This is a genomic window from Mesorhizobium tamadayense (assembly GCF_003863365.1).
Lineage (GTDB): Bacteria > Pseudomonadota > Alphaproteobacteria > Rhizobiales > Rhizobiaceae > Mesorhizobium > Mesorhizobium tamadayense.
The window spans coordinates 1-57671 of record NZ_RQXT01000005.1 but is presented as its reverse complement, the minus strand read 5'-3'; the positions used below and the strand labels follow the sequence as shown (position 1 = coordinate 57671).

The following is a 57671-nucleotide window of genomic DNA, read 5'->3' as shown; positions in this document are numbered from 1 at the left end:
CACGCTCTACGACGCCAAGAAGCGCTGGGCGGCCAAGGTGCGCGCCGACGGCACGCTGGCGATCGGCGACAGCGCCGGCTCGATCCACAAGATCGGCGCCGTAGTGCAGGGGCTCGACGCCTGCAACGGCTGGACCTTCTGGCACTACGAGCGCAGCGGTGGCCTCACCCCGATCGACGAGTTGCGCCGCATCGCGCGCCTCGGCATGGAGCGGGCAGGCGGCTGATCCGCTTAAGTCAACGCTTCAACGGATCGCCGCAAGCGATTCAGATCAGGCCGCAATCCCCAGCCGCTCAAGATCTGCCTTAAGCGCCCTGGCATCGGTGAACAGCACCGCCTGCCAGCCGGCGGCCTTGGCGCCGTCGACATTCTTCTGGCTGTCGTCGATGAACAGCGTTGCGGCGGGCTCCAGGCCAAATGATGCGACGTGGTGGTCGTAGATGGCGCGGTCCGGCTTGATCAGGCCGATCTCGGCCGAGACGGTGACGCCGCGCGGACGGTCTAGGAAATCGAAGCGCTGACACGCTTCGGCGAAAGTGTCGGCGGCGAAATTGGTCAACATGGTCACGTCGCGGCCGCTCTCGATCAAGCCGACCATGATGGCGACGCTGTCCTCATAGGCGTGCGGCACCATATCGTGCCAGTGGCGGCGGAAATTGCGGATGTTCTCGGCGTGATCCGGATGCTCGGCGATCAGCAGCGCCTCGGCCTCTTCCCATGTCCGGCCGCGGTCCTGCTCGATGTTCCAGGCGCTGGTGCAGACATTGTCGAAAAACCATTTCCGCTTGTCCGCATCGGGGATCAGGCGGCTGAACGCAAGGTCGGGATCGTAGTGGATCAGCACCTTGCCGATGTCGAACACGATGTGGCGGATATCAGTCATCAGAGTCCTTTCAATGCGGACGTAGTTTTTTGGTCGCGCCCGGTATCGCCGCCTCAATTACCTTTTTCATGACGGTGGGCAGCGCTTCTCCGGAAATTTCATGGGCCAGCGACCAGAAATGCCCTTCCGGCACGTCATCTTCGATGTGGGCATGAAAGACTTCGAGTTCGAGCGCGAAATGCGTGAAGACATGGCCGATGCGCCCGGCGCGCCGCCAATCGGCCGCAAAGGGCGCGGCGTCTTGTGTGGTCGCCCCGTCTATCCGAGCCGTCCAGGCCGTGGTCGGCACCTCGGTCATGCCGCCGAGCAGCCCTTTGTCAGGCCGCTTGCGCAACAGGATCGCGCCGTCTTCGCGCTCGGCGACGAAGGCAGCGCCCCGCCGGAGCGGCTTGTCATTCTTCGGCAGCCGGACCGGGAAGCGTTCCGGGTTGCCCAAGAGGACGGCGCTGCAGTCCTCGCACACCGGGCACAGCATGCAGCGCGGCCGCCGTGGCGTGCAGATCGTCGCGCCAAGGTCCATCATCGCCTGGGCGAAGTCGCCGGGCCGCTCCTGCGGCACCAGCTTCTCGACCAGCGCGCGGATTTCGGGTTTGGCCTCGCTGAGCGGCGTCTCGATCGAATAGAGCCGCGAGATGACGCGCTCGACATTGCCGTCGACGACGGCCGCCGGACGGTCGAAGGCGATCGCCGCGATCGCCGCGGCCGTATAGACGCCGATGCCGGGCAACTCCTTCAGTCCGGCCTCGGTGTCGGGAAAGCGGCCGCCCCGCCGCGCCAAGAGATCGGCGCAGGCTTTCAGGTTGCGCGCCCTGGAATAGTAGCCGAGCCCGGCCCAGGCCTTCATGACGTCCTCGGTTGGCGCCGCCGCCAGCGCCTCGACGGTCGGCCATTTCTCCACGAAAGTCCGGAAATAGGCTTTCACCGCCTCGACCGTGGTCTGCTGCAGCATCACCTCGGAGAGCCAGATGCGATAGGGGGCAGGCCTTGTTCCGCGCGCGAACGCGCCGGGCGTCACACGCCAGGGCAGGTCGCGGTGATGCGCGTCGTACCAGGCAAGCAGGCGGGCGGCGATATGCCGGGATCCAGCTTCGCTGGTATCTCCGGTTCCGGTGTTCTTGGCTGCGGCCTTGCGGGTCTGGTCTTGCGGTGCCATTGATCGGGTGAACCGGGGATTGGAGAACGCACATGGCAGGGAAAAGGCCCTTCGGCAATCCCGTTCCGGTGAGCGATCTCGCGACCGAGATCCTCGATCCGGTGCTGAGGAAGCGCGCCGGTATCTCGATCGGGCTGGTGCAGTCCTGGGAAGAGATCGCCGGTCCGCGCCTGGCCAGCCACTCGCGCCCGGAAAAGATCCAGTGGCCGCGCCGCCTGCATGAGGACGACCCGTTCGAGCCGGCGGTGCTGGTCATTGCCTGCGAAGGCATGGCGGCGCTGCACCTGCAGCATGAAGCCGGCGAGGTCATCAACCGCGTCAACGCCTTTCTGGGCTTCAACGCCATCGGCCGCATCAAGATCCTGCAAAAGCCGGTCCTTTCGGCGAAAGCGCGGCCCAAGCCGGCGCCGAGGCCGCTTAGCGAGGCCGAGAAATCGAAGCTGGCGCTGACCGTCGGCAAGATCGAGGACGATGGCCTGCGCGCTTCGCTCGAGCGGCTCGGCGCGACCATCCTGGGACAAAAAAGGCCATGACCAGGTCTCCCGAAGTGTGCAGCGGTTTCGGGAAAAGACATGCAGCGTGCTGCAAAATTGTCGTCAATATCGCGTATTCGTGATCGCGCCCGAAAAATTTGGCGATTGGATTGGGGACGGCGATGCCTTAATTCGCGCCAACTCTCGCCTTTTCTAGCTCTTGCATTGCACAATCCAACCGATATCAGGTGATTCGCATGAACCGCTCCTTGTCCCGCAGGAACCTTCTAACCACGCTGGCCGCCGTTCCGGCAGTGGCGCTGCTTGCCGCATGCAGCGACTCGGGCGAGGACGCGAAGGCGGCCGACGTGAAGCCCGCCAACCCGTCGACGCCTGCCAAGCCGGCCACGCCGGCGGCGGCGCAGGTGCCGGAGGCGCAGGGCACGGTCGACATGGCGGAACTGCTGAAACCCGGCGCATTGCCGGAAAAACAGCTCGGCAAGGACGACGCCAAGGTCACCATCGTCGAATATGCGTCGATGACCTGCCCGCATTGCGCGCATTTCAACGACACCACCTTCCCTGAGCTGAAGAAGAAATACATCGACACCGGCAAGGCCCGTTACATCCTGCGCGAATTCCCCTTCGACCCGAGCGCCGAGGCTGGCTTCATGCTGGCGCGTTGCGCCAAGGACAACTACTTCGCCATGGTCGATGTGCTGTTCAAGCAGCAGCCGAGCTGGGTTGGCGTCGACAACACCAAGGAAGCGCTGCTGCAGATCTCCAAGCTGGCCGGTTTTACACAGGAGTCCTTCGAGGCCTGCTTGACGGACCAGAAACTTCTGGACGATGTGAGAGCAGTCCAGAAACGCGGAGCGGACGAGTTCAAGGTCGACTCGACGCCGACCTTCTTCATAAACGGAAAGACCTATAAAGGGGCGATGTCGATTGAGGAAATGTCGGCCATCATCGACCCTCTGCTCTGACGTCCAGGCCGCGCCGAAGCTGCTTGGCTTCGGCGCTTCCGCCTGTAGTGTAGGGCGGCGCGAATGAAGTTTTCGCGCCTTCGTCTCCTCGGTTTCAAGTCCTTCGTCGAGCCCGGCGAGTTCGTCATCGAACGCGGGCTGACCGGCATCGTGGGGCCGAACGGCTGCGGCAAGTCGAACCTTGTCGAGGCGCTGCGCTGGGTGATGGGCGAAAGCTCCTACAAGAACATGCGCGCCTCTGGCATGGACGACGTTATCTTTTCAGGCTCCGGCGCGCGGCCGGCGCGCAACACCGCCGAAGTCACGCTTTTCCTCGACAACAGCGACCGCACGGCGCCCGCCGCCTTCAACGATGCCGATGAGTTGCAGGTATCGCGCCGCATCGAGCGCGAGGCGGGCTCGCTCTACCGCATCAACGGCAAGGAAGCGCGCGCCAAGGACGTGCAGTTGCTCTTCGCCGACCAGTCGACCGGCGCTCGCTCGCCATCGATGGTCGGCCAGGGCCGCATCGGCGAGCTGATCCAGGCCAAGCCCCAGGCCCGCCGCGCGCTGCTGGAAGAGGCGGCCGGCATTTCCGGCCTGCACACGCGCCGGCATGAGGCGGAACTGAGGCTGAAAGGGGCCGAGCAGAACCTCGAACGGCTGGACGACGTCGTCGGCGAGCTCGAAAGCCAGATCGACAGCCTGAAGCGCCAGGCGCGCCAGGCCTCGCGCTTCAAGAACCTGTCGGCCGACATCCGCAAGGCCGAGGCGACGCTGCTGCATCTGCGCTGGACGCTGGCCAAGAGCCAGGAAGGCGAGGCGCGCTCGGCGCTCGCGGTCGCCACCACGCTGGTCGGCGACCGCGCTGCCGCGCAGATGGCCGCCGCCAGGGAGCAGGGCATCGCCGCGCACCGGCTGCCTGACCTGCGCGACGCCGAGGCCGCCGCGGCCGCGGCCTTCCAGCGCCTGTCGATCGCCAAGACACAGATCGAGGAGGAAGCCGGCCGCATCCGCGCCCGCCAGGCGGAACTGGAACGCCGCCTGCAGCAGCTCGACGCCGACATCGCCCGCGAGGAGCGTATGGTGCGCGACAATGCCGACATCCTGGAGCGCCTGCGCACCGAAGACGCCGAGCTCAATTCGGAAAACGCAGGTGCGGCCGAGCGCGAGGCCGCCACGCGCGCCGCTTTCGAGCAGGCCGGCGCGACGCTGTCGCAAAGCGAAGCAAAACTAGCCGCGCTGACCGCCGAACGCGCCGAGGCGGCCGCCTCGCGCCACCAGATCGAGCGCACGCTGCGCGAGACCGCCGAGCGCCGCGACCGCTTCGCCCGCCAGCTCGCCGAGGTCGACCGCGAGCTCTCCGATATCGTCTCGCGTGTTGCCGGCCTGCCCGATCCGGCCGAGAAGCGGCTGCTGGTCGAGGATGCGCTTGCCCGCCTGGAGGAGAGCGAGGCCGGCGCCATCGCCGCCGAGCAGGCGGTCGCCGAGGCGCGCGCCGCCGAGAGCGCCGCCCGCCCGCCTTTGCAGGACGCCAAGGCGGAATTGCAGCGCATCGAGACCGAGGCGCGCACGCTGGCCAAGATCCTCAACGCAGCGAGCGGCGACCTCTTCCCTTCGGTGCTGGAGCAGATCAGCGTCGAGCGCGGCTATGAGACCGCGCTGGGTGCCGCCCTCGGCGAGGACCTCGACGTGCCGCTCGACCGCAGCGCCCCGGTGCATTGGGGCGAGAGCGCGGTCCAGTCCGGTGACGCGGCATTGCCTGAAGGCGCGAAGAGCCTTGCCAGCGTGGTGCGAGCGCCGGGCCAGCTTGCCCGCCGCCTGGCGCAGATCGGCATCGTCGATGCCGCCGACGGGCGCCGTCTTCAAGCATTGCTGACGCCTGGCCAGCGGCTGGTCAGCCGCGACGGCGCGCTCTGGCGCTGGGACGGGTTGACGGCCAGCGCCGACGCGCCGACCGCCGCCGCGCAGCGGCTGGCGCAGAAGAACCGGCTTTTGGAGCTCGACGCCGAGGCCGTCCAGGCGACCCGCGTCGTGCGCGAAGCCGAGGAGGCGCTGGCGCGTGCCGAGCAGGCGATGCGCCAGGCGAGCGAGGCTGAGCGCAATGCCCGTCAGGCTGGCCGCGATGCACAGCATTCGCTCGATGCCGCCCGCAATGCGCTGGCCGAGGCCGAGAAGGCCGGCGGCGAGCTGGCGAGCCGCCGCGCCGCCCTCGAGGAGGCGCGCGCCCGCATCGTCGACAGCCATGAGGAAACGCAAGCCGCCTTCCTCGAAGCCGAAGAGATGCTCAGGAACGCGCCCGATCTCGGCGACCTGCAGCTCCAGCTCGAACAGGCCTCCGCCAATGTCGCGCGCGACCGCGCTGCGGCCGCCGATGCGCGCGCCGTGCATGATGGGCTGCGGCGCGAGGCCGAGGCACGCACGCGTCGGCTCGACGCCATCGGCACCGAGCGCAAGAACTGGCTGGAGCGCGCCGAGAACGCCTCGACGCAGATTGCCGCCCTTGGCGAGCGCAAGGCGGAAGCCGAAGCCGAGCGCGAGAGGCTGGCCGACGCGCCCGACGAGATCGACGCTAAGCGCCGCGCGCTGCTGACGCAGCTTTCCGAGGCAGAGGCGCTGCGCCGCGCGGCCGGCGACCGCCTGCAGGAAGCGGAGACCAAGCAGGCCGAGCTCGACAAGGCGGCGACTGCCGCGATCCAGTCGCTTGCCGAAGCACGCGAAACCCGCGTCCGCGCCGAGGAGCGGCTGACCGCCGCCGACGAGCGCCGCGCTGAGGTCGAGGCGCGCATCCAGGAGGCGCTGAACACGCCGCCGCATCTCGTCGTCAAGCATACCGGGCTCGAAGCCGACGATCCGATGCCGGACATGGCCGAGGTCGAGCGTCAGCTCGACCGGCTGAAGATCGAGCGCGAGCGCCTCGGCGCCGTCAATTTGCGCGCCGAGGAGGAACAGAAGGAGCTGTCCGACAGGCTGGAGACCATCGTTTCCGAACGCGAGGACATCATCGAGGCGATCCGCAAGCTGCGCCAGGCGATCCAGAGCCTCAATCGCGAGGGCCGCGAGCGGCTGCTGGCCGCCTTCGAGGTGGTCAACGGCCATTTCCAGCGGCTGTTCTCGCATCTGTTCGGCGGCGGCACGGCCGAGCTGCAACTGATCGAGTCGGAAGATCCGCTGGAGGCGGGGCTGGAAATCCTGGCTCGTCCGCCCGGCAAGAAGCCGCAGACCATGACGCTGCTTTCCGGCGGCGAGCAGGCGTTGACGGCGATGTCGCTGATCTTTGCCGTCTTCCTCACCAATCCGGCGCCGATCTGCGTTCTCGACGAGGTCGACGCGCCGCTCGACGACCACAATGTCGAGCGCTTCTGCAACCTGATGGACGAGATGGCGAAGACCACCGAGACGCGCTTCGTCATCATCACCCACAATCCGATCACCATGGCGCGCATGGACCGCCTGTTCGGCGTCACCATGGCTGAGCAGGGCGTCAGCCAGCTGGTCTCGGTCGACCTGCAGGCGGCCGAGGCGATGCGCGAGGCAAGCTGAGGCAGCTCGGCGCCCGGTTCGGCTAGCTATTTCTCCGGAGCCGTGGCCGGGGCCGTATAACGGCGGCGCACGGCCTCCAGCACGCGCTTGCGGCTCTCCTCGGGCGATAGACGCTTGTCCTTCTCAGCCGCAGCCGTCTCGTGCGCGAGATCCTTGTCCCTGATCTGCCGGCGGAACCATTTGGAATAGTCGCCGGCGCGCAGGTGGTATTCCCAGGTCTTGTCGTCGATGCCTTCGGCCATCCGGGCGAAGATGATCAGGTTGTGCGCCCTCAGATTCATCGCCTTCTTCGGTCCGGTGAAATAAAAGCTGCCCGCCTCGTCGAGCTCGCCTTCGGCATATTTGCGGCTGTGCCGCTTTAGTGATTGGTCGGGCTCTATCGCCTTGACCGTGAACGGCTTCTTGTCGTCGTGCGGCCGCCATAGCAGCACACGCTCGCCCTTTGGCGTGGGGATGTTCCTGGGCGCCTCCAGCCCGGCTTCCTTGCAGAAGGTCTTGATCACGCTCTTCGCCTTTGGGCCGAGCGCGATCACTGCCGTCACCAGGCGCAAGACACCGGTCGAGATCGCTTCCGGATGCACTGTGATCAGCACCGTGCCGGGCAGCTCGAGCGACAGCACCGCGCGCGTGTCCTCACGCTTTTTGGGCAGGAGATGATGCGCCTCGTCGATGATCAGCCAATGTGGCCTCGCCGTGCGGTAACGGACGCTGCCGAGGCCTGGCAGCAATTCGGCAAAGAAGTCGGGTCGCTCGTCGACCTTCAGCGCCAGTCCGTTGACCACGACATTGGTGTCTGGCTTGCCGATCAGCTCCAGCAATTGGTCCTTGCTTGGCGCGCTCGAAGCATCGCCGAGCGGCACCGCGCCCTGCAGCCCGTCATAGTCGCCTTCCGGATCGAAGATGCAGAACTGCAGGTCTTTTTCGACAAGCCGCTCAGTCAGCGCGGTTGCCAATGTGGATTTGCCGATGCCCGAACTTCCGGCGATCAGAACCGTCTCGACCGGCGACAGATAGACCTTCTTGCCGTGGGCAGTTCCCAGCAGGACGCCGCGCGAGCGCTTGCGCACGATCAGATGGTCGAGCTTGATCAGCTTGCGGATCAGGTCCTCGACGCCCTTGCCGCGCGCGCCTTTCGTGACGAGGTCGGCTGTCTCCTTCACCGACGGCAGGGCATTGGCGACGGCCACGCTCAAGCCCGCGGCCCTGAGGAAGGCATGGTCGTTTTCGGCATCGCCGACGGCCACCACATTGCTCGGCGACAACCTGAGATCGTCCAGCGCTGCCGCGAGTCCCGTCGCCTTGTTGATGCCTGAGGGCAGGATCATCACCGCGCCCTTGTTGAAGATGATTTCCAGCTCCAGCCCGAGCTTCTTGATGACGTCGAGCACCGTGGCCTGGTGCGGTTCCCAGGTGGCTACGATCGAGCGGCCGACCGAGAGCGGCTTCACGCCGCGCTTTTTCAGCTTGTCGACAAGGTCGGTGGAAGGAGAGGGCGAGATCGTGCGCTCCTCCTCGCTGGCCGGCGTGTAGATCAGCGCGCCGTTTTCGGCGACGACCTTGTCGAACATGCCGATCTCCCGAAACGCCTCCTTGAGGTCGGGCAATTCGCGGCCGGTGACCAGGATGAGCTTGCGGCCGGACCGTTTCAGCTTCTCCAGCGCCGAGAGCGTGCTTGCGGAAACCAGCCCGTTATGCGCCAGCGTGCCATCGTAGTCGGTGGCCAGTGCCATGAAATACATCGGGTGGTCCTCTCCGTTGGCGGTCGCTTGCTCCGTCTGCAACGAACAACGCCTGTCGGCGGAAAAGGTTTAGGCCGGCGCCTTGCCTCGCAACGATCGGGGTGTTCCGCCCCAGCGCGCCATGTGGTGCGAGAAGCCTGCGGCAAGGCCGTTCCACCATTGCCCCTTCCTGCTCGGATGGAACCCGGTCAGGGCGCCCACGTTCGGTTTGGAGCGTCGCTCGAATCATCGAGGCCGCTTTCGCAGAAGCAGTCAGGCCGGAATGAGAGGCCCATCCGTTGTATGTTTTCCTGCAGGTCCTGACCGTGATCCTGGTGGCGAGCGCGATGGCCATGGCGCTCGCCCATGCGCTGGAATTGCCGGGCAAATTGCGGCTCGGCAGGCAAGAGTATTTTGCCGTCCAACGGATCTATTATCCGGGCTTCACGATCGGAGGCGGCGTCGCCGAGGTCGGCGGGATTGTTGCGACGTTTGCGTTGATGCTGACGTCGAGCGGCCCTGTCCGATTCTGGCTGATCGCCGGCGCGCTGGCTGCGCTCCTCGTCATGCAACTTGTCTTCTGGTTCATGACCCAGCCGATCAACAAGCATTGGCTGCAAGAGGTGGAGTTGACCGCGCCGGCCAAGCGCTTCTTCGCAACCGAAGGCAGCGACGGCACCGCGCTCCCGCCGACTGATGACTGGACCGCGCTTCGCAACCGATGGGAACTATCGCATGTCGTCCGCGCGGCGTTGGCGATGCTGGGCCTGATCCTGCTGACCACGGCAATCGCCACCCAAAGCGCCTGACCTGAAGCGTATCGAAGGGCGCGCACCCGTTGAGTCTCGGCCTTCGTCGCAATGCTAACCGAAAAGCGGTGAGGCGATGAGCAGGCTTTCGCCAGCTTAGAGGCTCCCTTGCGACGTGTTCAATGATTGTTCTTGTCGAATTCGGCCCGCGCTTTCTCCGCGCGCGGATCTGTCGAAGATCGCGAAGGCGAGCAACCTTGAACCACCGGCAGCACCAGCAAGTCGGCGCTGCGCGCAGACTGAGCCGCAGGTGAACGGCAGTGTCGCAGGCAAGATCAGGCAATTTATTCATGTCGTCGTCCGCTTCAGACGCTATCTAAAAGTATCCAGGCGTTCGCGGACAATCTCCCGCATCTGCGCCGCCCGTTCAGCGCCGACTGAACCATCTGTCAGAGGCGGTGGCGGCACAAGTTGGTCCAGCCCACGCGTGAGTGCTGCTACCAGTTCGTCCATGGCCGTATCCGCCGCCGCCGCCGGAATACCCGCCGTCGCCGCGAAACGCCGGAAATCCGCTCTCCTCATCCGTTCGTCCTTGCCGGTGATTTTGAGCGCCATATGGTCATGCTGCAGGTTCGGAAACACCCGCGTAGTCACCGCGTCGTAGAGCGGCGCCATGCGGACCGAGCTAAAATCTCCTCTGCCTGGCTCCGCGATTTTCAGCACGGCCATGTTCTTCAAGTGCATGTCGCCATCCGCGATCAGCCACGCAAACAGTGCCCGCCTCAAGAGCTGCAACAGGTCCGCGTCTGCGTCGGTGGAAAGCGGGCGCAGAGCCCCGGCGATCCGTTCCATGGTGCCTGTGTATTTGTCTTCCGCCCGCACGCCCAGGACGGACGCCATGTCCTCGAGCGCTATACGGCGCACGTCATCAAGACCGGTGCGGATATCGAACCGTTCAACTGCCAGGGCGTGCGGCATGCCATCGGGCATAGCAACGAGTGCAATGGCAGGCATGGTGAACCCGGCCGAGCGGCCGAGTTCCATGGATTGCCATTCGATTGCGGGCAGTGCCTCGAATCCCGACGTGCCGGCCGGCTTCAGAATATGCGTGAATGGCCTGTTCGTGCTTGGCATCAAGGTGCCGTCGGGATCAAGGAACATCGGCGCCTTGATCTGCACGCCCGAAAGGCGCGGTGTTGCACCCGTTGCGAATATCCGCGCCAGGTTCTGTTCGAACGTATCATGGATGTCGCCGCGGCCGGGACCGGCATAGATCCCAGTGAATATATGCTCCGTCGTGAAGGTGTTCAGCCGCGTCAGCAGAACATCAGCCGGCAGGGCCGCCAGCTCGCTTGCCCGCTCTACGATCGTGATGTTCGACATGTACCGCTTCCCGGTGCGCAGTTCCGCGCGCTCGTCCGGGCTGTTCAGCACCCGGTTCAGCCAGCCTTCCGGCAGCAGCGATTCAATGAAGGGAGGCAATCTGCCGGGCGTGGTTTGGCGCACGAGCGGCGGACCGTCCGGGTCGGACGCCTGCCATCGCCATTCGAAGCCATCATGCACCAGGTTACCGATCGGCGCGCCGTGCCACGCCACGATTAGGTCGAGCGCAGCCTGGTTTGCGACGGCGGCGGGGGCAGCCGGCTTCCGTTTGAGGAAGCGTTCGGCGGCGCTCCCTTCATCAAGCCAGTCATTGTCACGGGCAAGTTTGAACACCGCATCGGCGGCACCCTCCGGACTGCCGTATTCTTCAATCAGCCGCGCTGCGATTCCTTCTTTCATCGTTTCGTCGAACGAGGCGGCATGTTCGCTACGAATGCGGAAGGCTTCGAGGAAACGCTGCCGCAGCGAAGACACGTCCACGCGCAGTTCTCCCATGTCGTCGCCGACCACCGCCGGCGCGACGGACGGATGGTCCGGCGCTTTGTTCTGGATGATTTCGAGCGCCCTGATGCGCTGCCGCTGCGCGCGGCGGCCGCTCAGGAACAGGCGGCCATCGCGCATCGGGCCGAGCAGTACGGCGCTGGCGGCCGACAGGTAGGTGTTCGGATAGAGGTATTTAGCGATGCGTACCGCATGGGTGCGCACCGTCTGGTCTATATCGTCGCCGGCATCGACATAGATGCCGCGCATCAGCTGGACGAGCTTGCCAGCCTCCGCTTGGCGGTGGCCCCGCATTTTATCGATGTTTTCGCCGACGAGATGGAGGGGCATAATATGTAACTTTCACGTATTTTAGATACGGGAAAGTTACACGATGTCCTTCGCGGTTTCAAGCTATATGAAACTATCGCGTATCTGAAATACGCGATAGTTTCATATAGCGGTATGCCAAGCGCCTTGCGCACCGGGTTAGCCTGCCTGCGATCTCCCTGGAGACGGTGCACGTGCGCGCCGCGATGTCGGCGCAGCGCAACGAAACCGACAAGGCCGATGGGCATTGCTCATCTGATGCGCATGGGCTGAATTCGCCAAGCCTACATCAAGTCAGAGAGCTGCTACCGGACACGGCTTCTGCTGACGCACCGGCGCAATCTGAAGGCCAAGTTCCTCGACTTGGAGAACGCCATCCGGCACTCATTGAAGTCGTTCGGCATCCGCTTGGGCAAGGTTGGCGCGGGGCGTTCGAGCAGGCGGTGCGCACGGCTGTGGTGGATGATCCACTGTCGGCCGAACTGATGGACGCCATGCTGTCGGCACGCGCGTTGTGGAGGCAGTATTGCCGGCTGCACGATCTCGTCGTGAAGACCGTCGGTCGCAGCGAACCATGCCGTCGCTTTATGGCTATTCCCGGCGTCGGCCCGGTGACGGCGCTTTCGTTCATGACGGCGATCGACGACCCCACGCGCTTCCGCCGCTCGCGCGACGTTGCGGCCTACTTCGGGCTGACGTCGGGACCTCGATCGACGTTCAGGGCCGCATCTCGAAGGCTGGCGACGCGAACGTGCGGCGCGCGCTCTACGAGGCGGCGTCCGGTTTGATGACGCGCTTCAAGGGCAGGGACAAGGTCAAGAGCTAACAGCGGGTCCGGGCCAGTTATTGAACGCGATTTCGAAGGCCGAACAGTCAGCTTTTTGGGAATCATGCAGCTTGCACAGAAGAATCTTACATGGAGGACGGCGTTCGGCTCTTGGAACTGGCCCGCAACGCCAGTCATTTGTTTGATCAGCAGGCTCCTGGCGAGAAGAAACGGATTCTGAATCTGGTGCTATCGAACTTCGAATGGCATCAGGGCGAAGTTCGTGCAGCCTTCCGGCAACCTTTTGATTTACTTATAGAAACAGCGACGACTGCAGCGGCGCAGGAAGCTAGGGGAACCAAGTTACCCGCAGGGCATCCAGTTTGGCTGGGGTTCCTGTGACGTTGCCCCCAAGTTTTATCCAATCCTGTCTGAATCATTTTTGACTCAGAGTTTCATATCGCTTCCAAACTGCTGCAAGCAAATTTCCAGCAGCTCGATGGCCCGATCGATCTCGCCAAGCGGCGAATAGGTGCAGGCGGCATTGTAGCGACAGAGGTTATCGTCCGGATCGATAGCCAAAGCACGCGCCACTCATCGAATGGATCTACGGATTGCCCCGGGAGGTACGTGACAATGTCGACGTGATGCCGTTTGTAGTTGACCATCCCCATATAAGAGTTTCGGGCGCCGGCAGGCGTACGAAAGTCCCCGAGGAAGGAAATCGCGACCAGCTTCAGCGTCCGCTGAAAGCGGACATTTGACCGTTACATCAGGTACTTTCGTTGGCACCTCAATCAGTTCAGCGGATCGGTGAAATCGTTCGTCCGCAAGCCAGGTATGTTCCCGAAATCAGAAACACCATCAGCGTCGAATCGAGAATGTCATGGCCGACAAGGATGCCGGCCAGGCCGCCAACAAGGTATGTTATGACGGTGATGACAATCATCGTTGCCCCAAACCGCTCCAACGGATCGGTGCTGAAGCGAAGAACCCTTGTCGCATTCCATATCGCGACGACGAAGATCGAAGCCAATGCAAGCGCGCCCACAAGTCCAGCCTGCACCAACGCTGTCAGAAAGCCGTTGTGAAAGTGGTTGAACCCTTGGCTCAACCCAAAGCGGTCCTTGAACCCCTGCGTTGAAAGCGTCCGGCTGGCGGACATGCCGTGGCCGAAAAATGGCGCTAGGCGAAAGGCATCGAGTCCGACTTCCCAAAGCCCAACCCGCAACCCGAGCGGAGTGGAATGATCCCCTTTGGTGGTGAGGGCATTCCAGTCATCGAACAGGACATGCGTGCGATCCACGAGGATTGGAAACGTTATTGCTGCCGTCAGCAGGCCGGAAGCACCAGCTATTACCAGCAGCCGCCTAATATTCGATCGCGTGAACCTCTCACGATTGACCGCAAGGACGGCAACAGCGGCGATCAGCAAGGCCAGCCAAACCATACGCGAGCCCGAATAGACCGTCGCTACGACGCCTGCGAGCGCGGCGGCGGTAAGTGGCTTCCAGGCTTTCTCTACTCCCGACAGCGCGCCTGCAAGGCACATCAACACTGCGAGGCAGGTGACCGTCGCAAACACGATCGGATTTCCAGCGCCTCCTTCGGCCCGCAGCATCCCGATCCAGTGATATTGGACAACGGCCAGCGCCAGCGCTCCGACGCATGCCGCCGCGCTGGCCAGCACGGCAAGCCGTGCCAGAGTCGCCTTGTCGGTTATGCTCCAGGTCGAATAGGAGATCGGGAACAACAGCAAGGTGATCAGCGGCAGGAAATGCGCAACGTCAGCCCGCAGCGTACCGTTAACGATCGACGCCAGGACCTGGGCCGCACAATAGGCATAGATCGCGATGGCCGTGGTAAGCATCGGCCGGCCGATATTCAAGCGGCGGCGCCCGGCGGCCAGCAGCACCAAAGACCAGAGCGCGCCGCCATGAAATACGAAGCTCACTACCGACCCGAGCACCGGTGGCGAAAAGAAGCAAGCGATCGAGAAGTACCGGTTGACCTGTTCGGCGGTCAGGTGGCGCCGGAGCGATGTCAACGGGTTCAATGCCTTTGCTTCCAGGTTGCATGCAGGTTCCTCGAACGATCCACCGTCCCTGGCTCTTTGCCCGAGTCGGTATAGCTGTTCGCCTGGGCATCTGAAAGTGCGTAACCGTTTCGCCTGTTCAAGCCGCGACCGCCGCTGATGCGCCCTGCGTTGCTTCCCGCCAGGATTGGAACATCAGCACGTCCCAAAGCAGATACTGATTGTTGCGGTGTCCGGAGAGGTGTTCGGACCAGGCGCGCCGGATTGCGTCCGGCCGGAAGAACCCGTCTTCGCGCAGCCGGCGCTCGTCGAGCAGCGCCTCCGCCCAATCGCGCAGCGCACCGCGCAACCAGGCGTCGATGGGCACGCCAAAGCCCATCTTTGGGCGTTCGACAAGCGCTTTCGGAACATGTCTGTAAAGCAGCTGCCGGAGCGGCCATTTCGTCTGGTCGCCGGCACGTAGAATGGAAAGCGGCAGAGAGAGCGCGAAGCTTACGAGGCGATGGTCGAGCAACGGCACGCGGGTCTCGAGGCTTACGGCCATCGCCGCGCGATCGACCTTTACCAGGATGTCGTCTGGCAGATAGCTCATCATATCGATGTACATCATCCGCTCGACATTTCCCTTTAGCGCCGGAAGCGCTTCCAGTCCCGTCAGCATAGTGGGCGGCTCGACCGCATCCAGGATGATCTCGGGCGGCTCCCAATGCGAGCAGAGGCGACGGTAGACGTCGCTCACGGTCCGCAGCGAAAGGACGGACGCGGCCTTGTGGATCTTATCGCCAACGCGTTCGCGGCGCAGGCGCTGCGGCAGGAGCGGCATGATCCCGCCCGCGACATTGTTGTAGAGACCTGGCGAAGGCAGGGTCGCCAGGCTGGCCGATGCACGGCGCAAGCCGATCGGGACGCGAGAAAGCTTGTTCCAGAAAGCGTCGGCGAGGGCGTAGCGCGTGTAACCAGAGAACAGCTCGTCTCCGCCGTCCCCCGACAGCGCCACGGTGACGCTGCCACGCGCCAATTTGGAGACGAGGAAAGTCGGGATTTGCGATGAGTCGGAGAACGGCTCGCAATAGATACCGGGCAGTTGCGGCACGACATTGAGCGCGTCGCGCTCGCTGAGATAGAGTTCGGTATGGTCGGTGCCGAGGTGGCGTGCCAGCTTTTCGGCATGGTCCGCCTCGTTGTAGCCCGCTTCGTCAAAGCCGATCGTGAACGTGCGCACCGGTCGCGGGCTGATCGACTGCATGACAGCCACGATCGCGGAAGAATCGATGCCGCCCGAAAGGAAGGCGCCGAGCGGCACGTCGGCGACCATCTGCCCTTCGAGCGCGCGGCGAAGATGACGCTCGACCTCATCGACCGCCTCTTCGGGGCTTCCTTGAAAAGGCTCGCGCTGGCCTTGCTCGGCGATTTCGCTGGCGTTCCAATAGCGCTCGACGTGCGGCTCGCGCATGGGATCGGAAAGGACAAGAAAGTGGCCGGGCCTTAATTTCCGGATGCCTTGATAGATGCTGTACGGTGCGGGGATATAATTGTGGCGCATCAGCAATGCCAACGCATTGCGGTCGATGTCCGGGCGCCAGTCCGGCAGCGGGTGAAACGCCTTCAGCTCCGAGGCAAAAGCGTAGGCCTTGCCGATCCGGCCGTAATATAATGGCTTTTCCCCCAGGCGATCGCGTCCAAGAACGAGTGTTCTCTCGCGCCGGTCCCACAAGCCGAAGGCAAACATGCCGACGGCCAGTTCAAGCGCCTTTTTGATTCCAAGCGCCTCGATCGCGGCCAGAAACACTTCGGTGTCGGAATGTCCCCGCCAGGCATGAGCGCCGAATTCCCGATCGAGATGCGCCCGCACGTCGCCGTGATTGTAGATCTCTCCGTTGAAGACGATGACGTAGCGACCACTGTGCGACATCATCGGCTGCGCGCCTGCCGATGACAGGTCGATGATTGCCAGCCGGCGTTGACTGAGAGCGATACCGGCCTCGGCGTCGGTCCAGACGCCGTCACCATCCGGTCCGCGATGCCGGATCGTATCCGCCATGCGACGCACTGTGAAGCCGCCGCTGCTCGTCGCGGCCGCTCCACCCACAATGCCGACAATACCGCACATAAGGCGTTACTGCTCCATAATGGCCTGGACCATATGATAGCCCGGCTGCTGTTAATCCATTCGCTCGAAACACCATTCACCACAGCCGGTGCCGAAAAGGCCGATTCCAGGCTTTACGTTGAAGCGCTGCCTCGTGTGAAACCCAAGATTTTCGACGGCCATCTCAAGCGCCTTGGCCGAGGTGGATTGATAGGGGAAGCCACCGAGCCAGTCATCGACGTCCGCCAGGAACTCCATGCCTCGGCGCGTGCGATAGTTCCTTACAAAAGAGATCGGGTCCCGGTGGCGCAGCATCCTTGCCAACATGTAGGCCGAGATAAACAGCGCCTTCACCGGAGGCCGCAGCCACCGATGAGAGGAGTAGAGCCTCTTTTCGATCGCCCATAATCCGCAGAGCGGTGTCTTCAGGTAGATGGCGATGCCAAATCGTCCCCCCTTGCCAACGAGGCGGGCCGCGTTTCCAACCGCTGTCCACATGTCTCCGGTATGGTGGAGGACGCCCCACGAATAGACGACGTCGAAGGTCTCGGTCGGAAGCGACGCCTTGTCGAGAATATCGGCCCGCCCAACGCTCCACTCGGCTTGCGGCGCGAACCGGGACAGCACGGCCCTGGTCGTTTCGACGCAGTCCGCGTCATAATCGAGCGCCCGTACCTGCGCTGCCCCCAGCCGAAGCGCGGCCGCCGAATGCAGGCCCGATCCGCAGCCGATATCGAGAAAAGTCTTGCCCTTCAGATGGCCCACCAGGCGGCGAAGATCTTCGCAAGCCCGGTCGAGATGTTCGTCCTCGAAGCGCGCGGCGAGCTCGGACCAGTTGCGGCCGAAATCATAGCGTGCGTTCAACGGATCTCCACCCGTCCTCTGCGAAAGGCCCAAGCTTTGGATCATACCCGATAGAATTCCCGATACCATTCCACGAAGCGCGGAACCCCGATCTCGATCGGAATCTTCGGCTTGAAGCCGGTCGCCTCCTGGAGCGAACTGACATCGGCGAAAGTAGCTGGAACATCGCCCGGCTGGATCGGCATCAGGTTGCGGTTTGCCTTGCGTCCGAGCGCGTCTTCCAGCACTTCGATCAACCGGTTCAACTGAACGGGCGAATTGCCGCCGACGTTGTGGATCCTGAACGGCGCGCTGCTGGTCGCTGGATCCGGTGCAGCACTTGTCCAATCCGGATTAGCTGTAGCGGGATGCCTCATGACGCGGGCAATGCCCTCGACGATGTCATCGATATAGGTGAAATCCCGCTGCATGTTGCCATGGTTGAAGACGTCGATCGGCTCGCCGGCGAGGATGGCCTTGGCGAAGATGAACAGCGCCATGTCGGGACGTCCCCAGGGGCCATAGACGGTGAAGAAGCGCAATCCCGTCGTCGGTAGCGCAAACAGATGGCTGTAGGTGTGCGCCATCAGCTCATTTGCCTTTTTGCTTGCGGCATAAAGGCTGAGTGGATGGTCGGCCGGATCGTGCACGCAAAACGGCATACGGGTGCTGCCGCCATAGATCGAGCTCGACGATGCATAGACCAGATGGCCGACCGAGGCGTGCCGGCATCCTTCCAGGATGTTGAGGAAGCCGTTGAGATTGCTTTCGGCGTAGGCGTGCGGATTGGTCAGTGAATAACGCACGCCCGCCTGCGCCGCGAGATTAACGACGGTCTCCGGTGCAGCTGAATGAAACAGTGCAGAAATGCGGTCGCGGTCAGTGAGATCGACATGCTCGAAACGAAAGTTCGGAGATGCTTTCAAACGCGAGAGCCGCGCCTGCTTCAGCGTGACGTCGTAATATTCGTTCATAGAATCGAGTCCGATAACCTGCCGGCCTTCGGCAAGCAGCCTTTGGCACAGATGAAACCCTATGAACCCGGCCGCGCCGGTAATCAGAACAGGCCTGCTTGATATCACGGCGTATCCTAGCGTTGGTTTCAGGCCGAACCTTACAGGCTCCAATATCTTATCTTGTCAGGTATTTCATTCGGCTTGATGGCAGATTTGATGTCGAACAATGTCCCACCCGGCCTGATCATCTGAAAAAGACGCGCTCTCTCGCCGGCGAGATAATGCTTGTGAGGCACCGCCAGAACAAGCGCCTGCAAATCGCCTATCTCCTCGAGCGGCAGGATCGTTTCGCCATGATCGCGTCGAGCGGCTTCGGCATCGGCAAGAGGGTCATGGACTTTGGGGACAATGCCGAACTGCCTTAGTTCCTTGATCATGTCGAAGACGCGGCTGTTGCGCAAATCCGGCACGTCCTCTTTGAAGGTTAGGCCGAGAATGCCGACGGAAGCCCCTTTGACGGCAATGTCCGAGCGGATCAGCTGCTTGACGACCTGTTGGGCAACGAAGGCCCCCATGCCGTCATTGATGCGGCGACCGGCGAGGATGATCTGCGGGTGGTAGCCTTCAGCCTCCGCCTTGGCGGTCAGATAATACGGATCGACGCTGATGCAGTGGCCACCCACGAAACCTGGCTTGAAGGGAAGAAAATTCCATTTCGTCGACGCGGCATCAAGCACATCCTGCGTTCTGATATCAAGCCGCTCGAAGATCATCGCCAATTCATTCATCAGCGCGATGTTCAGATCGCGCTGGGTATTTTCGATGACCTTCGCCGCCTCCGCCACCTTGATCGACGGAGCGCGGTAAACCCCGGCATCGATGATACGGCCGTAGACGCTTGCCACGCGCTCCAGCGTTTCGGGGTTTTCGCCGGAGACGACTTTGACGATCCGTCGCAGCGAGTGTTCGCGATCGCCGGGGTTCGCTCTTTCAGGCGAATACCCGATCGCGAAGTCGTGAGGATGCCGCAGACCGGAAATCCGCTCGATGATCGGCCCGCAGAAATCTTCGGTCACGCCTGGATAGACCGTCGATTCAAAGACGACGACCGCGCCTTTGCACACCGCTTCGCCGACCAGTTCGGATGCCAGCTTCAGAGGACCAAGATCGGGAGCGCGGTTGATGTCGATAGGCGTTGGCACGGCGACGATGAAGAAAGTCGCGCCTTTCAGCATCTCCCGGTCGGTCGTGAGTAGGATCGAGGATTCCTTGAGCGCCGCCGCGTCAACCTCTCCCGTTCGGTCGACGCCGCCGCGCAGCTCGTTGATTCGACGTTCGCTGATGTCAAAAGCGATCGTGTCGGGAAAGAACTTCCCAAACGCTACGGCTACCGGCAGGCCGACATATCCTAGGCCGATAACAGCAATGCGTTCGGGCATCCGCGGATTTCCTCGAGCCAATTATTCAGTCGAGGCGCTTGTATGGCAGGCTGTGGGCCAATTCAACGACGTGTCGGCGCGCGGAGGAAAGTCTCCACTTAAAAAATGGTCCGCGACCAAATCTCGTGATGCCATCTACTCCTGCAGATCGATGTTGTGGATAACATGCGGCAGGATTGGGTTTCGAACGTCAAAAACCTACAAGAGGCCAATGGCCTGAAGCAATCGGCCCAAGAAATTGAACGCATGAAACGCATCGTCATTATCGTGAGCGAACCAAAGTCCCTTGCAACCACACGAGGGCATCTTCTGCTCGCTCTGCGCGCTGCCGGATACGAAGTCCATGCCCTCGCGCCGTTCGACGTCATGACAGTTCAGTGGCTGACCGAAAACGGCATCCGGTTTCATTCATTGCCGATGGAGCGAGCCGCTATTGCGCCTATCGGCGACACGCTTTTGGCCTTTCGTCTTCACAAAGAGCTGCGAGAACTCAAACCGCAGGTCGTGCTGAACTGCGCGATCAAGCCGATCGTCTATGGCATACCCGCGGCGCTGATTGCGGGTGTGCCGCGCCGGCACGCGCTTATCACCGGGCTGGGTTACGCGTTCACGGACCGGCACAAGTCGCTCGGCTGGAGGATGGTCAACGCGGTGGCCAGGCTTCTTTACGCCGCGAGCTTGCGCGTTGCCACGACGGTCACCTTCCAGAACGACGACGACCGGGACGACTTCCGTCGCCTTGGACTGCTTGGGCGCACACCGGCCAACGTCGTCAACGGTTCAGGAGTCGATCTCGATCGATTCAAAGTGGCGCCGCTACCGGACAAACCTCGATTTCTTATGATCGCGCGGCTGCTGCGCGACAAGGGCCTGGCAGAATATCTGGGTGCGGCGAGGCTGGTCAAGGCGGCTCGGCCGGAGGCTCGTTTCGACCTGGTCGGCGACAAGGATCCAAATCCTGCGGGATTTCCGGTATCGGAGGTCGAGGCGGCCGTCGCGGACGAAACCATCCATTACCACGGGCCTGTCGACGACGTGCGTCGGGTGATCGCCAGTGCGCGTGTCTTCGTGCTTCCGTCCTATCGCGAGGGGACGTCACGCTCGGTCCTGGAGGCGATGGCTATGGGGCGCCCGGTGATCACGACGGATGCGCCGGGTTGCCGTGCGCCGATCGTACCCGGGGTGAACGGCCTGCTGGTGCCGGTCGGCGCCACAGCGCCCCTGGCGGAAGCCATGATCCGCCTGATCGACAACCCAGAGGAAGCCAAATACATGGCGAAGAACAGTCGATCGATCGCCGAGGAGCGCTACGATATTCAGAAGGTTACCGCACACATGATGGAAATCATCGAAGCCGAGCACCGAGCCGCCCCAGAATGACATTTGCAGGAAATCCATCGTCGAACCGATACGAATTCGGAGCCAATTGGGCGTCGTTCGTCGACAATCACTACTCGGCTGAACGCCGCCGCATGGCCGCCGACAAGCTTCTGTCCTTCCTGGGCAAAAAGAGCTTAGAAGGGATGGACTTTCTCGATATCGGCAGCGGCAGCGGGCTGCATTCGCTTGCCGCCTTCGACGCAAAAGCGGATCGGATCCATTCCTTCGACTTTGATCCGCTTTCGGTCAGTACAACCGGAAAGCTGCGCCAATTGGCGGGCGACCCGTCGAACTGGGCCGTGGAACAAGGCGACGTTCTCGACGCCGACTACCTGGAGACGCTAGGCACCTGGAATCTTGTCTACTCGTGGGGCGTGCTCCACCACACCGGCGCCATGTGGCAAGCGGTCGAAAATGCGGCGCGCAGAGTGGCGCCCGGCGGTCTGTTCTTCATCGCTCTTTATTCGTCGAATGTTGTCAAGCCGTCCGCGGAATTCTGGCTGGACGTGAAGCGTCGATACAATGCCGCCGGCCCCAGCCAAAGGCGGTGGATGGAATATTGGTATATCTGGCGCTTCGGGCTTGGCCGAAATCCGCTTAGACTGCCCCTGCTCATCAAACAGATCTACGACAAGAAAAAAGGTCGCGGGATGAGCTACATGACCGACATCCGCGACTGGCTGGGCGGCTGGCCAATGGATTTCGCTGACGACCAGGCTGTGGTCGATTTCCTAAAGGAACGATTCGATTTCGAGCTCGTCAGAATATCCACGGGTGAAGCGTGCACGGAATTTCTCTTCCAAGGGCCGAGCAGCCCGCCCCAGCCGGAACTAGTGAACGTCCAAACGTGAGCGGGCGACACGCACCGAACTGACGCGCTTTAAGCGATCTGACCGCCGGTTCTCGTCCAGATATGCGGCCGGCCGCTTTCGAGGGTTACGATCTCGTCACAATTTTCGACGGTCGTGAGGCGATGAGCGATGAGCAGCACCGTCAGGTCGACCGGCAGTTCTTCGATCGCCTCCATGACCGCTGTCTCGGTTTCCATGTCCAGCGCGCTCGTCGCTTCGTCGAAGACGAGCACGCTCGCCTGTTTGTACAATGCCCGAGCGATGCCGATCCGCTGGCGCTGGCCACCTGACAGACGCACGCCGCGCTCGCCAACCCGAGTCTCATATCCCTGCGGCAGGCTTTCAATGAAGTCAGCGAGGGCAGCCTGTTGCGCCGCGTTGCGCACGCGCTCATGGTCGATCGTGGCCGGGTCGATACCGAAGGCAATATTGTCGGCGATAGAGGCGTCGGCCAGGAAGATGCTTTGCGGCACATGCGCGACCTGTCTCTGCCAGGCGCGCCGCGTGGTGCCGTCCAGCCTCTGCCCGTCGATCTCGATCGCACCGCTGGTCGGCTCGAGCAGGCCTATTATCAGATCGACCGTCGTGCTCTTGCCGCTGCCTGTCTTGCCGATGAACCCGACTCTGCTCCCCTTCGAGATCGCAAGATTGAACCGCTCAAGTATCAGCGGCTGATCAGGAGCGTAACTGAAAGAAACATCCTTGAGCACGATTGCTCGATCGAATGGGAGCCGCTTGGCCGGAGGCTGGTTCCATTCCGGGCCAACTGGTGCCTCGAGCGCCTGAAGCACGACTTCGGCGCCGGCAAGATTGCTTAGGATGAGCGCCCAGTTGCCGTATACAAGCTGCATGGACGGAAGCAGACGCTGCGCTCCAAGAACGAATGTTCCCAGCATCGGAAGCACCTGTCCGGCATTGTTGGACCGGGTGATCAGGAAATAGGCGAGCGCCGCAATGATCACCATGCCCGCGGATTCGATCGCGAAACGCGGAGCGCCCGCCGCGAGCGCGTTCGTCGCATTGGCCCGTTGAAGGCGGCTGTCGAGTTCACTGTATCGCGAGAGAAAATAAGGTTGGGTGTCGTTGATGATGACATCCCGGATACCGCCCAGGCCCTCTTGAACCGACCGGATGCCCTCGGCCTGTGCGCTGGCGATGATTCGGGCGTTCCTCTTGAGGTGCTTGCGGATGACAAGCGACATGGCAATGTAGACCGCGCCAAACCCGGCGAAGATAACGAAGGTGATGAAGGAACTCAGGGCAAAAAGAGCGGCGACGATGAAGATGCCGATGATTATGCCGCTGATTGACTGCAGCAGCGGCAGCATTACGCCCGCGGTAATCGCCTGGACCTGACGAAGCGCGGCCAATACCGAGCTGGAGTTACGCGAAACGTGGTAGCTATAGGGCTGGTGGAGCACCCGGTCGTAGACCTTCACCCCCACTTCATGTCCCAGTGAGAAAACGTAGGAATTCGTGGCCCATGTGAGGGCGATGCGCACGGCTCCAGCTATGATTGCGACCACCGAAAACAGGACCATCAGACCGAGAAGGCTGTCGGAAGACCCGGTCAGTTGAAAGCCTGCAAGTTGGCGCGCCAGGAACGAATGACCGCCGATCGCCTCGGGATTGGCGATGCGAGCAAGAAACGGCAACAAGGCTCCAAGCGTCGCGGCTTCGGCGAGCGCGCCAAACATCATCAGCACAAGCAGGCCGAAAAACTGCCTCTGCCGACGCTTCGACACCTGCCGCCACAGGCGTCGCAGTGTGCCGAGGGTGCTGCCCGAGTTTCGCTTTCCGCTCAATACCAAATCGATGTCCGAATTCAGAGCGCCCAATGCACATGTTCGACGCATCGCGACAAGTCACAACCGACGCAGATTGACAATTTTATCACAGAAGCCCGAAGGTGGTCCGGCCACATTTCCGCGCGATGGACGAAGGGCCATGTCTGTCGCGAAGTGATATGCTTCAATCATGAATGATGCCATCAAGATTCGGGATCAAAGGCCGCGGCTGAGTTTATATCCGGCATCGCTGCGTTCGCTCGGCCTGTTCTTGGCGGGCGTCGGAACAGCCTTCCTGCTTTTCGTCTCAGCCTATCCTCTCGGATTGGTCAGGGCTTACCCGGCACCGCCTGCTGCGGCGACCGAGGGGCCGCTTGGGTTCGAGCAGAGCGTTGGAGATGTCGACGACCTCTATCGCGGTCCAGGTGAGCCCATGCAGGTGTATCTCGATCGCCTGACCAAGGCCGTTGCGGGCGGAGTGGTGCACTATTGGACGGAAGGTGACAGCTGGACAGCGGCGGATACGCGCTACACGAGGATCAGTGTTTTCGACAATTACCTGCTCTGGATGCTCAGCTTCCAGCCGGAATATCAGGATAACCTGCAAAACTATGAATTTGTGACGCCCCGCAAGGCACTTCATCGCGGCTACGGGTTCTGTTCCCAGGTTTCAAAAATTGTCTATTCCATCCTTGCTGATCAAGGCATCGACGCGAAGATCTACAGTGTGCCCGAGCACACCGTCGTCGAGTCGAACGCAAATGTTCTCGATTCCGACTACGGCGTTTTCGTTCCGCACTCTCTTGTCGAGATAGAAAAAGCCCCTTCGATCGTTGATTCCTACTACGCGCAATTTGGATCGATGTTGCCTCTGCTGAAGAAGGCGTATGGCCAGTCTTGGCAGCAGCTTGGCACCGCGGAAGACTTCAACAATGTGCGCGCCTACGAGGCGAAGTTCGAGCGCTTGAAATGGGCTCCGCCCCTCATGCTTCTGGCAATCGGTGTGTTGCTCGCCGCGGCAGGCAGGCTCCTTCAGCGTCGCGAACTGGCAAGGCTTATGCCGCAACAGGTTCCCGGGGTGACTAGCTAACTAATTATTGCTCGCTCGTGGCCCTTCGTGGAATCCCTTTGCCCGGTAAACACTTCTGCTTGCAGTTGGCCGGCGCCATGTGGCAAGCGGGGCCAACGAGGGACGGCGGCGGGACGGATGACGCTGCGAGAAGAACTTTTGATGACCGATGCTGAAAGCCAACAGCGCGCGGCAGAGCCTGCGACCGCACGCGCAAGAAGGCCTCGTCGCAGCCTGCTTTTTGTTATCGGTACGCTTGATCTCGGCGGGACGGAAAGCCAGCTTGTGCTGCTTGCCAAGGAATTGAAAAAGCGAGGCTGGACGGTCGAAGTCTTCGCGCTGTCGAGCGGCGGCGTTCTGGCAGAGACTCTCAATCGTGCCGGAATCCGGGTATTGTATGGACTTCATCGGCCGAATCCTTCACCCGAGCCGGCATTTGCCAAGATGGACTCCAAACCGAGCTCTACCCCGAGAACGCGACCAAGTGTGAAGGCGATGCTCGTTCTCGGCGCCGCGGTTGCTTCGCTTATCGTGCGCATCGCCTGGACCCGGCCGCGCGTGGTTCATGCCTTCCTACCTTTGACCAACTTCCTGGGCGCGCTGGCGGGACGGTTCGCGCTGGCGCCGCTCGTCGTCACTTCGCGGCGCGGTCTCGGCAACCATCAGGAGCGATGGCCACGGCTGAAGCTTATGGATCGGATCGCCAACCGGCTTTCGCATGTGGTGGTCGCGAACTCCCATGCGGTCGCGGCCGATATGGCCGCTCGCGACAGCTATGACATCAACCGCGTTCGCGTGATTCCAAATGGTCTCGATATGAGCCGCTTCGACGATATCGGTCATCGCCGGGACGACACTCGGCGCCGCCTCGGTCTTGATTCTGACGACATCGGCATCGTCATAGTCGCCAATCTAATTCCATATAAGGGACACAGCGATCTCATCGAGGCATTCGCTCGCGCAAGCCAAAATCGGCCGAACCTGAGATTGTTCATAGCAGGACAGGATCGGGGCATCGGACCGGCCCTGACCGAGCAGGCCCAGCGGCTCGGCGTTGGAGCGAAAGTGCGGCTGTTGGGAATGCAGAATGACGTCCCGGGCCTGCTCGCCGGCATGGATGTCGGCGTGATCGCCTCCCACGAAGAAGGCTTTTGCAACGCTTTGATGGAAAAGCTCACGGCAGGTCTTCCCGTCGTCGCCACCAATGTCGGTGGAAACCCGGAAGCTGTCTCTGGCCTGCCGTGTTGTGTATTGGTGCAGCCTCGTGACCCCGCCGATCTGGCGCGTGGGCTTATAGCCGTCCTCGACCGATTGCCGGAGCAGACAGGCGACCGGGAATTTCGGCAACGGGCAATGCGGTCGCTCTATTCGACAGCGGCCATGGTCGACGCTTATGAACGCCTCTATCTCGCGGACAATTGAATGAGCGGGATCACCCCTTCGGAACGCTGGGCGAATTCGCCGCGTTCGGCACTGACGAATATTACCGCCTGGCTCTGCGCGTTTACGGTGGTCATCTATCAGTCCTGGTTCATGCCATACTTTCTGCCGTTCTTTACAGGGCGGGACGAGTTCGCGAGGTTAGTTTTTCATACGCTGTATGGCGGCGTCCTGATTGTCGCGATCGCCGTCCTTGTGGCGCGCCGGGACGTGCTTAGTGCTATTCTCCCGCTTGCGATCGCCGCCATCATGGCAGTCGCCCCGGTCGCGCTTCACACGGTCGGGATCGTCGCTGAGTGCTATCTAATTACGCTTTTTCTCGCTGGCTCAGCGATTGTCTTCATGCTCGCCTCCATGCCTGCGACGGTGTTGCGCATATCGGCATCGGTCACGGCACTCAGCGCGGTGGCGTGCTTCCTCGATCTTTTGTTCGCCAACGGCTTCACCAATACCCCTGGACGAGCTGCCGGCCTGGCGATCAACCCGAATGTAGCGGCGGCCGGCCTTCTGCTTGGGGCTGCGGCAAGCTACCGCGCCGTCTCGCAAAAATGGCGTGCAAGCTTCCTGGTCCTGGTAGGCGCAGCACTTCTTGCCACGCTTTCCCGCTCGACCCTCCTTGCTGCCTTCGGCGCCGTGGCCGTGCCCGTTGCCGTTCGCATTTGGCAGCAATTTCGCAGTGGCCGTCGTTTTGACATCGATATCAGCGGCTGGGGTCGAGCGGTCATCGCCGCATTTGCACTGTTGATTGCCATCGGCATCGCGCTGACTACAAATGCTTATTTCCGCGTGGCCATCGGCGAATCCTTCGCTGGTGTATTATCGGTTAGCAAGGCACTCGATGAGGCAACGGAAGCTGTCGACACATCTCAAGAGCGATCCGCACCTGCCGCCGAAGCCCCGGTTGCGCCGTCGCCCGATTGGAGTTCGGCAAATCAACCGGCTCCACCTGGGGCAAGTTCGTCCGCGCGTATTGACCACCAGCCTGCACAACCTGCGATCAGTTCAGCCGCTCCTCCCCAGGCCGACAAGCCTGTGGACGCCGTCGCCCTATCTCCGCCCTCGTCCGCGGCCAATGTTGCCAAGATGCAAGCGTTCGGCGAGCGTCTGACCGACGAGGGCAAGAGAAATTCGATTTCGGCCAGAGCACTCTTTCTCGAGCGCGGCCTGCTCGCCTATCAAGAAGGTGGCTTCTTTGGTCGCGGCCTTGAAGAGGCGCAAGCCTTGGCTCCCCACAATACCTTCCTTCTCTTCGCAATCGCTTTTGGCCACCTCGGCTGGTTGATCCCGATCGGCCTCGTCGGCTTCGCTTTCTGCTTCGCCCGCGACGCTGGCGATCTCGCGATTGGTGTAGCGCTTATAGGGGTGATGCTGACGTCCCACGACATCTTGCTCACGCCCTCTCTCTTCCTTCCAGTCGCCCTGGCAATTGGCGGCATGCTTGCCGAGCGCAGAGCGTCCGCTCGAAAGTCGTCGCCGGCAGGGAGTGGGCAGCCTTGGAGCTTTGTTTGCGGAGCAGCTGCAGGCTTCGCGGCATTTGCCGCCGGCTGCGTTGCGATACTGCTCGTCACACCGCCGCTGGCAAGCGGGCGACTCCAGAACGAGACCATGTTCACCGCGAGAGGCGGATACGAGACGCGCCTTCCACCGTCACAATTTCCGGGCCTTTTCCAGTTTGACAGCATTCCCGGCGCGTCTTCGTCGCAAGCATTCCATCTGCGCGAGGACAAGACACCGCTCCAGCGGGTCGACTGGTCCCCGCATGCATGGCCCGCCGTCCGTCCGGGCGAGTATACATTCCGTCGGCGAGACGCGGTGCTGTTTGCGGCCACGGATTCGAGCGATCCTCGTAAAAATGGGCGAACCTACGAGGTCGCCGTTCCGCTCTCGGTCAGCGCGCTCTGCTTCACTCTTCTGGGCATAGTCATTGCGTGGTCGGTTGCCACAATGGCTGCCGTGACGCGACGGACAAATCCTTCTGAAGCCTCTCGATGATCTTCGGAACGACAAGCCGCGCTCCGAAGATCGACAGATGGTGATCGTCGACATAGAGACTATGTCCCGCCGCGTCCGTGGCATGACACTCCCTCGGCGAACAAATGGTATCGACGGGATCTACCAGGTCGAAGCCACGATGCACTGTTGCGAAGGCATGAAACGAGCCTTCGAAATCCACATGCTCTACCCGTGAGGGGACCGGGCATGGCAAGGAGAAATAAGCCGGTCTTATGCTGCAAATCAGGTTGGTACTCGGAGCGTGCCCAATAAGAATGACCGGACCGCGAAAGCCGGCATAGAGTTTCGCGATATCCCCGAGCATCGTCGGAAACAGCGTCGCCACATCAGAAATGTCGACAGGCGCGCCATCGACCTTCCGTTCAAGAAGATTGCGATATCCAGGCCAGCGCTGCCCCTGGACGATGGCCACAATGCCACCAGCCTTCAACCAACGCGCGGCCTGGTCTGTTGCGTTCCGGCAATGCTGCGTGACCGCACCGTTGGTTCGGGTCTGAAGCTCCGCCCCGAAATAGCAATTGCCGGCTTCTGCCAGCAGGAAATGGAAATCCTGCCCACCGAGTTCGTTGAGGGCGCGTGTGTAATGTTCGACATGCGAATCCCCGACCACCAGGACCCTGTTCGGGCTTTGGAGATTTCCGAACTCACAGAAATCCTGACAACCCAACGAACCCGTGATCGCCTTCAAGGCCGCACTGTCGGCCAGTTCGGTTCCCGCTGCTACGGACTGAAGACGCCAGGGCATTCCGTCCGACATCGCGTAGTTGACCACGGAGAATGAGACCAGGCCCGCCAAGGCAAGCCCGGCAGGTGCGACGAAGCCACGGCCTGCACGACAAGGCTGCTCGACGAAATGAAACATCAAGGTAGCGAGGACGAGAGACAGCAGCCCGACGAAAATAGCTTCTGCCGACGACGGTGTTCGAAGCAGGCCATAGTTGCAAAACACCATCAGCGGCCAGTGGACGAGGTAGAGTGAGTAGCTGATGCGTCCGAGATACACGGCCGGAACGTTGCGCAGGATAAGTCCCGCCCATCGCGAACGATCCGAATGCAGCACCATCGCGGCGCCGATGGTAGGGAGAAGGACATTCCAAGCGGGAGCGCCCGAACCGCTATCGAGGAAGAAGACGGCGCTGCCAATAAGGACTAGCCCAAGCAGGACGAGCAACTCGTGAAGAATGACGGGCCGTGGCTTCGGAAGCCACACCAGCGCCGCGCCGCAAGCGAACTCGAACACGCGAAAAGGCGTGTTGTAAAAGACGGTCGCACGCCCGTCGGCGATCCATTCGGCCGCATGCGTCCATGAAAACAGCCAAAACGATCCGTCCTGGAACGCGAGAATAAGGCAGAAGCTCAAAGCAGCGGCCGCCAGAATCGGCCACGCCATCCGCCTTGGGTACCGGCCAAGCAAAACTGAAAGCAGCAACGGCCAGACGAGATAGAACTGCCACTCCACGCTCAGGGACCAGGTATGTAGGAGTGGCTTAATTCGCGCGGCGAGATCGAAGTAACCCGACTCGCGCCAGAACAGGATGTTCGAAACGCCGAAAGCCGCGGCCACCAGGGATTGCGCGAAGCTCTCCAGATGCCGAGGCGCAAGCAAAAGAAAAGCGGCGACGCATGAAAGCGCCAGTGTGGCGAACAAGGCCGGCAGGAGGCGGCGAGCCCGACGCGACCAGAACCGCGCAAGACTGAAACGCTCCGCCTTGATATCGGCGGCCACAATGCGCGTAATCAGAAAACCGCTGATCACGAAAAACACATCGACGCCGACAAAGCCGCCGGAAAAACCCGAAACTCCCAAATGGAAACAGAGCACCGCGAGAACGGCGACTGCTCTAAGTCCGTCTATGTCAGCGCGATAACCGTCCGGTCCGGCAGTTGCTACGGACGAAGGGGATCCGGCTTGCCCTTTAATGGGCAACGCGACACCGTTGTTCCGCCAGGCCAAGCCGGTCACTGTCGGGATGTGGCTTGGCCATTTGGCTTCCCGCCAAATCGCTTCTGGTGGCCGCTTGGGCTTGCTCGGCGTCCGCGGCCGACACCCGGGCTTGCCCTTGGCTTGCATCAAGAGCCGCGTAAAGGCCCATCATTCGCGCGATCGCGTCGTCGGTCTCCGGCCTTAGATTTCTGCGGAGGTGCGACCCGTCGCGGTAAATGAACTCACCGTTGACGTAGGTGGCGCAATGTCCGCCCGGACACATGCCTTTGAGCGGATTCACAAAGAACACCGAATTATCCTCTGCGAGCGATCCGAGCGCGGTCACCATTGGCGACCATATCTGCAGGATCCGCTCGCTATCCATCTCGGTCGAGCAATGTCTTATCATGCCGCTTTCGCGCATCACCGCGCATGAAGTCAAATCGAGGCCTGGCCCCGGCACCTGTCCAATGATTCCAATGCGTCGGTTCGGGGTGCTGATTTCTTTGACGAGACTACGCAGGCCATCGCGCAGCAGCACTAATTTATCGGCTTGCCGCCCGTCATCGGAAGTGACGTCGGTGTTGAGGAGGGCGGTCCAAGCCGACGACAGCGCCACGAGGTCGATATCCTTCCGCTGCCCTAGCATAGTGACCGCCACCTCCCGAGACGATGCGCAGGTTTCCCGGTAGTTGGGCAGTCCCGGGAAGGAGCGATGGACATCCTCGCCGAAGGCGGCCGGGCAGCCACGATAGAGAAAGAAGGCCGTGTTTTCTCTTTTGCCTACGGCATCAAAGAGAGGGGCGAGATGCTCTGCGTGGCTGTCGCCCCACAACATGGCGTGGTGTGCCGCTCTGTCCCAGGGCGCGCCGAACGCGCAAAAAGTGCCACCCAGTTCAGCAATGCTGACCGTTCGCGGACATGGCCAATCCCACATCATATCGAGACTGCGCATTGCCTCGACTTCTTTCGAAATCCTGTTGGTGAAGCCGCCGGCTTCGAAGATCGCGTTGCCGCTCAGGCAAACCAACAGCGCGGCGGTCGCACCGGCGATCAGTGCTCTGGGTGGAGGCGCCCGCCAACGGCGCGCAGGTTCCTCGACGAACCGCCAGGATAGATACGCTGCCAGCCAGGCCGTCGCAATCAGAACCGACGATTCGACCGCCGTCGGCATCGCGGTACCTGCGTAGTGACGAAAGAAGACCAGGATCGGCCAATGCCAAAGATAAAGGCTGTAGGAAATCTTGCCCGTCGATCGCAAAACTGCGCTCGCAAGCAAAGCCGAGACCATTGACTGCGAACGCGGCCAGATGAGCAGGACAGCGCCGGTCACCGGGACGAGCGCGCTGAGGCCCGGAAAGGGTTGGCTCGGCGACAGCCACACGGCGCTGCCGGCGACTAGGCAAATGCCAATCAGCCCGAACGCTTCGGAAGTCCCGCGGCGGCTGATCGGCGGCACGAAGACGAGCAAACCGCCCAAGGCCAACTCCCAAGCCCGGCTGAAGGGAACATAGAATGCTTGCTTCGCATCGATTGCCACCAGATGGAGGGCAATCGAGAAGCTGGCTAGTGCGACGGTGCAGATCAGCGCGGCGATCGGCAGTCGGCGGCCCCGTGCCAGTCTTGTCGCGGACACAAGCAGTATCGGCCACGCGAGATAGAACTGCTCCTCGACGCCCAGCGACCAGAGATGAAGAAGAGGTAGAAGTGTCGCGTCGCGGTCGAAGTAGCCGGTATTCCAGAGGAAGTAGTAGTTTCCCAACCCGAGAGCAGAATATGCTGCACTCCGTCCCAAACCGGCATAGTCCCCGGGCAGCAGCAGATACCACCCCGCCATCAGCGAGAAACAAATCATCACCAGCATTGCAGGCAGTATTCGCCGGATTCGTCTGCCATAGAATTCAGGCAGTGAAAGTCCGCCTTCTTCGGCAATCAAAAGGCGTGTGATCAAATAACCTGAGATGACAAAGAAAATATCGACGCCGATGAATCCGCCCGGGAAACCGGGTACGCCGAAATGGAAAAGGATCACGATGGCCACGGCCATCGCTCGCAATCCGTCGATGTCTGGCCGATAGTCGAGCTTCAAAACTCCTCCCGAACTAACTCCCTTGTGTCATAGCCTGCTTGCATCCCATGAGTCGACGCAGAGACGTAGTGTAAAAGTCGCCACTGCGATCACGCCAATCGCCCATTCGAACATTAGCATGTCCTTACAATCTGAAGCCTGAGAAACATGGGGATACCCTCACAGTTTATTTCGAGCTACAAGGACGAAAAACTACACCGGAATCAAGCTTGATTCGGAATCAGGTCTGCCCTCATGGGGGTTGATGTTGGGCTTTGGGCGGTGTGCCGCGTGGGCGCTTGTCGGTTGAAGAAATCGAGGACGATGAAAACCCGCTGTTTGCTAGAAAAACGAGGTTGTTCGCGCTGTCCTTGACTGTATAGAAAGACTGTCCCGGATGTTGCGAGGCCACGGGCGTTCTGGAGGGCGAAAATATTGGACAACCATAGCGCGGACCTGGTTGAATTCGGCGCGCACACCCATGTCTTGGTTACAGGTGGTGCAGGCTTCGTTGGATCGGCACTTGTCGACATCTTGCTTGCCCGAAATTGCAGCGTAACCGTTATCGACGATCTTTCGAACGGATCGCTTCGCAATCTTCCCGCTGGCGATCCCCGCCTGAAGATTCGTACCTTCAGGGTTGGCGATCAAGCATTCAATGCCGCGGTTCACAACGAAGTGGGTCAGGCCGACGCAGTCTTCCATCTGGCGAGCCCCATCGGTGTTCAGCGCGCCCATAAGGAACGTTTTGCCGTGACCAGCGGCATTCTGGAGTCGGGCTGTGCCATCGTCGAGGCTTGCCAATTCCACCGGCGACCGATTCTTTATACATCAAGCTCGGAAGTTTACGGCTCTGGCCGCGATCGTCCGATCACCGAGTCCGATCCTGTAATGACGGACATCCGGCCGCGATGGGGCTATGCCGCTGCGAAAGCAGCGGTCGAGCATCTGGTCGCCGGCATGTTTTTCGATTTCGGTATCCCGACCTGGATCGTCCGGCCATTCAACATGGCTGGGCCGCGGCAGCGTGCGGCAACCGGTTTGGTATTGCCGGTCTTTGTCGACGCGGCGTTGCGGGGCGAGCCGCTCGTTGTTCATGACGATGGCGAGCAGAGGCGGGCATTTCTTCATGTTGCTGACGCCGCAGAAGGGTTGCTACTGGTCATGCAGAGCCGTTCCTTGCGAGGACGTCCGGTCAATCTGGGCGGTAGCGAGGCTGTGCAGATTGGCAACCTTGCAAGGATGGTAGTTGAGGCCACCAAGACAAACGCGCCGATTGTCATGAAGCCGTCCAACTCGATCTATGGCGAGAGGTTTGCCGTAACGTATGACCGCGTGCCGGACACAAATCTTTTGACCACCACCACCGGCTGGCGCCCTGTGCGAAGCACGAGGCAGACGATTGTCGACTGCATTGAGCACATGCGTACCGAACGAGTGATGGCTTGACGCTTGGCCCATTGGTCCCGTTCATCGGGGCCGTGCTTATCGCGGTTCCTGGCGTTTGGCTGTTTGCGCGTTTTGCGACCCGTATCGGCGCGGTCTCGAAAGTCAAAAGCGACCGATGGCACACATCGGGTGAGGTTCCTCGGCTGGCAGGTCCCGCCATGCTGGTCGCCATGTCCCCATGGCTTCCAGTCGAGCATGTTCTTCTGCTCGCTGCTATCTGTTTGATCGGCGCGCTCGATGACGTCCGATCGCTTTCCGCCGGTGTCAAGGCAGTGGCACTGGCTGCGGCGGCGGTCTTAGCCGGGATCGCCACAGGTCTGTGGTGGGTCCCGATCGCCATGTGGATAGCGTGCAACGCGGTCAATATGCTCGATCATGCAGATGGTCTTGCAGCGAGTGCAATTGCAGCCGCATTCTTGGGTCTGGGCGGCGATGTCGGATTGGCCGGCGCGGGCGCGTGTGTCGGCTTCCTTTGCTTCAACTATCCGCCCGCGCGTGTTTTCATGGGCGACAGCGGCAGCCTTCTGCTTGGCGCAGCAATTGTGCTGTACGCCTCTGACAAGGGATTTGGCTCATCATTGGCGTGGACTGCGGTTCCGCTGCTAGATGCCGTGTTCGTTGTAATTCGCCGCCTGCGGCAGGGGCGCCAGCCATGGATCGGCGGCACGGACCATCTTGGTCACACTTTGCTGCGGACTGGTGTTAGCCCCAAAGCTTTGCCGGCTCTTTATGCAGCAATGGCGCTGGCGCTAGGATTAGCATTTTCCGCTTGGTATAATTTATAGACCCTACGTGCCCGCCAACCCCCAGCGCCCCTCTTCTAGGGTCAGATCCCAAACGGAGCGTTTGTTCGATCCGAATGCCTGCTTCCGGCGTGTCGCAGCCGGAAGCCGCTGGTCCACTCTCCGGCCCTTCTCCTCACTGCCAGCAAGCGACTGATGTTGACGCAAAGCAGGTGGGTCGTTCGACAATTAGGAATCGACTGGGGTTATTGGTTCTTGGAAGCTTTTCGAACTTTCTGTCTCGCGCCACCGGCCGAATTGCGGGCACTCGCGAAGGAGGTCGGGATGCATGAGTCTGCTGTAGGGCAAGCTTGATCGATGTACTCACGCATCGGAATTCATGTAGGGGGCCGTTCGCAGGTTACGGGCGAGTCAGTGGCCCGCTTTCGTTGCTCCGCCGTTCAAGGCGCGACGTAACACGCCCTTAAAGGTAAGTGGTTGTTTTTATTATTGTCTGTTGCCGGCGGCTTTTATTCACACAGGCCGGGCGAGTGCCCGTTGTCAAATTGTTCACGTCGGGCACCACATGGCTTCTCACCGAGCTCGACCCAGATGACCCGACCATCGCGTTCGGCCTCTGTGCCTCGGCCTTGACTGCCCTGAGATCGGGTACGTGAGCCTTGGCGAATTGTCGACGCACTAGGTATAGTGTCGGTGCTCATGTGGTGACTTGTCCTAGATAATAGGAATTTTAGATGAGAATATTGATCCCGTTGATGTCATTGATCGGACCGATTTGCTTTGGGCCCGCGGCTCATCCATTATCGCTGTTGTGGTTTGGGCTGTAATTTGGACGACGCTTCGTTTTTTAGCAACGTGGAGGTCAGCCTACGCAACGCTTCAACATGGTGATGGTGATGGTTCCGTAACTTGGTTAAATCGCCATCCTTATTTTGTGATGCTTGCCGTTTTTCTTGCAACGCTTATCGGATTTTTTGCTGTGCATGCAGCTATTTATTGGATCGTGTGGCGATCGATCCGAGATTCGAACTGAGTTTCAGTTCCACATGCCTAGTCTCTATGGGGCAATCAAATGTGCCTGACGCTGAAAAGAATAAAAGAGCGCGTTTGACGCGCGTTGCATGGTCCGTCGCGGTCGTGCTTTGCCTCCGCGGCCTCGCCGGAGACGGGCCGCAAGGCGCTGATCATCGCGCGGCGGATGCGGAGCAGGCAAGCACGGATCGTTTGCGCCCCAATGACTCGGCCCGAACCGAGCAATAGGCGCGTTCCCGAGGCTGCTCGAAGGCGCTTGAGCCCGAACTCGGCTGCAATGCTGCGCTGAGACCGTTGCCCTTGCCGCCCGTCCTCGCCGGGAGGCAGGCTCCCACGAGAAACTCTGCTATCAGACTGAAAATCAGAGACGCGCCGATGTCGTTGAAAATGTCGAAATGCCGGCTCCGGACAGTGGATGGCGCCCTGGCTGACCGGGCTTTGGCTTTCCGTCCTGCCTAGGCTCTCAGCCGCCGTCTTTACGGTCCTCTTCGGCTTTCACCCCAACAACGGCCATAAGGACGTGGCGTCAAGAAGTGCAGCCGCGCAGTTATCCGCTAGGCATCATTTGCCGTCCAGCCGACGGGAAAGCCGGACGCCTGGTCCCCCTCCATTCTCTGAAATGAATTCGATCCCTGCCGTCTCTAATGCCTTAGCCAGGGCTTCAAGCGTTGTTTGTCTGGGGATCGTTTGAGAGCTCTCAATTCTGGCAAGTGTACGAACCGTCAGACCGGAGGCGCTTGCCAAGTCCTCTCTTGTCCAATCGATTAATGCCCGTGCTGCACGAAGTTGCTGAGGCAGTATGTCCTTTTTCATGACATTCATCTTGTTAAAAGTCACAAAAAGTGACATAACTGGAGGGGCGACTACGCGGCCGCACAGGTGCTCGGTACACCCAGTGCGGCCTGACCACGCCTAAGCTTCAGGGAGCTCGGATCATGGCTGATTCCGACAATACCACGACTTTGCCTTTCGTCACCCGCAGGAAGATGCTCGCGGGAACGGCAATTGCGCTCGCGGGATCGAAGCGAAACGCATTTGCCCGCAACGGTTTAGAAGACCTATCCGCGGATCCTGCGGTGGCCGTGTGGCGCCAATGGCAGGCGGCCCACGATGAGACTGAACGGCTGTGCCGCCAGCAGCAGCGCCTGGAACGGAAGCTGGCCGAATCCGTTGGCTTTCCTTGTGCGACCGTCCTGCTGCGCGGCGGCGAGGACGTGACGCTGCATTCACTTCAGGCGATTCACGAAGTGCTGGATCTTGGTCCGGAAGACGCGGCAATGCGCGCGCAGGCTGAAACCGACTTCGCGGCTCATCAGGCGCGCTGGGATGCCGCCGCCAGGGAAAGTGGCTATTCGGCGGCATTGCAGGCCGAGCGCAAGGCTGCCGACCGAACGGAGGACCTGCTCGAGCTATTGTCCGAAACCCCCGCCGCTTCCCTTGCCGGTGTAGCAGCCAAGCTTGATGCCGTGCTCAGGGAAGAGGAGGGTCCGGCAGACGATGCCGAGTTTCCCTGGCCACAGATCCGCTCTGTGCTCGGAGATGTGATCCGCATCGGGCAAGAGCTTGTTCCGGGGCAGATGCTTGCGAACAGGCTGGGCATATCGAAGCCGGGGAGGGGAAGAGGATGCGGTATTCGCGTCTCAAACGGAGCGAACGGGAGCGCAGCATGAAGAAACGAGCCGGCGGATTGTCCATCGTGACCAAAAGTTCTCGCTTCAGGGGTGGGAAGGCAGATTCATTCGACACTCGCCCGACGTCTTTCGGTTCAACCGGGAACAAGGCGGTCGCGCCTTGCGGGCAGTGGTCCGTCGCTGAAGCTGTCGAGGTGGCAAAAGTGCTGTGGTGCGACGGGGCTGCAACGGTTGTTGCCTGGTCCGCCCTGTCGGCGCACTGTGAGGGAGATACGCGGGAATATCGTTTCTGGTTTGACGTGTTTAAGCACCTCCAGGCTGGCTCATCCAATTCAGAGCTGGAAGGCATGACGGAAGGCGCTCACCAGCATTCACTTCATTGATGCCATCAGATGCGGCAGCGAAGGCCAGCGTTAGAACCGAAGCGCCCCCCGGCATTTGCGGGCGTGGGCGAAGCCTAAAATCGACAGCAGCCCTCATCCCGCCGATCAGCATGTCGGCAGGCAGATTGCCGCGGTTCGCGTCCAGTCGGACGTATCTCAGGCCCAGCTTGCCCGATCCATCGGCATCAGCTTTCAACAGCTCCAGAAATACGAGAACGCGAGGAACCGCGTGAGCGCGTCCATGCTCTACGAGATTGCGAACGTGCTCGGCGTTCCCGTCAGCCGCTTCTTCGAAGGCCTGTCTGGCAATGCAACCGGCCGTGATGATCCGCCTCTTCCGGCCGGTGAGCGCATAGAGTTTATCGCCAGCGCGGAAGGGCCGGCGCTTGATTGAGGGGTTGATGCACCTTCATCCACGGGTGCGCGCTCGCGTGTCGGCCTTGATCGCCGCATTGGGGGATGAACTGGCAATTCTCGGCGCGAAGCAGGACTGCGAGACGGTCGCCGAACCCACGTCGGCCGAACACAAGACGGCTTAACGACCAGTTTGCCGAAAGCTTATGCGACTTCCTCAATCGGGTGCACTTCGGGAGACGCCGAAACTTCCCTCAAGGGACTCAGCGCATGTGCCCACATGGCGCGAGACCGCGAGGATCAAACCGTCGGAAGCGAAAGCGGCGCAGAAAAGGAGACGGAAACGTACACAACGGCCATGCGAGATTGGAGAATTTTCGACGATTCTTGCCCTGACGTTGCAATGGCACGTCCGAACCTGGGCAGGAACGATGAAAGCTACGCGGAGAGACGCCGGTCGACAGGTCGAGACCGACCTGTTTTCTCGTACGGGCGCCGTCGACGACGCCTTGCTGGAAAGAACGGTTCAGCTCGTCGAGGCGCGCACCGGTCGTTCGCTGTCCAAGGAGGATGCGCGCCAGATCGTGGAAAACGTCAGCGGGTTCTTTCGCATCCTTGCCGAATGGCAGAGGATAGATTGAGCGAAGCGGGCTCGCGTCTCGCATCGGACTTTCTGCGAAAATGACCGCAGCTGGGTGCATCAGCGACGCCGCACAATTCATCTCAGGCCGGGGCGACTATGCCGATTGCCGCCGCAAATACGTTCGAGAGGAAGTGCTTGACGAGACGTTCGCGGCGCTTCTCGACAAGCTGCATTTCGACGAGGAGGTGTTGGCGTGGGTTCGAGACGCGCTCAAGGCGAGCCATGCCGCCAGCCAGTTGTTCGTTCGGCAGCCCCTGCACGAGAAGAAACGGCTTCTAAATCTGGTACTGTCGAACTGCGAGTGGAAGCGAGGCGAGGTTCGTGCAGCCTTGAGGCAACCTTTTGATTTGCTGTCGGAAACGGTAGCGGCGGTGGCAACTGAAGAAGCGAGCGGAGCCAAGTTATCCACAGGGCATCCAGTTTGGCTGGGGTTCTTGGAAGCTTTTCGAACCTTCTGCCTTGCTCCTTCAGCCGAATCGCGTGTGCTTATGAAAGAGATTGAAGTATCAGGACACGCCATGGGGCAAGCTTGATCATCGCACTGGTCTGGAACTGGATGCCCTCGGCAGTTACCCCGGTGTGGCTTCATTGGTCGGGTTCGTTCCCTGGAGGCTTCCGGACGCCGGCCCCAGCGCACGCCGCCTCTCACAGAAGGCCGGCATCCGTAACCCTTCACAAAAGTTGACACCCGACATCGAGAAATTGCTCTTTGCGATCGTTCGCACGCTGCAAAAATTGGACATTTGCGGGGGTGTGCGGGGAATCCTGGCAGCGCGACCCGTGCGCAGAGTGGAGGTGGCGCGATCAATCGGCAAGCCCTTCTCGAGATTGCATCCGAACCGCAAACTCATTGCGGCAAGGATATTTCTCTCTGCGGGCTAGGGACGCCCTTGTTCGTATCGTCGCGGGCGCCGACCATGTATTGTACGAGTTCCTCCGTGTTCGTCTCAGCAGTTGCTTTCTCGGCCACCTTGCGCCCGCGATGCATGACGATGATGCGATCGGTGACCGCGAACGCATCGGGCAGGGTATGCGTGATCAGGATCACCGGCACGCCGTGCTCGCGCAACCGGCGAATGAGCTCGAGAACTTTCTGCTGCTCGGGAACGCCGAGATTGTTGGTCGGCTCGTCCATGATCATCAGCTTGGCGTCCCAATAGACCGCCCGCGCGATGGCGACCGCCTGGCGCTGGCCGCCGGACAGGTTCTCGATCGGCTCTGTGAGGGTCGGAAAGTGGATCTGTAGGGACTCGAGCGTCCGCCGCGATTCGCGCAGCATCTGCTGGTCGTCGAGCGTCTTGATCATCCCGCCGAGATGGCGCTTTTTCACCTCGCGCCCCAGAAAAATATTAGCGCCCACATCGAGGTTGTTGGCGAGCGCGAGGTCCTGATAGATGGTCTCGACGCCATGGCGGCGAGCCTCCATCGGATGCGCAAAGTGCGCGTGCTTGCCTTCAAAGAACATCTCGCCTTCGTCGGCGTGGTAGACGCCGGATATGCATTTGATCAGTGTCGACTTTCCTGCCCCGTTGTCGCCGAGAAGGCCGACGACTTCGCCGCGATTGATCTCGCAGCTCACATTGTTCACGGCAACCAGGCCGCCGAAGCGTTTTGTGATGTTCCTGACAGAGAGAAGCGGCTCAGTCATGTCTCAGCACGCCTCCGGTGACGACCAGCAATCAAGTCGCGAGACTGGTCGATCAGCACCGCGACGATCACGACCGTTCCGACCACGATGAACTGAAAGAAGGCCTCCACGTTGAGCATCACCAACCCCGTGGTCAGGACCGCTATGATGAGGGCCCCGATCACCGTCCCGATCACGGTTCCGGCGCCGCCGAACAGGCTGACGCCGCCGATGATCACCGCCGCGATCGAGGACAGAAGCAGGGGATCGCCGATGACCGCGGAACCGGCGGTGAACCGAAGCGTCGACAGGAAACCGGCCATCCCCGCGGTCGAGGCGGAAAGGATGTAGAGCTTGATGATGTGACGATCGACAGGGATACCGGTGCGGACGGCCGCTTCCATGCTGCCGCCGATGGCGTAGGTATGTCGGCCGAATTGGGTTTTGCGAAGGAGGAAGATGGCGCAGGCGACGACGCAAGCGGTGACGATGACGGGATAGGGCAGGATCGTATCCATCCGGCGGAGCAGCTCGCCGCTCACATCCGGCCGTTTGAGGAAATAGAAGCCACCGCCTTCACCCCGGATGAAGTATAGAAGCGCGTCATTGCCGTAAGCGCGAATTCCCGGCGGCAATCCGATCACCGTCGTGTTCTCGGACATGAGGTAGGCGACGCCACGCACGATGAACGAGGTGCCGAGTGTCACGATGAACGCCGGCACTTTCAGCTTGGCGATGATGACGCCGTTGATGAAGCCGACCACCGCCGCGCCGCCGACGCCCGCGATCAGCCCGACCAGCACCGAAGGAAAAAGCGGCACCCCGCCATCGAACGCCCAACGCAGAGCTAGTGCCGACAGGACCGAGGCGAGGCTCATCACCCATCCGACCGACAGATCGATGCCGGCGCCGATGATGACGAAGGTCTGGCCCAATCCGAGTAGCAGCACCGGAATGATCGCGACCAGAATGTTCTGGGAATTTCGGATGGTGAGGAAATGGACCGCGCCGCCGCTGACCAGCGGCACCGTGACGACGAAGAAAAGCACCATGAGGGCAAGGAAAAGCCACGCCCAAACGCGGCTGGCCAACAGGGCGAATCGCTGCGCAGGCGTCCAGATCCCCGAGGGCTTCACCCCGGCGGGCAAAACAATTCTCGACCCGCGATCAGTCACGTACCGGTTTCCTCGAAAATATGGAGGGATGAACAGGAACCGAAATCAGATCGAGGGCGCCGTGCAAGAGCACCCCGACTTTATTCCAGCCGGGCCAGTTTATTTCCCCGGAACTTGGTAGATGAAGCGAGCGATCGTCGGGTCCTTTACGTTCTCCTTGTCAATGATGGCAAAACCTGTCTCGACGCGGCGCGGCAGGCTGGTCACCCCGGCCGCGTCGGCCACCGCAAATTGCACCGCCATGTAGCCCATATCGTAGGGCTTCTGCGCCAGCACCAGCGTAACTACGCCCTTGTTCAGCAACTCGATGGCCAGCTTTGTTGCGTCATAAGCGACGACCTGGACATGGCCGCCGAGGCCCGCATTTACGACCGCCGCGCCCGCCCCCTGCGCGCTGAAGACGTTGGTTCCGAACACGCCGCCGAGTCCGGGGTCGCGTTCGAGCACCGCGGCGGTCTGCTGCGTGGCCTTGTTGGGGTCGTCGAGATTGTAGTCTGGCCCGAGCACCTTGATATTCGGGAACTCCTTCTCCATCACCTCCTTGAAGCCCTTTTCACGGCCTTCAACGGAGCTGACGTTGGGGTTCGTCGAATTGATATAAACAGTGCCTTTTCCGCCGATCGCCTTCGCGAGCCCGCGCGCCGAGATACGGCCGCCTTCGATATTGTCCGAACCAATGTAACTGATCGGGAACTTCACCGGGCCGTTGACGTAGTCTCCATCACCGAGAAAGGTGTCAACGGTGATGACTTTGATGCCGGCGTCGACAGCTGCCTTCAACGGGCCGACCATCTGATCCTTGTCGGTCGGCGCGGTAACGATGTAGTCCAGGTCGCCGCGGGCAACCATCGAATCGAGGATCGGCGTCTGAATATCGACGCCCCAAGTCGGCGGCACCTGCGTGACGACGTCAACCCCGAGGTCCTTCGCGGCAGCCTCAACCCCGATCTGCATGACCTGATAGAATGGATCGACGACACCCGGCAGGAAGCCGATCTTGATCTTCGCGGCAGCGTGGGCGCCGTGTGACGCTATGGCCAGAGCCATTGCGCCCGCGACTGCAAACAGCGCGTGTTTCCGCAGCATTTTTCTCTCCTCCTCAACTGCTTCTAGCGGCGAAAATCAGGCGGAGGAATCCGTTGCAATGCTGAATCGTTTCAAGCGCTTATCGCTGATTGCAGGAAGCCGAGCGTTTGATTGTGTCCACTCGATAAGTCTCTTCAATGATAGCGCCGCAACGTTCCGTCGTCGCCGCTCAGGCCAATTAACCTGTAACGCATGCTATGATGCGCACGCATTATAACATGGTTCAGCGAGATCTTGCATTTGGTCTTCGGCGTCGGCCTTGCACTACTCTGGGCTCGCCGAATTCGGCGTGGACTGCGGCAGCCGGGCGAATTGGCATATTGGTCGCCGCGGCGACGGGTGAGCCGCTTCCCTGCCATCGATATCTCGCGGCAATTCGCCTGCGACGCGGAGGAATGCCGCGCAATCTCGCGGAATCGGCGGACCAGCCGTTTACACCACGTTCCCAACTCGAGTTCGAGTGTAGAATCTCGGCATGTATCGCTGTAGCTCTAGAGCGTTTCACCGTTTCATAGAAGCGGCGAACCGCTCTATCTCTTTGTTTTGACGCAATTCCTGACGGAAAACCGTGTCACACTTTTCCTGGAATTGCTCTAAGGGCGGATCCATCTAAGAAGCGATGGCGATCAAAGCAGCCGTCGGGGCTGGTCGGCCGGCGAACCCAGTTTTTGCCGCTCCCTTTTTCAGTTTCGGTCGCGGATGTAGGCTTGAAAGATAGCTCTAAATTCAGCGAAACTATTGAACCCTAAGGCGTCTACAAAGCGCGATACCGACGACTCGCTCGCGCCAACCGAAGCTGCGATTTGTCGACAAGTCCCGAAAGCTATGTCCTCGGGGTTCTCCAAGGCATATCGGCCGATTTGTTCGAACCGTCCGGGCAGAACCACACGTCGCGCCGCAATATCCTCTTTCAGGGTGCGTAAATCGCTAGGTGGGCCGTAGGGTGGTTTGACGATTTTGTTGAGAGCCTTTCGCATAGTCGTTGACTTTGGTCGGCTTCACGGCGTGAAGAAGCTCCATTGCAAGAAGACTGGCCGCGACTAGCCGAAAGCGCCTCACCCGTCGCGTCAGCTATCCAATCCCTATCGCAATAGATAAGTCACTTCTTTCGAAGGCAAAATAGTCGTCACATATCGCCTGCCATTTTTGGAAAACGCTTGACGGTCTTTCTGACGCTTTGATTTTCTTATCGCGCCGCCAAAATCACGGTACCGTCAATGGGATATGGCTGCGGATGGTGTTTCGCAGCGCATTCCTATAGCGCCGGCGACGCCATCGATTACAGATATTCAGGGGTGCGGCTGGGTAGTCCCGGCCTGTTCGAGAAAGACGAGCTTCCCGTCCAGCTGTGAGACGACGATAGCGCCATTGTCGAGGGGGAGCACGTCGACCGGTCGGGTCAGCCCATCGAGAAGCACCTGCCTCTTTCCCGAGACGAGGTTCAAGCCGAGAAGCCTGCCGCTGTCGGAAGCCCAGCCACCGGATTGATCGAAGGTGCCGTGCTCGAGGACCAGCATCTCGCCCTTCGCATCGAAGACGACATCGACCGGAGCATTTAGGCCGGCGGCCTCGATGCGGGCGCTGGCTGCTTGGCCGGCCTGCGGCAGCGAGACGATACGGCCGCTGCCGGCAACGAAGGGAAATCCACCGAACAGGGAAACGTAAAGCCGGCCGCCGTGCGCGGCGACACCGGTCGGCACCGCGTCGAACTCGTATTTCTGCCTATCGCCGAACTCGGTAGGCGACAGGGCGGTGAGGGCCTGGCCGCTGGTGCTCAGCCGGGCAAAGGCGAAGAGCTGCTTCCGGCCGCTTCCGTCGGCCAGAAGGCGTTCGACGGAGTTCCGCGCGGCGTCGACGACATAGAGTGTGTCGCCCGACAAGGCGAAGTCGTACGGGTTCCAGAAGTCGTTGCTGACGACCCTCGTGACGGCGCCCTCGTCGACTTCGAGCATCGCGTGGTCGTTGGGGTCCTCGTCATGGCCCGCCGGCGTCCAGCCCTGGGCGACGAGATAGCCGCTTCCATGGCGCTCGACCCGATAGGGGCCGGTCGGATCGCCCATGACGTCGGTGCCATGCGGCAGGACCGGCCCGAAAGCGGTGAAACGGCCGTTCGGGGTGCGCCTGTAGAGGCGGCCGTCGGCTATGTCCGTGACCAGAAGCGCATCCCCGTCGCGTGCAAGGCCAGCGAAGATCGCCCCCGGCTTTCGCGCGATTTCGACTTCGTATCCCGGCGCGGCCTTCGGCTCCGCCAACCCTCGCGTTGCGATCGCCATCAGCGAAAGGGCAATCAATCCGGTGTGCGCACGCATCGAAAGCCTCCGTTGGCGGCGAAGCGAAAATCAGGGTCGTAGGCAAGCCGGTGGGTCGTGCTCAGGCGGGTGGGGTCGCTGTTCCACGCGCCACCGCGAAGCACTCGATACTTTCCGGCGAGTTCGGGCGGTGCTTCGCCGCCGTAAGGCGCATAGAAGTCGCGGGTCCATTCCCACACGTTGCCGACGAGGTTGAGCAGGCCCTCCCTGCTCGCGCCCAGCGGAAACGACCGGGCGGGTGCCGTCATGTCATGGCCGTCGCTGGCCTCCTCGTCGCAGCAGGCGTCGCGTCCATAGTTGGCGCGTGTCGGGTCGACCGGCGCATCGCCCCAGGGAAAGCGCGCTCCTTGTGGCCCGCGCGCCGCACGTTCGTATTCTTGCTCGGACGGCAGCTTCAGGCCGTAATGGGCGCAGAACGCCTCAGCATCAGCAAAGCTGACGCCGACGACCGGGTGGTCGGGCAGGCCGAGAGAGGGATGCCTGTCGTAGAAAGCAGCGCGATGTCCCGTCGCCGCGACGAAGCGGCGATATTGCGCGTTGGTGATTTCGGTCTGGTTCATGGCAAAGGCCTGGCCTTTGACGAGGTGTCGCGGCCGCTCGTTTTCATCGCCGGTGTCGTTGCCGAAGGCGAACGGGCCTCCCGGTATTTCGACAAGCGGGTTGTCCGCAATAACTTCCTCGCCGGCCACGGCACCTCCGGTCCACAGGAATGCCGCGACGGCGAGGAGCATTCTAGAAGTCAACACGGTCCTGGCTCTGGCGATCAAACAGGAACACCCGTCCGGGCGCAAAGCCGATCTCTACCATCTGATCGAAGTCGCCCACAAAGTTCTTGTCGGCGCGAACAGTGAGCAAGGCCGCTCCGGCGCGCAGGGTGACCAGGGTGCTTTCGCCGGTCAGTTCGACCGAATAGATCGGGGCCATGACATTGGTCTTTTCGCTTCCGGCAGGCAGGACGTGGATGTCCTCCGGGCGGACGCCCAATACGGCGCTCGCAGCGTTCGCGCTCCCGAGGCCGTCGACCCTGACGCCGCCGAGGCTCGTGAAGACCCCGTCCTTGACCTCACCGTCGATCAGGTTCATCGGCGGCGAACCGATGAAGCCCGCGACGAAAAGGGTGCGCGGGTCGTTGTAGATCTGCCTCGGCGTGCCGAGCTGCTCGATCACCCCCTTGTTCATCACCGCCACCCGGTGAGCGAGCGTCATCGCCTCGATCTGGTCGTGGGTGACGTAGATCGTCGTCACCTGCAGCTCGTGCTGGAGGTGCTTGAGTTCGGCCCGCATCTGGACCCGCAGCTTGGCATCGAGATTGGACAGCGGTTCGTCCATCAAGAACACCTTTGGTGTGCGGATGATGGCGCGGGCCAGCGCGACGCGCTGGCGCTGCCCGCCGGAGAGTTGCTTCGGCAGCCGGTCGAGCAGGCCGTCGAGCTCGACGCGGCGCGCCACTTCCATGACCATCTGGCGCTGCTTGTCCTGCGGCACCTTGCGGATCTTCAAGGGGTAGCCGATATTATCGGCGACGCTGAGGTGAGGGTAGAGCGCGTAGGACTGGAAGACCATCGCGACGTCGCGATATTTCGGCAGCACGTCGTTGACCCGGTCGCCGCCGATGAAGATCTCTCCGGCCGTAACCTCCTCGAGGCCGGCTACCATGCGCATGGTCGTGGTCTTGCCGCAGCCCGAAGGTCCGAGCAGGACGAGAAACTCCTTGTCGCGCACCTCAAGATTGAGATCGCTGACCGCGGTGAAGGTGCCGAACTTCTTGACCACGTCCTGGAAGACGACCGAGGCCATGGCTCACCCCTTGACCGCGCCGAACGAGATGCCGCGAACCAGGTGTTTCTGGACGACGAAGGCGAAGATCATGATCGGGATGCAGGCAGTGAAGCCGGCGGCGCTGATTTCGCCCCAATAGGTGTTGTACTGGGTGACGCGCCCGGCAATGCCGATCGGCAGTGTCTGCGACCGTTCGGTTAGGGTCAGGATGAGCGCGAGCAGGAACTCGTTCCACGAAATGATCAGGCAAAAGATGGCCGTGGCCGCCAGCCCGGGACGGGCGAGCGGCAAAGCGACATGCAGGAACGCGCCCCATCGCGTGTCGCCGTCGACCATCGCCGCCTCTTCGAGCTCGACCGGCAGGTCCTGGAAGTAGCTCTTCATCATCCAGGTAGCGAAAGGCAGGTTGAACGCCGTATAGGCGATGATCACCGCAGGCTTCGTGTTCAGCATGCCGAGATGGTTGAAGGCGATGTAGAGCGGGATGATCGTCACGATGGGTGGCATCATGCGCGTCGACAGGATCCAGAACGAGATCTGGTAGCGCCATCTGCCCGGATACTGGAAACGGGCGAGCGCATAGCCGGCCAGGGAGCCGAAGACGACCGAAACAAGCGTCGTCGAGACCGCGATGATCAGGCTGTTCAATGCATAGATTAGGAAAGGCCGCTCGACGAAAGCGGCGTGGTAATGCTTCGATGTCGGATTGGCGGGGATCCATTGCGGCGGTATCGAGAAGATGTCGATGTCGTATTTGAACGAGTTGGCTGCGATCCAGTAGACCGGGAAGAGGGTGACTACGAGCGCTACGGCGATCGTCGCATAGGCGGCGATGCGCTGGATTCCGATGCTCTTTCGGCGGTGCGCCATAGGTCCTCTAGTCGGCAAGCCGCATGCGCTTGATGAACCAGGTGCTGAACGCGACGGTCGTGAACAGCACGAAAAGCGAGATGGCGGCCGCATAGCTGGGGTCGGCGAAGCGGTATGCCACTTGGTAAATGTAGAGACTGAGCGTCTTGGTCCGGTCGGCGGGTCCGCCGCCGGTCAAGATGAAGACGAGGTCGAAGAGCCGCAGCGCGTCCATTATGCGCAACAGCAGCGCGATGGCGATGACCGGCTTCAAGAACGGCAGCGTCAGATCCCAGAACTGCCGCCAGGCGGAGGCGCCGTCAATCGCCGCTGCCTCGTAGGGCTCGTCCGGCAGGCTGGCGAGCCCGGCAAGCATCAGCAGGAACATGAACGGCGTCCATTGCCAGACGTCGGCGACGATCACGGAGAACATAGCCAGCCGGACGTCGCCGGCCCAAGCCTGGAGGGGCAGGCCGAGCCGGAACATGATCTCGTTGAGCACGCCGAATTGTGGCTCGTAGATGAGCTTCCAGGTAATCGCGACCGCAACCGGCGGCAGCATCATCGGCAGCATCAGGATCGTTTTCAGGAAATTCAGGCGCCGGATGTATCGGTCGAGCAGCAAGGCTAGGCCGAGGCCGAGAAGGAACTCGGTGCCAACGGCGAAGACGGTGAACACCATCGTGTTCCACAAGCCGACGTGAAACTGCTCGTCGGTGAGAAGCCGCAGAAAATTGTCAGCGCCGGCAAATTGCCAGGGCAGGTCGGGATTCGGGCTGATCCGTGTTGCCGCTGCAATGATCATGTAGATCGACGGGAATATTGTGAGCGTCAGGAGCACCAGCATGGCTGGCGCAAGCATCAATACCCGGAGGTGGCGCTCAAACCACCGCTCGAACGAATTTCCGAACTTCGCACCGATAGAGACGGTCATCGGAAGTTCTATCCGTCATTTCGGTCAATCATACCATGGCGACCCGGAGAGCCAAAGCCGGCGCGTACGCTTGTGCTTGCCCGAGAGCTGATCCGGTAAAATGGAGCGGTATCTCCGGATATCGCTCCACTTCAATCACCATGCGGCCAGCTACTTTATGCCGGTTATCTCTTCGACCGCAGCCTGGGATCTCTTCAGCGCCTCCTGCGGCGTTTCCGTGCCAGCTACGGCTTTGGAAAGCTCGATCCCGAACGCGTTCTCGATCTCAGGCCACTTCGGATGACGCGGACGCGGCGTCGAGGCTTCGATCGCTTGCATGAGCACTGGATAATGCCGGAATTTTTCCTGGCTGGTCAGGCTGGCATCGGTGAAGATCGACTTCCGCACCGGCGGGTTGCCGCGCTCGGCCGAGATTTTCATCTGCTCCGGTGAGGTCGCCCACAGCATGAAGTCGAAGGCCTCCTGCTTGTTCTTCGCCGCGGCCATGATGCCCATCGTCCAGTGGCCGATTTCCGAGCTGCCCGGTTTGGTGCCCGCCGGGATAGGCGAGTAGGAGATCTTGCCGACCATTTTCGACTGGCTGGGGTCTTCGAAAGTCGCGACCCAGTTCGGCCAGTTGATCGACGAGGCTGCGGTGCCCGCCGCCAGGGCCTGGCCGACTTCGTTGGCGTTGTAGCTCTCGACACCCTTCGGCGAGACGTCGCGCAGCGCCATGAAGGTCTTCATCGCGGCAGCACCTTCGGGCGTGTCGATCGTCACTTTTGTCCGGTCACCGTTGAACATGTCGGCGCCATAGGACCAGAAGATCGGCATGAAGTCGGCGACGACAGGGTTGCCCTGGCCGCCCCGGAAGACGTAGCCGAAATAGCGTCCGCCGCCTTTTTCGGAGAGTGCCTTGGCTGCCTTCAGCACGTCGTCCCAGGTCTTCGGTGCCTCAATGCCAGCTTCCTTGAACTTGGCAGCGTCATAGAAGAACATCTGCGCGTTTCCCACATAGGGCAGGCACACGTAAGGCCCCGTGTTGTAGGGATTGCGGCAGATTGCAAGGGATTTCGACAGGAAGTCGCTGTCCGGTCCTTCGAGCCCGGCCTTCTTGAAATAGGGCGTCAGGTCCTCAAGATGCGCGTTTTCCGCGAAGAACGGAATCCACGGATCATCCATCAGAACGATGTCGAAGGCGCCCGATTTTGTCTGGCCGGCGTTGGCCGCCTGTTCGAAGACGTTGCTGTAGGGGGCCTGGACGATCTCGACTTTGGTGCCCTTCAGCTTTGCATAGTCGGCGGCAGCGGCTCTCAGGCCGTCGCCCTCGCTTCCCGAGGGAACGAGCATGGTTATGTCAGCCCAAGCGTGCGTCGCCATCAGCGACGACAGCGCGAAGACCACGGAGAAAAGAAATCTTCTGACCATCGTATTCCTCCCTTTTCCGCTCCGGCCTGTCGGACGGCCAGTGCCAGAACCGCTCGCACGCGTTTGACCGCTTACGAATCGCGCGAGCGCTTCGTCGCAGTCGGCAACGTTTGCAGGGAGTGTGCGAACAGCGCAGGGGGCCACTTGGACCGCCAAAGCATCAATACAGCAGGACAACCGGTGGATCGTCACAACCCACATCTCCCGCTGGTGCACCGAGGTGCGCTATGGCCATTTTAACTGGTTGGCTGCTTCAATTGAAGGGGATGGGGCTTCACGGTGTGACGAATGCGCCCCGGTTGGGCCAAATCTTAATGAGAGGCATGCGGGTGCGCCAGGTTCCGTTTCCGCCAGCGACCGTAGGCGCCGCCCCGCCTTCAGCGCTTGGTTACCGCAGGGGAAGAATTTCATGGTGCAACGCACAAAAATATTGCCATTGGGTTGCGACGGTTTCATAAATGAACGAGGCGTTTTTGGGGGTGTTCACTGAAGGATGGAAACTATGTCCACCGCTGAAAAAACCCCTGATACCATTGAAGGCACCGCCTTACCGACCTTCGATCCGTCCAAGGCTACGGCCGAGTTCCGCGCTGCCGCTGAAAAGGGCGTCGAGCAGTCAAAAGAAGTTCTTACCAAATTCAAGGCGGGCTCTGAAGACGCCCAGAAGGCTCTCGAGAAGAGCTTCCAAACCGCCAAAGCCGTTGGCAGCGATCTGTCGCTGAAGACCATTGCGGTTCTGCGCGCCAATACTGAAGCCACCTTCTCGCACTTTGAAGCCCTAGTTGCCGTTAAGTCGCCTTCCGAATTCGTTGAACTGCAGACCGCCTTCGTCCGCAAGCAGGTTGAAACGGCCGTCGAGCAGGCCAAGGAGCTCCAGGCCGTCACGACCAAAGCCGTCGAGGACGTATCCAAGCCGATCAAGTCCGCCTTCGAGAAGGCGATCAAGGAACTCAAAGTCGCCTAGCTTTTTCTTGGGCGAGCCTTGATCGCTAGCACACCGCCGACGATGAGCCGTCGCTGGGCTGGATCGATCGCGGGCAGCCGGGCGACACCCTCGATCTGGAGTTGGGCAACTGCGACGACGAGGACAGCCACGACGCCGAGCCTGACGGCGACGACGAAACTGTCATGTGGCCTGACGACCTCAATCGCAAGAAGTGGCAACTTGTCCGCGACGTTGGCCCGCTGCCTCACGGTGGCGGGCTTTCTATATGAACATGCGGGGAACAAATTGGCTAATCCGTGTTGCAGTCATGTTGCACGGATGGAAAGACTTGAGCCTGCCGGCACGGATCGAACTGGTGCTGGCGCGGCCGGCGGTGTCGGCAGGACTGATTTGCGGTCTAGCTCAAGGTCAGGCCAGCGCGCCGCGCTCGATCTCGTTGCCGAACTCGCCGCCCGCCAGGTGACGGGCCGGGGAAACTTTTGATACTCCTGTCCGTGCGGCGGTGCTTGTCTCGCCACCGATCTCAGCCGTGCTGCGGCCAGCTCGTTTTTTCGGATCCAGGCGCCTGAATGGGCTGGTCATACCGCATCGTCCGGGTGCATAGTTATGTCCGGGACTTCGCGGGCGGTACTGTCCGCAGCAATGCCATTGCCCGGTCCCGTCTTTGTGCTGCATCCGTCCGCGATCCCGATGGGACCAGGCCACATGGAGGCTACCATGCTGGTAAGAGAAGCGATGACGGGCGAAGTACGCTGGTACTCCCCCGATACGCCGATCCAGGAAGTCGCGCGCGTCATGCGTGATGAAGGTATCGGTTGCGTGCCCATCGGCGAGAACGATCGGCTGGTTGGCATGATCACGGACCGCGACATCACCTGCCGCGGCGTGGCCGCGGGCGAACGCCTCGATGCGTTGACATGCCGCGCGGTGATGTCGCCCGGCATATTCTTCTGTTTCGAGGACCAGACCCTGGAGCAGGCGCTTGGGCAAATGCAGGAGCGCCAGGTGCATCACCTTCCGGTGCTTAGTCCGCAGAAGCGGATGACCGGCCTCATCTCGTTGGGTGATATCGCCCTGAAAGCCGAAAGTTCAATCTTGGCACCGCTTGCCAAAATCGCCGCACGCGACGCTGAACGGCACCTGCAGGCCGCCTGAGGTTTTCAGGGACGCTTGCGCCAATAGACAGGGGCGGCATGCGCCTAGCGGGAACCAGGCATGCCGCCCCCAATGTCAATCGGCTGGGATCCCTGCGCCGATCGGCAAGATAGGCCATTGCAATCTCAGTGGCGGGTGGGATCCCGCTGTGGCGCCTGTTCACACACCTATCAATTTCTCAACGCCACGCAGCAGAAGTGTCGCCGAGGCGCCGTCCGCGAGCGTGACAGGCGCAAGCATCGCGCGTTTGTTCTGCGCCAGGCTGAACTACACGCGCCAGCGGACCACCATCCCGTGACGATCCCGTGCTTGCGAGCGCTGCGAGACGCTGACACCGGGCTGGTCTCTCTCTAGGCGATGGCGCGCCTTTGCTCGTCACTGAAGAGGCGCCGACGAGGCGCAGGAATCATACATGGAGGACGGCGTGCGGATTCTGGAACTGGCCAGCAATGCCGGCCAGCTGTTCGCCCGACAGGCTCCCAACGCCAAGGCGAAGTTCGCGCGGCCTTCAGGCAACCTTTTGATTTGCTTGCAGAAACAGCGGCGGCCGTGGCATCGGGAGAGGCTCCCGGAGCTAAGTTATCCACAGGTTTGGCTGGGGCGCCAGGATTCGAACCTGGGAATGTCGGTACCAAAAACCGATGCCTTACCACTTGGCGACGCCCCAGCAGGCGGAGGTGTGCCCCGCTGCGCGCGGCCTTATAGGACGAGGCGGGAGAAAGCTCAATGGCGGGAATAGGGGAATAGGGGAATAGGGGAATAGGGGAATAGGGGAATAGGGGAATAGGGGAATAGGGGAATAGGGGAATAGGGGAGGCGGCTTCCCTACTTACTGCCTTACTTGCCCTATTCCCTTACTCCCCCCACACCGCCAGCTCGTTGCCGGCCGGGTCGGTGAAATGGAACCGCCTGCCGCCGGGGAAGGAAAAGATCGGCTTGACGATGGCGCCGCCTGCATTCTCGACCGCTTCAAGCGTCGCCTCCAGGTTTCCGGAATAGAGCACGGGCAGCGGCTTGGCGGGCGCCTCGCCGGCATCGGCCTGGAAGCCGCCGTCGAGCCCCTCGGCAAAGGCCGAATAGGTTGGGCCGTAATCGGTGAACGACCAGGAAAACACCGCGCTGTAGAACGACTTGACGCTGTCCAGCCTGCCGCCGGTCGCCGGCAATTCCAGATAGTCGAGTTTTCCGTTGAGTTTCATCGCGCTACTCCGCTTTGTTCTTGTTGTGTTCTATATCGCGGCGCCGATACCGGCAAGTCTTTTTGACGCAGCTTTTGCTTAATCGATTGTAGTGGCCGGGCTTGTTTTGCCGACGTCTTGCCTTTCGCACTGCAGCATCCTATCGCTCGGACCGGAACACGGGGAACCAGGCTTGGTCCCTGTTGTTGTCTACCGAGGGACTTGGAGGGTAAGCATGACCAAGTGGGTTTACACCTTCGGCGACGGCGCCGCGGAAGGCCGCGCCAGCGACCGCAACCTTCTCGGCGGCAAGGGCGCCAACCTGGCCGAGATGTGCAGCCTCGGCCTGCCGGTGCCGCCGGGCTTCACCATCACCACCGAAGTCTGCAACGCCTATTACGCCAACGGCCGCAGCTACCCGGCGGCGCTCGAGGCGGATGTGCTGTCGGCGCTCGACCATATCGGCAAGCTCACCGGCCGTCGTTTCGGCGACCCGTCCAAGCTGCTGCTGGTCTCCGTGCGTTCCGGTGCCCGCGCCTCGATGCCCGGAATGATGGACACGGTGCTCAATCTTGGCCTCAACGACGAGACGGTCGAGGCGCTGGCCGCCGATTCCGGCGATGCCCGCTTCGCCTACGACAGCTACCGCCGCTTCATCCACATGTATTCGAACGTCGTCATGGACCTCGACCATGAGGTGTTCGAGGAAATCCTCGAGGACCAGAAGGCGAGCCTCGGACATGAGCTCGACACGGAGCTTTCGGCCGGAGAATGGCAGGACGTGATTGGGCTCTACAAGGCCAAGGTCGAGGAGGAGCTCGGCAAGCCGTTCCCGCAGGACCCGCGCGAGCAGCTCTGGGGCGCGATCGGCGCGGTGTTTTCGAGCTGGATGAACAATCGCGCCATCACTTACCGGCGTCTGCACGACATCCCGGAAAGCTGGGGCACGGCGGTCAACGTCCAGGCCATGGTATTCGGCAACATGGGCAACACCTCGGCCACCGGGGTCGCCTTCACCCGCAACCCTTCGACCGGCGAAAAGCAGCTTTACGGCGAATTCCTCGTCAACGCGCAAGGCGAGGACGTGGTGGCCGGCATCCGCACGCCGCAGAACATCACAGAGGCGGCGCGCATCGCAGCCGGATCCGACAAGCCGTCGCTGCAGAAGCTGATGCCGGACGCGTTCCAGGCCTTCGTCGACATCTCCGACCGGCTGGAGAAGCACTACCGCGACATGCAGGACCTCGAATTCACCATCGAGCGCGGCAAATTGTGGATGCTGCAGACGCGTTCCGGCAAGCGCACCGCGAAGGCGGCGTTGAAGATCGCCGTCGAGATGGCGAAGGACGGGCTGATCACCAAGGAAGAGGCGGTCGCCCGCATCGACCCCGCCTCGCTCGACCAGCTCCTGCACCCGACCATCGATCCGAAGGCCGAGCGGGACGTCATCGGCATGGGCCTGCCTGCCTCGCCAGGCGCCGCCACCGGCGAGATCGTCTTCTCCTCCAGCGACGCCGAGGACGCCAAGGCGCAAGGCCGCAAGGCGATCCTGGTGCGCATCGAGACCAGTCCCGAGGACATCCACGGCATGCATGCCGCCGAAGGCATCCTCACCACGCGTGGCGGCATGACCAGCCACGCCGCGGTGGTGGCGCGCGGCATGGGCAAGCCCTGCGTGTCGGGCGCCGGCTCGCTGCGCGTCGACTACAAGGCCGGCACGCTGATCTCGATGGGCCAGACCTTCCGCAAGGGCGACATCATCACCATCGACGGCGGCAACGGCCAGGTGCTGAAGGGCGCCGTCGCCATGCTGCAGCCGGAACTGTCGGGCGATTTCGCCGCCATCATGGAATGGGCCGACGCCGTGCGCCGCATGAAGGTGCGCACCAACGCCGAGACGCCGCTCGACGCGCGCATGGCGCGCTCCTTCGGCGCCGAAGGCATCGGCCTTTGCCGCACCGAGCACATGTTCTTCGACGGCGACCGCATCGTCGCCATGCGCGAGATGATCCTGGCCGACACCGAGAAGGACAGGCGCTCAGCGCTCGACAAGCTCCTGCCGATGCAGCGCTCGGATTTCCTCGAGCTGTTCGAGATCATGGCCGGCCTGCCGGTGACGATCCGCCTGCTCGATCCGCCGCTGCATGAATTCCTGCCCAAGACCGAGGCTGAGATCGCCGAGGTCGCCTCGGCCATGAACGTCTCGGCCGACAAGCTCAGGCAGCGCACCGAGGCGCTGCATGAATTCAACCCAATGCTCGGCCATCGCGGCTGCCGGCTCGCCGTCTCCTATCCCGAGATCGCCGAAATGCAGGCGCGCGCCATCTTCGAGGCCGCGGTCGAAGCCGGCCGCAAGGCCGGCGCGTTGGTTGTGCCCGAAATCATGGTGCCGCTGGTGGGCCTCGCGAAGGAGCTGGAATACGTCAAGGCGCGCATCGATGCGGTCGCGCAAAGCGTCATGCAGGAGACCGGTACGAAGATCGACTACCTCACCGGCACGATGATCGAGCTGCCACGCGCGGCCATCCGCGCTCATGTCATTGCCGAAGCGGCCGAATTCTTCTCGTTCGGCACCAACGACCTGACGCAGACGACTTTCGGCATATCGCGCGATGACGCAGCCTCCTTCCTTGAAACCTATCGGCAGAAAGGTATCATCGAGCAGGATCCGTTCGTTTCGCTCGACGTGGACGGCGTCGGCGAACTGGTGCGGATCGCAGCGGAGAAGGGTCGGGCGACGCGCTCGGATATCAAGCTCGGCATTTGCGGCGAGCATGGCGGCGACCCGGCCTCGATCCGTTTTTGCGAGGAGGTAGGCCTCGACTATGTGTCATGCTCGCCTTACCGAGTCCCGATCGCCCGGCTGGCCGCGGCGCAGGCGGCCGTGCAGGTCGCGAAGCGAGCGCCAGGCGCCTGACAGGCCGCCGCGAGCTTACGCTTTTGTAAGCAATGTCACGCGAACGTGCGCGTGACAGCCCCTAATGTCGACACCGTTTCCTCCCAGTCTCGTGGTCCCAAGCCCACCCGGTGCAGAGAAACAGATGCAGCAGATTTCCTCCGCCAATTTCCGGTCGATCCTGATCCTGCAGACCAAGTTCATCGGCGACATCGTGCTTGCCTCGGCCTTGGCGAAGAACCTGCAGCTCGAATATCCAGGCGCCAGGATCGTCTTTCTCTGCGAGGAGCGCTTCGCCGGCTTCCTCACAGCGCACGGCATCGCATCAGAGGTCATTTCGTTTAGCCGCGCCCGCATGCGCGGCACGCCGCTCCAGCGCGGACACGAGCTGTTACGCGTCGTGCGCGCACTACGGCGGCACCGCTTTGACATGACCGTCGACATCACCGACTCGAAAACCTCAAGGTTCGTGTCAAGGTTGCTCGGCGCGCCGGTCCGTGTCGGCCACCATCCGACGGAACGGCCTCTGCGCTGGCATGAGCGCCAGCCTGCCAATGTCAGGATGAAGCCGTTCGGATTCGGCGAAAAACATTATCTCTTCCGCTATTTGTCGCCGCTCGAAGTGCTTGGCGTCGACCTGCGCGTCAGGGCGCCTGCCATCTGCCCCCTGCCTTTCGAGACGACACAAGCCCTCACTTTGCTGAGCAAACACCATTTGCGGCCGAACGCCTTCCTGGCGGTGCATGCCGGAGCAAGCTTCCCCGGGCGCCGCTGGCAGCCCGAGCGCTTCGCAGCCGCGATCGACCGGATATCGGCCGAAACCGGTCTGGATGTCGTTCTGATCGGCGGTCCCGGGGAAGAGGAGGCGACGGCCAAGATCGTCGCCACCGCGAAGACGCCGATGATCAATCTGGTCGGCGCGCTCTCGCTTGAAACGCTGCTGGCCCTGCTCAAGGAAGCGCGGTTGTTCCTCGGCAATGAGAGCGGCCCTATGCACATGGCGGCGGCTGCCGGCATTCCGGTCGTCGGTCTGTTCGGCCGCACCAATCCGGCCCGGTGGGGACCGGTTGGCGTCCCCAGCATCTCGTTGCGCCCCACCATGCCCTGCGACTGCGTCGGCGGCGACCTGTGCCGCCGGACCGATTCGAGCAAGGCATGCTGTGTTTGGCGCCTGGAGGTGGATCCCGTGGTCGAGGCGGTGCGCGAGCTTCTGGGACGGACCGAGATGGCGCTGGGGCAGGCGGTCTAAGGCACGGCACCCGACAACCACATGCAGAACTGGTCCAAGCAAATTGTCGCGTGGTTGCTTTTCGGATGTGAACCGTCCCGATTTCGCCTAGATGCGGGTCTTGTTGACGCCGTCTTGCGGTTGAACGGCTCGACAGGCCGGGCTTGGGAAGAATGACGGATTTGCTTCGAAAATCGCTTTGCGCGTTGGCGCTGTCGCTCGCGCTGGTCTCGGCCGGCAATGCCGCGACGCTGGTCGAGCCGACGCTGCATCTGAAGCCGCAAGGCGGCGGCGGGCGCGTAGCGCTCACGCTGGACGCCTGTGGCGGGAAGACCGATACGCGCATTCTGTCGGCGCTGGTCGAGAACAGGATTCCCGCGACCATCTTCGTCACCGGTATCTGGCTGAAGCGCAACGCCGACGCTGTCGAGATCATGCGCGCGCATCCGGACCTGTTCGAGCTGGAGAATCACGGCGGCCGCCACATTCCGGCGGTCGACACGCCGCGCAAGATCTACGGCATCAGCAGC

The 57671-nt window shown here is 61.5% G+C and carries 51 protein-coding genes, 1 tRNA gene and 1 pseudogene (1 of these 53 running past the window's edge); 26 read left to right on the top strand and 27 right to left on the bottom strand.

The features are described 5' to 3' along the window. On the top strand, positions 1–226 hold the 3' end of the coding sequence (locus EH240_RS05945) for a site-specific DNA-methyltransferase (protein WP_124996486.1). 908 nt of this gene lie to the left of the window's left edge; 226 of the gene's 1134 nt are visible here — the last part of the coding sequence; the start codon falls outside the window, past its left edge; it ends in the stop codon at positions 224–226. A 45-nt stretch (positions 227–271) separates the two neighbouring features. Here the strand turns inward: EH240_RS05945 and EH240_RS05940 are convergent, their stop codons facing one another. Next, positions 272–883, bottom strand: coding sequence for an HAD family hydrolase (locus tag EH240_RS05940; RefSeq protein WP_124996485.1), 612 nt, complete (start codon positions 881–883; stop codon positions 272–274). Positions 884–893: 10 nt separating this feature from the next. Next, the gene (mutY, locus tag EH240_RS05935) at positions 894–2036 is read right to left on the bottom strand and encodes an A/G-specific adenine glycosylase (RefSeq protein ID WP_124996484.1); all 1143 of its coding nucleotides are present in this window, start codon (positions 2034–2036) and stop codon (positions 894–896) included. Between the two features lie 32 nt (positions 2037–2068). Here mutY and EH240_RS05930 point away from each other — a divergent pair, with 32 nt between their 5' ends. The 3 genes from EH240_RS05930 to smc all read left to right on the top strand — a co-directional run bounded on the left by EH240_RS05930 (position 2069) and on the right by smc (position 7017). Further along, positions 2069–2569 carry a DUF721 domain-containing protein gene (locus tag EH240_RS05930; RefSeq protein ID WP_124996483.1) on the top strand — a complete coding sequence of 167 codons (501 nt, stop codon included), beginning with the start codon at positions 2069–2071 and terminating at the stop codon, positions 2567–2569. Between the two features lie 197 nt (positions 2570–2766). Continuing rightward, on the top strand, positions 2767–3495 hold the full coding sequence (locus EH240_RS05925; RefSeq protein WP_124996482.1) for a DsbA family protein: 729 nt from the start codon (positions 2767–2769) through the stop codon (positions 3493–3495). Between the two features lie 63 nt (positions 3496–3558). Further along, positions 3559–7017 carry a chromosome segregation protein SMC gene (gene smc, locus EH240_RS05920; protein ID WP_124996481.1) on the top strand — a complete coding sequence of 1153 codons (3459 nt, stop codon included), beginning with the start codon at positions 3559–3561 and terminating at the stop codon, positions 7015–7017. Positions 7018–7043: 26 nt separating this feature from the next. On the opposite strand, the gene EH240_RS05915 is transcribed toward smc, so the two are convergent. Then, positions 7044–8756, bottom strand: coding sequence for an HAD-IIB family hydrolase (locus EH240_RS05915; RefSeq protein WP_124996480.1), 1713 nt, complete (start codon positions 8754–8756; stop codon positions 7044–7046). 278 nt (positions 8757–9034) lie between these two features. Here EH240_RS05915 and EH240_RS05910 point away from each other — a divergent pair, with 278 nt between their 5' ends. Continuing rightward, positions 9035–9544 carry an anthrone oxygenase family protein gene (locus tag EH240_RS05910; protein ID WP_124996479.1) on the top strand — a complete coding sequence of 170 codons (510 nt, stop codon included), beginning with the start codon at positions 9035–9037 and terminating at the stop codon, positions 9542–9544. Between the two features lie 312 nt (positions 9545–9856). Here EH240_RS05910 and EH240_RS05905 read toward each other — a convergent pair whose 3' ends face one another. Further along, positions 9857–11698, bottom strand: coding sequence for a type II toxin-antitoxin system HipA family toxin (locus tag EH240_RS05905; RefSeq protein ID WP_124996478.1), 1842 nt, complete (start codon positions 11696–11698; stop codon positions 9857–9859). A gap of 173 nt (positions 11699–11871) precedes the next feature. Between EH240_RS05905 and EH240_RS05900 the strand changes: the two genes are divergently transcribed. Together EH240_RS05900 and EH240_RS05895 are read left to right on the top strand one after the other, a co-directional pair. Next, entirely contained in the window at positions 11872–12465 is a 594-nt protein-coding gene (locus EH240_RS05900) for a transposase (RefSeq protein ID WP_425374773.1), read from the top strand. Positions 12466–12593: 128 nt separating this feature from the next. Further along, complete coding sequence (locus tag EH240_RS05895) at positions 12594–12845, top strand: hypothetical protein (protein WP_124996477.1); 252 nt, start codon at positions 12594–12596, stop codon at positions 12843–12845. Positions 12846–12890: 45 nt separating this feature from the next. Here the strand turns inward: EH240_RS05895 and EH240_RS39615 are convergent, their stop codons facing one another. The 6 genes from EH240_RS39615 to EH240_RS05870 form a co-directional block, all read right to left on the bottom strand. After that, positions 12891–13025: a hypothetical protein gene (locus EH240_RS39615; protein ID WP_281035103.1), complete on the bottom strand. Its 135-nt coding sequence runs from the start codon at positions 13023–13025 to the stop codon at positions 12891–12893. A 220-nt stretch (positions 13026–13245) separates the two neighbouring features. Next, positions 13246–14499 carry an O-antigen ligase family protein gene (locus tag EH240_RS05890; RefSeq protein ID WP_124996476.1) on the bottom strand — a complete coding sequence of 418 codons (1254 nt, stop codon included), beginning with the start codon at positions 14497–14499 and terminating at the stop codon, positions 13246–13248. Positions 14500–14617: 118 nt separating this feature from the next. Continuing rightward, on the bottom strand, positions 14618–16588 hold the full coding sequence (gene asnB / locus EH240_RS05885) for an asparagine synthase (glutamine-hydrolyzing) (RefSeq protein WP_124996475.1): 1971 nt from the start codon (positions 16586–16588) through the stop codon (positions 14618–14620). A gap of 51 nt (positions 16589–16639) precedes the next feature. Then, positions 16640–17464: a class I SAM-dependent methyltransferase gene (locus EH240_RS05880; RefSeq protein ID WP_206075227.1), complete on the bottom strand. Its 825-nt coding sequence runs from the start codon at positions 17462–17464 to the stop codon at positions 16640–16642. Positions 17465–17472: 8 nt separating this feature from the next. After that, complete coding sequence (locus tag EH240_RS05875) at positions 17473–18489, bottom strand: NAD-dependent epimerase (protein ID WP_148101145.1); 1017 nt, start codon at positions 18487–18489, stop codon at positions 17473–17475. A 35-nt stretch (positions 18490–18524) separates the two neighbouring features. Beyond that, positions 18525–19805 carry a nucleotide sugar dehydrogenase gene (locus EH240_RS05870; protein WP_124996473.1) on the bottom strand — a complete coding sequence of 427 codons (1281 nt, stop codon included), beginning with the start codon at positions 19803–19805 and terminating at the stop codon, positions 18525–18527. Positions 19806–19970: 165 nt separating this feature from the next. Here EH240_RS05870 and EH240_RS05865 point away from each other — a divergent pair, with 165 nt between their 5' ends. Together EH240_RS05865 and EH240_RS05860 are read left to right on the top strand one after the other, a co-directional pair. Further along, entirely contained in the window at positions 19971–21185 is a 1215-nt protein-coding gene (locus EH240_RS05865) for a glycosyltransferase family 4 protein (RefSeq protein WP_206075226.1), read from the top strand. Continuing rightward, positions 21182–22036, top strand: coding sequence for a class I SAM-dependent methyltransferase (locus EH240_RS05860; protein ID WP_124996472.1), 855 nt, complete (start codon positions 21182–21184; stop codon positions 22034–22036). Before EH240_RS05865 ends, EH240_RS05860 begins: the two co-directional genes overlap by 4 nt. A 29-nt stretch (positions 22037–22065) precedes the next feature. On the opposite strand, the gene EH240_RS05855 is transcribed toward EH240_RS05860, so the two are convergent. Then, complete coding sequence (locus tag EH240_RS05855) at positions 22066–23874, bottom strand: ABC transporter ATP-binding protein (RefSeq protein ID WP_245435845.1); 1809 nt, start codon at positions 23872–23874, stop codon at positions 22066–22068. Between the two features lie 139 nt (positions 23875–24013). Between EH240_RS05855 and EH240_RS05850 the strand changes: the two genes are divergently transcribed. From EH240_RS05850 to EH240_RS05840, 3 genes are all read left to right on the top strand, one after another. Beyond that, on the top strand, positions 24014–24913 hold the full coding sequence (locus EH240_RS05850) for a hypothetical protein (protein WP_124996471.1): 900 nt from the start codon (positions 24014–24016) through the stop codon (positions 24911–24913). A 141-nt stretch (positions 24914–25054) separates the two neighbouring features. After that, on the top strand, positions 25055–26314 hold the full coding sequence (locus tag EH240_RS05845; protein ID WP_167483938.1) for a glycosyltransferase: 1260 nt from the start codon (positions 25055–25057) through the stop codon (positions 26312–26314). After that, on the top strand, positions 26315–28324 hold the full coding sequence (locus tag EH240_RS05840) for an O-antigen ligase family protein (protein ID WP_124996469.1): 2010 nt from the start codon (positions 26315–26317) through the stop codon (positions 28322–28324). It abuts the gene before it with no gap. Here the strand turns inward: EH240_RS05840 and EH240_RS05835 are convergent. Continuing rightward, entirely contained in the window at positions 28254–30299 is a 2046-nt protein-coding gene (locus EH240_RS05835) for an acyltransferase family protein (protein ID WP_167483937.1), read from the bottom strand. The genes EH240_RS05840 and EH240_RS05835 overlap by 71 nt on opposite strands. Then, entirely contained in the window at positions 30262–32358 is a 2097-nt protein-coding gene (locus EH240_RS05830; protein ID WP_124996467.1) for an acyltransferase family protein, read from the bottom strand. Before EH240_RS05830 ends, EH240_RS05835 begins: the two co-directional genes overlap by 38 nt. Before the next feature lie 414 nt (positions 32359–32772). On the opposite strand from EH240_RS05830, the gene EH240_RS05825 reads away from it, so the two are divergent. From EH240_RS05825 to EH240_RS05815, 3 genes are all read left to right on the top strand, one after another. Next, a complete protein-coding gene (locus tag EH240_RS05825) occupies positions 32773–33786 on the top strand; it encodes an NAD-dependent epimerase/dehydratase family protein (RefSeq protein ID WP_167483936.1) in 1014 nt (337 codons plus the stop codon). 158 nt (positions 33787–33944) lie between these two features. Further along, the gene (locus EH240_RS05820; protein WP_245435844.1) at positions 33945–34571 is read left to right on the top strand and encodes an MraY family glycosyltransferase; all 627 of its coding nucleotides are present in this window, start codon (positions 33945–33947) and stop codon (positions 34569–34571) included. Positions 34572–35002: 431 nt separating this feature from the next. Further along, positions 35003–35185, top strand: coding sequence for a DUF2958 domain-containing protein (locus EH240_RS05815; RefSeq protein ID WP_425374772.1), 183 nt, complete (start codon positions 35003–35005; stop codon positions 35183–35185). 937 nt (positions 35186–36122) lie between these two features. Here EH240_RS05815 and EH240_RS05810 read toward each other — a convergent pair. Further along, entirely contained in the window at positions 36123–36374 is a 252-nt protein-coding gene (locus EH240_RS05810) for a helix-turn-helix domain-containing protein (protein WP_245435843.1), read from the bottom strand. 122 nt (positions 36375–36496) lie between these two features. On the opposite strand from EH240_RS05810, the gene EH240_RS05805 reads away from it, so the two are divergent. From EH240_RS05805 to EH240_RS05785, 6 genes and pseudogenes are all read left to right on the top strand, one after another. After that, positions 36497–37231, top strand: a complete 735-nt coding sequence (locus tag EH240_RS05805) for a hypothetical protein (protein ID WP_206075225.1) — start codon at positions 36497–36499, stop codon at positions 37229–37231. After that, complete coding sequence (locus tag EH240_RS05800) at positions 37228–37575, top strand: hypothetical protein (protein ID WP_124996464.1); 348 nt, start codon at positions 37228–37230, stop codon at positions 37573–37575. The genes EH240_RS05805 and EH240_RS05800 overlap by 4 nt, the downstream gene beginning before the upstream one ends. Positions 37576–37630: 55 nt before the next feature. Next, positions 37631–37798 (top strand): annotated as a pseudogene (locus EH240_RS40010) (helix-turn-helix domain-containing protein); the annotation flags it as partial. An 18-nt stretch (positions 37799–37816) separates the two neighbouring features. Then, on the top strand, positions 37817–37969 hold the full coding sequence (locus EH240_RS38770) for a hypothetical protein (RefSeq protein ID WP_245435842.1): 153 nt from the start codon (positions 37817–37819) through the stop codon (positions 37967–37969). Between the two features lie 391 nt (positions 37970–38360). Further along, entirely contained in the window at positions 38361–38570 is a 210-nt protein-coding gene (locus EH240_RS05790) for a hypothetical protein (RefSeq protein ID WP_124996462.1), read from the top strand. A 40-nt stretch (positions 38571–38610) separates the two neighbouring features. Continuing rightward, positions 38611–39105, top strand: coding sequence for a hypothetical protein (locus EH240_RS05785; RefSeq protein WP_124996461.1), 495 nt, complete (start codon positions 38611–38613; stop codon positions 39103–39105). A gap of 314 nt (positions 39106–39419) precedes the next feature. Here EH240_RS05785 and EH240_RS05775 read toward each other — a convergent pair whose 3' ends face one another. The 10 genes from EH240_RS05775 to EH240_RS05730 all read right to left on the bottom strand — a co-directional run bounded on the left by EH240_RS05775 (position 39420) and on the right by EH240_RS05730 (position 49738). Then, the gene (locus EH240_RS05775; protein ID WP_124996459.1) at positions 39420–40220 is read right to left on the bottom strand and encodes an ATP-binding cassette domain-containing protein; all 801 of its coding nucleotides are present in this window, start codon (positions 40218–40220) and stop codon (positions 39420–39422) included. After that, entirely contained in the window at positions 40217–41290 is a 1074-nt protein-coding gene (locus EH240_RS05770; protein ID WP_124996458.1) for an ABC transporter permease, read from the bottom strand. The genes EH240_RS05775 and EH240_RS05770 overlap by 4 nt, the downstream gene beginning before the upstream one ends. A gap of 183 nt (positions 41291–41473) precedes the next feature. Further along, positions 41474–42460, bottom strand: a complete 987-nt coding sequence (locus EH240_RS05765; protein ID WP_124996457.1) for an ABC transporter substrate-binding protein — start codon at positions 42458–42460, stop codon at positions 41474–41476. Positions 42461–43143: 683 nt separating this feature from the next. Further along, positions 43144–43437: a MurR/RpiR family transcriptional regulator gene (locus tag EH240_RS40005; RefSeq protein WP_124996456.1), complete on the bottom strand. Its 294-nt coding sequence runs from the start codon at positions 43435–43437 to the stop codon at positions 43144–43146. Positions 43438–43749: 312 nt separating this feature from the next. After that, a complete protein-coding gene (locus tag EH240_RS05755; protein ID WP_124996455.1) occupies positions 43750–44769 on the bottom strand; it encodes a ScyD/ScyE family protein in 1020 nt (339 codons plus the stop codon). Beyond that, on the bottom strand, positions 44748–45500 hold the full coding sequence (locus EH240_RS05750) for a formylglycine-generating enzyme family protein (RefSeq protein WP_124996454.1): 753 nt from the start codon (positions 45498–45500) through the stop codon (positions 44748–44750). The genes EH240_RS05755 and EH240_RS05750 overlap by 22 nt, the downstream gene beginning before the upstream one ends. Before the next feature lies 1 nt (position 45501). After that, entirely contained in the window at positions 45502–46566 is a 1065-nt protein-coding gene (locus EH240_RS05745) for an ABC transporter ATP-binding protein (protein ID WP_124996453.1), read from the bottom strand. 3 nt (positions 46567–46569) lie between these two features. After that, entirely contained in the window at positions 46570–47418 is an 849-nt protein-coding gene (locus tag EH240_RS05740) for a carbohydrate ABC transporter permease (protein WP_124996452.1), read from the bottom strand. A gap of 7 nt (positions 47419–47425) precedes the next feature. Then, positions 47426–48331: a carbohydrate ABC transporter permease gene (locus tag EH240_RS05735; RefSeq protein WP_124996451.1), complete on the bottom strand. Its 906-nt coding sequence runs from the start codon at positions 48329–48331 to the stop codon at positions 47426–47428. Between the two features lie 150 nt (positions 48332–48481). Continuing rightward, positions 48482–49738: an ABC transporter substrate-binding protein gene (locus tag EH240_RS05730; protein ID WP_124996450.1), complete on the bottom strand. Its 1257-nt coding sequence runs from the start codon at positions 49736–49738 to the stop codon at positions 48482–48484. 493 nt (positions 49739–50231) lie between these two features. On the opposite strand from EH240_RS05730, the gene EH240_RS05725 reads away from it, so the two are divergent. Next, on the top strand, positions 50232–50702 hold the full coding sequence (locus tag EH240_RS05725) for a phasin (RefSeq protein ID WP_124996449.1): 471 nt from the start codon (positions 50232–50234) through the stop codon (positions 50700–50702). Here EH240_RS05725 and EH240_RS05720 read toward each other — a convergent pair. Then, positions 50699–50902 carry a hypothetical protein gene (locus tag EH240_RS05720; protein WP_124996448.1) on the bottom strand — a complete coding sequence of 68 codons (204 nt, stop codon included), beginning with the start codon at positions 50900–50902 and terminating at the stop codon, positions 50699–50701. The genes EH240_RS05725 and EH240_RS05720 overlap by 4 nt on opposite strands. Positions 50903–51401: 499 nt before the next feature. Here EH240_RS05720 and EH240_RS05715 point away from each other — a divergent pair, with 499 nt between their 5' ends. Then, positions 51402–51839 (top strand): CBS domain-containing protein, encoded by a 438-nt coding sequence (locus EH240_RS05715; RefSeq protein ID WP_124996447.1) that lies wholly within the window; start codon positions 51402–51404, stop codon positions 51837–51839. Positions 51840–52431: 592 nt separating this feature from the next. Here the strand turns inward: EH240_RS05715 and EH240_RS05710 are convergent. After that, a tRNA-Gln gene (locus EH240_RS05710) sits at positions 52432–52506 on the bottom strand. A 187-nt stretch (positions 52507–52693) separates the two neighbouring features. Further along, a complete protein-coding gene (locus EH240_RS05705; protein WP_124996446.1) occupies positions 52694–53038 on the bottom strand; it encodes a VOC family protein in 345 nt (114 codons plus the stop codon). A gap of 214 nt (positions 53039–53252) precedes the next feature. Here EH240_RS05705 and ppdK point away from each other — a divergent pair, with 214 nt between their 5' ends. The 3 genes from ppdK to EH240_RS05690 form a co-directional block, all read left to right on the top strand. Beyond that, positions 53253–55934, top strand: a complete 2682-nt coding sequence (gene ppdK / locus EH240_RS05700; RefSeq protein WP_124996445.1) for a pyruvate, phosphate dikinase — start codon at positions 53253–53255, stop codon at positions 55932–55934. Between the two features lie 124 nt (positions 55935–56058). Beyond that, positions 56059–57162 carry a glycosyltransferase family 9 protein gene (locus tag EH240_RS05695; protein WP_124996444.1) on the top strand — a complete coding sequence of 368 codons (1104 nt, stop codon included), beginning with the start codon at positions 56059–56061 and terminating at the stop codon, positions 57160–57162. A gap of 152 nt (positions 57163–57314) precedes the next feature. Next, on the top strand, positions 57315–57671 hold a 357-nt coding region (locus tag EH240_RS05690; RefSeq protein WP_148101144.1), incomplete at its 3' end, for a polysaccharide deacetylase family protein.

Bases quoted from the DNA above. Each gene is read 5' to 3' on its own strand.
- EH240_RS05895 (WP_124996477.1), top strand. From the start codon at position 12,594: ATGGAGGACGGCGTTCGGCTCTTGGAACTGGCCCGCAACGCCAGTCAT.
- EH240_RS05850 (WP_124996471.1), top strand. From the start codon at position 24,014: ATGAATGATGCCATCAAGATTCGGGATCAAAGGCCGCGGCTGAGTTTA.
- EH240_RS05750 (WP_124996454.1), bottom strand. From the start codon at position 45,500: ATGCTCCTCGCCGTCGCGGCATTCCTGTGGACCGGAGGTGCCGTGGCC.
- EH240_RS05705 (WP_124996446.1), bottom strand. From the start codon at position 53,038: ATGAAACTCAACGGAAAACTCGACTATCTGGAATTGCCGGCGACCGGC.
- EH240_RS05820 (WP_245435844.1), top strand. From the start codon at position 33,945: ATGCTGGTCGCCATGTCCCCATGGCTTCCAGTCGAGCATGTTCTTCTG.
- EH240_RS05790 (WP_124996462.1), top strand. From the start codon at position 38,361: ATGAAAGCTACGCGGAGAGACGCCGGTCGACAGGTCGAGACCGACCTG.
- EH240_RS05725 (WP_124996449.1), top strand. From the start codon at position 50,232: ATGGAAACTATGTCCACCGCTGAAAAAACCCCTGATACCATTGAAGGC.
- EH240_RS05870 (WP_124996473.1), bottom strand. From the start codon at position 19,805: ATGCCCGAACGCATTGCTGTTATCGGCCTAGGATATGTCGGCCTGCCG.
- EH240_RS38770 (WP_245435842.1), top strand. From the start codon at position 37,817: ATGCTCTACGAGATTGCGAACGTGCTCGGCGTTCCCGTCAGCCGCTTC.
- mutY (WP_124996484.1), bottom strand. From the start codon at position 2,036: ATGGCACCGCAAGACCAGACCCGCAAGGCCGCAGCCAAGAACACCGGA.
- EH240_RS05940 (WP_124996485.1), bottom strand. From the start codon at position 883: ATGACTGATATCCGCCACATCGTGTTCGACATCGGCAAGGTGCTGATC.
- EH240_RS05765 (WP_124996457.1), bottom strand. From the start codon at position 42,460: ATGCTGCGGAAACACGCGCTGTTTGCAGTCGCGGGCGCAATGGCTCTG.
- EH240_RS05810 (WP_245435843.1), bottom strand. From the start codon at position 36,374: ATGAAAAAGGACATACTGCCTCAGCAACTTCGTGCAGCACGGGCATTA.
- EH240_RS05735 (WP_124996451.1), bottom strand. From the start codon at position 48,331: ATGACCGTCTCTATCGGTGCGAAGTTCGGAAATTCGTTCGAGCGGTGG.
- EH240_RS05800 (WP_124996464.1), top strand. From the start codon at position 37,228: ATGAAGAAACGAGCCGGCGGATTGTCCATCGTGACCAAAAGTTCTCGC.
- EH240_RS05715 (WP_124996447.1), top strand. From the start codon at position 51,402: ATGCTGGTAAGAGAAGCGATGACGGGCGAAGTACGCTGGTACTCCCCC.
- EH240_RS05775 (WP_124996459.1), bottom strand. From the start codon at position 40,220: ATGACTGAGCCGCTTCTCTCTGTCAGGAACATCACAAAACGCTTCGGC.
- smc (WP_124996481.1), top strand. From the start codon at position 3,559: ATGAAGTTTTCGCGCCTTCGTCTCCTCGGTTTCAAGTCCTTCGTCGAG.
- EH240_RS05930 (WP_124996483.1), top strand. From the start codon at position 2,069: ATGGCAGGGAAAAGGCCCTTCGGCAATCCCGTTCCGGTGAGCGATCTC.
- EH240_RS05805 (WP_206075225.1), top strand. From the start codon at position 36,497: ATGGCTGATTCCGACAATACCACGACTTTGCCTTTCGTCACCCGCAGG.
- EH240_RS05915 (WP_124996480.1), bottom strand. From the start codon at position 8,756: ATGTATTTCATGGCACTGGCCACCGACTACGATGGCACGCTGGCGCAT.
- EH240_RS05785 (WP_124996461.1), top strand. From the start codon at position 38,611: ATGACCGCAGCTGGGTGCATCAGCGACGCCGCACAATTCATCTCAGGC.
- EH240_RS05925 (WP_124996482.1), top strand. From the start codon at position 2,767: ATGAACCGCTCCTTGTCCCGCAGGAACCTTCTAACCACGCTGGCCGCC.
- EH240_RS05905 (WP_124996478.1), bottom strand. From the start codon at position 11,698: ATGCCCCTCCATCTCGTCGGCGAAAACATCGATAAAATGCGGGGCCAC.
- EH240_RS05745 (WP_124996453.1), bottom strand. From the start codon at position 46,566: ATGGCCTCGGTCGTCTTCCAGGACGTGGTCAAGAAGTTCGGCACCTTC.
- asnB (WP_124996475.1), bottom strand. From the start codon at position 16,588: ATGTGCGGTATTGTCGGCATTGTGGGTGGAGCGGCCGCGACGAGCAGC.
- EH240_RS05755 (WP_124996455.1), bottom strand. From the start codon at position 44,769: ATGCGTGCGCACACCGGATTGATTGCCCTTTCGCTGATGGCGATCGCA.
- EH240_RS40005 (WP_124996456.1), bottom strand. From the start codon at position 43,437: ATGCGAAAGGCTCTCAACAAAATCGTCAAACCACCCTACGGCCCACCT.
- ppdK (WP_124996445.1), top strand. From the start codon at position 53,253: ATGACCAAGTGGGTTTACACCTTCGGCGACGGCGCCGCGGAAGGCCGC.
- EH240_RS05845 (WP_167483938.1), top strand. From the start codon at position 25,055: ATGACCGATGCTGAAAGCCAACAGCGCGCGGCAGAGCCTGCGACCGCA.
- EH240_RS05730 (WP_124996450.1), bottom strand. From the start codon at position 49,738: ATGGTCAGAAGATTTCTTTTCTCCGTGGTCTTCGCGCTGTCGTCGCTG.
- EH240_RS05865 (WP_206075226.1), top strand. From the start codon at position 19,971: ATGCGGCAGGATTGGGTTTCGAACGTCAAAAACCTACAAGAGGCCAAT.
- EH240_RS05840 (WP_124996469.1), top strand. From the start codon at position 26,315: ATGAGCGGGATCACCCCTTCGGAACGCTGGGCGAATTCGCCGCGTTCG.
- EH240_RS05860 (WP_124996472.1), top strand. From the start codon at position 21,182: ATGACATTTGCAGGAAATCCATCGTCGAACCGATACGAATTCGGAGCC.
- EH240_RS05695 (WP_124996444.1), top strand. From the start codon at position 56,059: ATGCAGCAGATTTCCTCCGCCAATTTCCGGTCGATCCTGATCCTGCAG.
- EH240_RS05740 (WP_124996452.1), bottom strand. From the start codon at position 47,418: ATGGCGCACCGCCGAAAGAGCATCGGAATCCAGCGCATCGCCGCCTAT.